Origin of the sequence: Pantoea nemavictus, assembly GCF_037479095.1 — a bacterium.
Classification (GTDB): Bacteria; Pseudomonadota; Gammaproteobacteria; order Enterobacterales; family Enterobacteriaceae; genus Pantoea; species Pantoea nemavictus.
Window position 1 is genome coordinate 692,057 of record NZ_JBBGZW010000002.1, and the last position, 57,671, is coordinate 749,727.

At 54.3% G+C, this 57,671-nt stretch carries 52 protein-coding genes (2 of these 52 running past the window's edge); 19 read left to right on the forward strand and 33 right to left on the reverse strand.

Features of this window, described 5'->3' with window-relative positions; all coding sequences use genetic code 11:
* Both WH298_RS22810 and glsB read right to left on the reverse strand, forming a co-directional pair.
* Positions 1–321 carry the 5' portion of a DUF2946 domain-containing protein gene (locus WH298_RS22810; RefSeq protein ID WP_180824174.1) on the reverse strand. 96 nt of this gene lie to the left of the window's left edge, so the window shows 321 of its 417 coding nt (coding positions 1–321); it begins with the start codon at positions 319–321; its stop codon lies beyond the left edge, outside the window.
* A gap of 191 nt (positions 322–512) precedes the next feature.
* Complete coding sequence (gene glsB, locus WH298_RS22815; RefSeq protein ID WP_049853059.1) at positions 513–1,436, reverse strand: glutaminase B; 924 nt, start codon at positions 1,434–1,436, stop codon at positions 513–515.
* A 145-nt stretch (positions 1,437–1,581) separates the two neighbouring features.
* Here glsB and WH298_RS22820 point away from each other — a divergent pair, with 145 nt between their 5' ends.
* Positions 1,582–1,932, forward strand: a complete 351-nt coding sequence (locus WH298_RS22820) for a cupin domain-containing protein (RefSeq protein WP_049853058.1) — start codon at positions 1,582–1,584, stop codon at positions 1,930–1,932.
* A gap of 168 nt (positions 1,933–2,100) precedes the next feature.
* Positions 2,101–2,565, forward strand: a complete 465-nt coding sequence (locus tag WH298_RS22825; protein ID WP_007889767.1) for a heme-degrading domain-containing protein — start codon at positions 2,101–2,103, stop codon at positions 2,563–2,565.
* 63 nt (positions 2,566–2,628) lie between these two features.
* Here WH298_RS22825 and WH298_RS22830 read toward each other — a convergent pair whose 3' ends face one another.
* The 5 genes from WH298_RS22830 to WH298_RS22850 all read right to left on the reverse strand — a co-directional run bounded on the left by WH298_RS22830 (position 2,629) and on the right by WH298_RS22850 (position 8,593).
* Positions 2,629–3,942, reverse strand: coding sequence for a cytochrome c (locus tag WH298_RS22830; protein ID WP_180824175.1), 1,314 nt, complete (start codon positions 3,940–3,942; stop codon positions 2,629–2,631).
* A gap of 2 nt (positions 3,943–3,944) precedes the next feature.
* Entirely contained in the window at positions 3,945–5,714 is a 1,770-nt protein-coding gene (locus WH298_RS22835; protein ID WP_049853056.1) for a GMC family oxidoreductase, read from the reverse strand.
* A gap of 18 nt (positions 5,715–5,732) precedes the next feature.
* On the reverse strand, positions 5,733–6,461 hold the full coding sequence (locus WH298_RS22840) for a gluconate 2-dehydrogenase subunit 3 family protein (protein WP_049853055.1): 729 nt from the start codon (positions 6,459–6,461) through the stop codon (positions 5,733–5,735).
* A 276-nt stretch (positions 6,462–6,737) separates the two neighbouring features.
* Positions 6,738–7,562, reverse strand: coding sequence for a sugar phosphate isomerase/epimerase family protein (locus tag WH298_RS22845; RefSeq protein ID WP_180824176.1), 825 nt, complete (start codon positions 7,560–7,562; stop codon positions 6,738–6,740).
* 17 nt (positions 7,563–7,579) lie between these two features.
* Positions 7,580–8,593, reverse strand: coding sequence for a LacI family DNA-binding transcriptional regulator (locus WH298_RS22850; protein WP_180824177.1), 1,014 nt, complete (start codon positions 8,591–8,593; stop codon positions 7,580–7,582).
* Between the two features lie 405 nt (positions 8,594–8,998).
* On the opposite strand from WH298_RS22850, the gene WH298_RS22855 reads away from it, so the two are divergent.
* The 3 genes from WH298_RS22855 (at position 8,999) to WH298_RS22865 (ending at position 11,569) form a co-directional block, all read left to right on the forward strand.
* On the forward strand, positions 8,999–10,177 hold the full coding sequence (locus WH298_RS22855; protein WP_180824178.1) for a Gfo/Idh/MocA family protein: 1,179 nt from the start codon (positions 8,999–9,001) through the stop codon (positions 10,175–10,177).
* An 8-nt stretch (positions 10,178–10,185) separates the two neighbouring features.
* A complete protein-coding gene (locus WH298_RS22860; protein ID WP_180824179.1) occupies positions 10,186–11,127 on the forward strand; it encodes a sugar phosphate isomerase/epimerase family protein in 942 nt (313 codons plus the stop codon).
* A gap of 97 nt (positions 11,128–11,224) precedes the next feature.
* Positions 11,225–11,569 carry an ArsR/SmtB family transcription factor gene (locus WH298_RS22865; protein ID WP_007889758.1) on the forward strand — a complete coding sequence of 115 codons (345 nt, stop codon included), beginning with the start codon at positions 11,225–11,227 and terminating at the stop codon, positions 11,567–11,569.
* On the opposite strand, the gene WH298_RS22870 is transcribed toward WH298_RS22865, so the two are convergent.
* Positions 11,562–12,752, reverse strand: coding sequence for a CynX/NimT family MFS transporter (locus WH298_RS22870; RefSeq protein ID WP_180824180.1), 1,191 nt, complete (start codon positions 12,750–12,752; stop codon positions 11,562–11,564). The two genes, WH298_RS22865 and WH298_RS22870, sit on opposite strands and share 8 nt — an antisense overlap.
* Positions 12,753–12,987: 235 nt before the next feature.
* On the opposite strand from WH298_RS22870, the gene WH298_RS22875 reads away from it, so the two are divergent.
* Positions 12,988–13,521, forward strand: a complete 534-nt coding sequence (locus WH298_RS22875; protein ID WP_180824181.1) for a sterol desaturase family protein — start codon at positions 12,988–12,990, stop codon at positions 13,519–13,521.
* Here the strand turns inward: WH298_RS22875 and crtB are convergent.
* From crtB to WH298_RS22900, 5 genes are read right to left on the reverse strand one after another with little or no spacing between them, the layout of a single operon-like run.
* Positions 13,460–14,389: a 15-cis-phytoene synthase CrtB gene (gene crtB, locus WH298_RS22880; RefSeq protein ID WP_180824182.1), complete on the reverse strand. Its 930-nt coding sequence runs from the start codon at positions 14,387–14,389 to the stop codon at positions 13,460–13,462. The genes WH298_RS22875 and crtB overlap by 62 nt on opposite strands.
* A complete protein-coding gene (locus tag WH298_RS22885) occupies positions 14,386–15,867 on the reverse strand; it encodes a phytoene desaturase (protein ID WP_180824183.1) in 1,482 nt (493 codons plus the stop codon). The genes crtB and WH298_RS22885 overlap by 4 nt, the downstream gene beginning before the upstream one ends.
* Entirely contained in the window at positions 15,864–17,033 is a 1,170-nt protein-coding gene (gene crtY, locus WH298_RS22890; protein ID WP_180824184.1) for a lycopene beta-cyclase CrtY, read from the reverse strand. Before crtY ends, WH298_RS22885 begins: the two co-directional genes overlap by 4 nt.
* Positions 17,033–18,310 carry a glycosyltransferase gene (locus tag WH298_RS22895; RefSeq protein WP_180824185.1) on the reverse strand — a complete coding sequence of 426 codons (1,278 nt, stop codon included), beginning with the start codon at positions 18,308–18,310 and terminating at the stop codon, positions 17,033–17,035. The genes crtY and WH298_RS22895 overlap by 1 nt, the downstream gene beginning before the upstream one ends.
* Positions 18,311–18,324: 14 nt before the next feature.
* Complete coding sequence (locus WH298_RS22900; protein ID WP_049853044.1) at positions 18,325–19,230, reverse strand: polyprenyl synthetase family protein; 906 nt, start codon at positions 19,228–19,230, stop codon at positions 18,325–18,327.
* Positions 19,231–19,489: 259 nt separating this feature from the next.
* Between WH298_RS22900 and WH298_RS22905 the strand changes: the two genes are divergently transcribed.
* From WH298_RS22905 to WH298_RS22930, 6 genes are all read left to right on the forward strand, one after another.
* Complete coding sequence (locus tag WH298_RS22905) at positions 19,490–19,951, forward strand: helix-turn-helix domain-containing protein (protein ID WP_007889732.1); 462 nt, start codon at positions 19,490–19,492, stop codon at positions 19,949–19,951.
* The gene (locus tag WH298_RS22910; protein WP_180824186.1) at positions 19,951–20,526 is read left to right on the forward strand and encodes a PIN domain-containing protein; all 576 of its coding nucleotides are present in this window, start codon (positions 19,951–19,953) and stop codon (positions 20,524–20,526) included. The genes WH298_RS22905 and WH298_RS22910 overlap by 1 nt, the downstream gene beginning before the upstream one ends.
* A 245-nt stretch (positions 20,527–20,771) precedes the next feature.
* On the forward strand, positions 20,772–21,713 hold the full coding sequence (locus tag WH298_RS22915) for a 2-hydroxyacid dehydrogenase (RefSeq protein ID WP_180824187.1): 942 nt from the start codon (positions 20,772–20,774) through the stop codon (positions 21,711–21,713).
* 118 nt (positions 21,714–21,831) lie between these two features.
* Entirely contained in the window at positions 21,832–23,013 is a 1,182-nt protein-coding gene (locus tag WH298_RS22920) for an NAD(P)/FAD-dependent oxidoreductase (RefSeq protein ID WP_180824188.1), read from the forward strand.
* Between the two features lie 120 nt (positions 23,014–23,133).
* Positions 23,134–24,159, forward strand: coding sequence for a Gfo/Idh/MocA family protein (locus WH298_RS22925; RefSeq protein ID WP_007889722.1), 1,026 nt, complete (start codon positions 23,134–23,136; stop codon positions 24,157–24,159).
* A 489-nt stretch (positions 24,160–24,648) separates the two neighbouring features.
* Entirely contained in the window at positions 24,649–25,140 is a 492-nt protein-coding gene (locus WH298_RS22930; protein ID WP_180824189.1) for a GNAT family N-acetyltransferase, read from the forward strand.
* Positions 25,141–25,212: 72 nt separating this feature from the next.
* On the opposite strand, the gene WH298_RS22935 is transcribed toward WH298_RS22930, so the two are convergent.
* Positions 25,213–25,920 carry a phage antirepressor KilAC domain-containing protein gene (locus WH298_RS22935; protein ID WP_180824190.1) on the reverse strand — a complete coding sequence of 236 codons (708 nt, stop codon included), beginning with the start codon at positions 25,918–25,920 and terminating at the stop codon, positions 25,213–25,215.
* Between the two features lie 340 nt (positions 25,921–26,260).
* On the opposite strand from WH298_RS22935, the gene WH298_RS22940 reads away from it, so the two are divergent.
* On the forward strand, positions 26,261–27,253 hold the full coding sequence (locus WH298_RS22940; RefSeq protein WP_180824191.1) for a glycosyltransferase family 32 protein: 993 nt from the start codon (positions 26,261–26,263) through the stop codon (positions 27,251–27,253).
* A 4-nt stretch (positions 27,254–27,257) separates the two neighbouring features.
* Here WH298_RS22940 and WH298_RS22945 read toward each other — a convergent pair whose 3' ends face one another.
* On the reverse strand, positions 27,258–28,112 hold the full coding sequence (locus tag WH298_RS22945) for a helix-turn-helix transcriptional regulator (protein ID WP_180824192.1): 855 nt from the start codon (positions 28,110–28,112) through the stop codon (positions 27,258–27,260).
* A 116-nt stretch (positions 28,113–28,228) separates the two neighbouring features.
* Between WH298_RS22945 and WH298_RS22950 the strand changes: the two genes are divergently transcribed.
* Positions 28,229–29,638 (forward strand): MFS transporter, encoded by a 1,410-nt coding sequence (locus tag WH298_RS22950; protein WP_049851195.1) that lies wholly within the window; start codon positions 28,229–28,231, stop codon positions 29,636–29,638.
* A 108-nt stretch (positions 29,639–29,746) separates the two neighbouring features.
* On the opposite strand, the gene WH298_RS22955 is transcribed toward WH298_RS22950, so the two are convergent.
* The 10 genes from WH298_RS22955 to WH298_RS23000 all read right to left on the reverse strand — a co-directional run bounded on the left by WH298_RS22955 (position 29,747) and on the right by WH298_RS23000 (position 40,760).
* Positions 29,747–30,829 carry an ABC transporter ATP-binding protein gene (locus WH298_RS22955; RefSeq protein WP_180824193.1) on the reverse strand — a complete coding sequence of 361 codons (1,083 nt, stop codon included), beginning with the start codon at positions 30,827–30,829 and terminating at the stop codon, positions 29,747–29,749.
* A gap of 3 nt (positions 30,830–30,832) precedes the next feature.
* Complete coding sequence (locus WH298_RS22960; protein ID WP_180824315.1) at positions 30,833–31,777, reverse strand: carbohydrate kinase family protein; 945 nt, start codon at positions 31,775–31,777, stop codon at positions 30,833–30,835.
* Positions 31,777–32,616, reverse strand: coding sequence for a carbohydrate ABC transporter permease (locus tag WH298_RS22965; protein ID WP_007891180.1), 840 nt, complete (start codon positions 32,614–32,616; stop codon positions 31,777–31,779). The genes WH298_RS22960 and WH298_RS22965 overlap by 1 nt, the downstream gene beginning before the upstream one ends.
* A complete protein-coding gene (locus WH298_RS22970) occupies positions 32,606–33,514 on the reverse strand; it encodes a carbohydrate ABC transporter permease (protein WP_007891182.1) in 909 nt (302 codons plus the stop codon). Before WH298_RS22970 ends, WH298_RS22965 begins: the two co-directional genes overlap by 11 nt.
* Before the next feature lie 9 nt (positions 33,515–33,523).
* Positions 33,524–34,771, reverse strand: a complete 1,248-nt coding sequence (locus WH298_RS22975; protein WP_007891184.1) for an extracellular solute-binding protein — start codon at positions 34,769–34,771, stop codon at positions 33,524–33,526.
* A 403-nt stretch (positions 34,772–35,174) separates the two neighbouring features.
* Positions 35,175–36,155, reverse strand: a complete 981-nt coding sequence (locus WH298_RS22980; protein ID WP_238344512.1) for a fimbrial protein — start codon at positions 36,153–36,155, stop codon at positions 35,175–35,177.
* Between the two features lie 77 nt (positions 36,156–36,232).
* The gene (locus tag WH298_RS22985) at positions 36,233–38,596 is read right to left on the reverse strand and encodes a fimbria/pilus outer membrane usher protein (protein ID WP_180824316.1); all 2,364 of its coding nucleotides are present in this window, start codon (positions 38,594–38,596) and stop codon (positions 36,233–36,235) included.
* 172 nt (positions 38,597–38,768) lie between these two features.
* Positions 38,769–39,446: a fimbrial biogenesis chaperone gene (locus WH298_RS22990; protein ID WP_180824195.1), complete on the reverse strand. Its 678-nt coding sequence runs from the start codon at positions 39,444–39,446 to the stop codon at positions 38,769–38,771.
* 60 nt (positions 39,447–39,506) lie between these two features.
* Complete coding sequence (locus tag WH298_RS22995) at positions 39,507–40,061, reverse strand: fimbrial protein (RefSeq protein WP_180824196.1); 555 nt, start codon at positions 40,059–40,061, stop codon at positions 39,507–39,509.
* A 114-nt stretch (positions 40,062–40,175) separates the two neighbouring features.
* Positions 40,176–40,760: a hypothetical protein gene (locus WH298_RS23000; protein WP_238344513.1), complete on the reverse strand. Its 585-nt coding sequence runs from the start codon at positions 40,758–40,760 to the stop codon at positions 40,176–40,178.
* A 1,495-nt stretch (positions 40,761–42,255) separates the two neighbouring features.
* Between WH298_RS23000 and WH298_RS23005 the strand changes: the two genes are divergently transcribed.
* Positions 42,256–43,425, forward strand: a complete 1,170-nt coding sequence (locus WH298_RS23005; RefSeq protein WP_180824197.1) for an ROK family protein — start codon at positions 42,256–42,258, stop codon at positions 43,423–43,425.
* Between the two features lie 30 nt (positions 43,426–43,455).
* Here the strand turns inward: WH298_RS23005 and WH298_RS23010 are convergent, their stop codons facing one another.
* Positions 43,456–44,601, reverse strand: coding sequence for a phytanoyl-CoA dioxygenase family protein (locus WH298_RS23010; protein WP_238344514.1), 1,146 nt, complete (start codon positions 44,599–44,601; stop codon positions 43,456–43,458).
* 152 nt (positions 44,602–44,753) lie between these two features.
* Here WH298_RS23010 and WH298_RS23015 point away from each other — a divergent pair, with 152 nt between their 5' ends.
* Entirely contained in the window at positions 44,754–45,770 is a 1,017-nt protein-coding gene (locus WH298_RS23015) for a substrate-binding domain-containing protein (protein WP_180824198.1), read from the forward strand.
* 31 nt (positions 45,771–45,801) lie between these two features.
* On the opposite strand, the gene WH298_RS23020 is transcribed toward WH298_RS23015, so the two are convergent.
* The 7 genes from WH298_RS23020 to WH298_RS23050 form a co-directional block, all read right to left on the reverse strand.
* Positions 45,802–46,974 carry a Gfo/Idh/MocA family protein gene (locus WH298_RS23020; RefSeq protein WP_200902254.1) on the reverse strand — a complete coding sequence of 391 codons (1,173 nt, stop codon included), beginning with the start codon at positions 46,972–46,974 and terminating at the stop codon, positions 45,802–45,804.
* Positions 46,967–48,037, reverse strand: coding sequence for a sugar phosphate isomerase/epimerase family protein (locus WH298_RS23025; protein WP_180824199.1), 1,071 nt, complete (start codon positions 48,035–48,037; stop codon positions 46,967–46,969). The genes WH298_RS23020 and WH298_RS23025 overlap by 8 nt, the downstream gene beginning before the upstream one ends.
* A gap of 72 nt (positions 48,038–48,109) precedes the next feature.
* On the reverse strand, positions 48,110–49,036 hold the full coding sequence (locus WH298_RS23030) for a substrate-binding domain-containing protein (RefSeq protein ID WP_049851183.1): 927 nt from the start codon (positions 49,034–49,036) through the stop codon (positions 48,110–48,112).
* A gap of 161 nt (positions 49,037–49,197) precedes the next feature.
* Positions 49,198–50,193 carry an inositol 2-dehydrogenase gene (gene iolG / locus WH298_RS23035; protein WP_180824200.1) on the reverse strand — a complete coding sequence of 332 codons (996 nt, stop codon included), beginning with the start codon at positions 50,191–50,193 and terminating at the stop codon, positions 49,198–49,200.
* Between the two features lie 31 nt (positions 50,194–50,224).
* Positions 50,225–51,217: a hydroxyacid dehydrogenase gene (locus tag WH298_RS23040; protein ID WP_180824201.1), complete on the reverse strand. Its 993-nt coding sequence runs from the start codon at positions 51,215–51,217 to the stop codon at positions 50,225–50,227.
* 1 nt (position 51,218) lies between these two features.
* Positions 51,219–52,034 carry an HpcH/HpaI aldolase family protein gene (locus tag WH298_RS23045; protein ID WP_049851180.1) on the reverse strand — a complete coding sequence of 272 codons (816 nt, stop codon included), beginning with the start codon at positions 52,032–52,034 and terminating at the stop codon, positions 51,219–51,221.
* Positions 52,035–52,045: 11 nt separating this feature from the next.
* Complete coding sequence (locus tag WH298_RS23050; protein WP_180824202.1) at positions 52,046–53,479, reverse strand: NAD-dependent succinate-semialdehyde dehydrogenase; 1,434 nt, start codon at positions 53,477–53,479, stop codon at positions 52,046–52,048.
* 401 nt (positions 53,480–53,880) lie between these two features.
* Here WH298_RS23050 and WH298_RS23055 point away from each other — a divergent pair, with 401 nt between their 5' ends.
* From WH298_RS23055 to iolE, 3 genes are all read left to right on the forward strand, one after another.
* The gene (locus tag WH298_RS23055; protein ID WP_180824203.1) at positions 53,881–54,810 is read left to right on the forward strand and encodes a MurR/RpiR family transcriptional regulator; all 930 of its coding nucleotides are present in this window, start codon (positions 53,881–53,883) and stop codon (positions 54,808–54,810) included.
* Between the two features lie 148 nt (positions 54,811–54,958).
* Entirely contained in the window at positions 54,959–56,803 is a 1,845-nt protein-coding gene (gene iolD, locus WH298_RS23060; protein WP_180824204.1) for a 3D-(3,5/4)-trihydroxycyclohexane-1,2-dione acylhydrolase (decyclizing), read from the forward strand.
* A gap of 14 nt (positions 56,804–56,817) precedes the next feature.
* Positions 56,818–57,671: the 5' portion of a myo-inosose-2 dehydratase gene (iolE, locus tag WH298_RS23065; RefSeq protein WP_202883446.1), read on the forward strand. The gene runs 58 nt beyond the window's last position; only the first 854 of its 912 coding nucleotides appear in the window; it begins with the start codon at positions 56,818–56,820; its stop codon lies off the right edge, out of view.

The following is a 57,671-nucleotide window of genomic DNA, read 5'->3' on the forward strand; positions in this document are numbered from 1 at the left end:
CGAGATCACCATAATTAGCCAGATGAACGGGATGAACACCCACATCAGCAGCGGGACATGCACCAGCAGATCGCAATAGCCGCAGGCGAACTCGCCGTCATCCATCATGTGATGGCTCATGCCGGGCATCGACATATCCGCCATCATCATCTCATGATGGCTCATTGAGCTGCTCATCATGCTGTGTTGCGGCATCGCCAGCATCTGGTTTTGCCGCTCCATCAACGTTTTCGACACAATCGGCGCGACGAACAGCAGCAGCACCGCCACAATGGCGACGAAGGCAGTCAAACGCTGGCGGAAGTGATGTGTAAACGTCATGGTTGCTAGTGGATGATTCCGTAAATGAGGCGGAAGTGTAACGCGATTGACATGGATGGGTTAAAAAAATAGAGGCTATTTAAGAAAAAATTCGCACCTTTTGAAAATTGTCACTTAATGCGCTGCGTTTGTTAACCTCTATTTAACTTGATAAAAACAGAGAAGAAACATTCCCCCTCGGGCCGAGAACATCAAAAAATCGATCGTCCCAGCCGCTCGGTGAGTTTTTCCAGCAGCGCGGTGCCGGCCAATGAGTTGCCCGAGTGATCCAACGCAGGCGACCAAACCGCAATACTCATCTCGCCGGGAATCACGGCCACAATACCGCCACCGACGCCTGATTTAGCCGGCATCCCAACGCGCCAGGCGAACTCACCGGCGCCATCGTACATGCCGCTGGTCATCATCAATGCATTCACCTGACGCGCCTGACGCGGCGAGATCACCGCCGATTCGTCATCCTGAGTGCGGCCGTGATTCGCGAGATACAGGAAGGTGCGCGCCAACTCTTCGCAACTCATCGCCAGCGAGCAGTAGTGAAAATAGGTTTCCATCACTTTGCTGACATCGTTGTGGAAATTGCCAAACGATTTCATCAGCCAGGCAATCGCCGCGTTGCGCGCCGAATGCTCGTATTCAGAACGCGCCACGACGCGGTCGTAATTGATGTCCGGTTGCTGTGCCAGACGCCTTACGATCTCCAGCATGCGCTGACGCGGTGCGGTGAGGCGGCTTTCCAGCAGATCGCACATCACCAGCGCGCCGGCATTAATAAACGGATTGCGCGGTTTGCCCTGTTCCAGCTCCAGCTGTACCAGCGAATTAAATGCCTGCCCGGAAGGCTCTTTACCGACGCGTTGCCAGATCTCGCCATCTTCGTACAGCGTCAGCGCCACGCTGAGTGACAACACTTTGGAGATTGACTGGATGGAGAAACGGGTCGCGGCATCACCGGCCTGAAAACAGCGGCCATCGGGCGTGCAAATAGCGATGCCGAGCTGATCGGCCTCTACATCGGCCAGCGCCGGAATATAATCCGCCACTTTTCCCTGCTGGGTTAATGGGCGAACTTCGCTAACTATCTCTTCAAGCAGTGCATTACTGAGTTCCGACACCTTCACGCTCCGTGTAGCCAATCGTGGCCCGGATAATGGTGATTTGCGCGCAGCGCGTCAATCGGCAGCGCGAAATTCTGTGAGCCTTCTGGGTGAAGCCTGCGTTACAGTGCGGGCTGTTTTCATTAACTATAGAGCCCGCGCGATGATAACCAACCTGTTCCGCGATTTCCCCGCCGCCGCACAGAACGGCAGCGCTGAGACGTTTGAAGCGCTGCTTGCGCAGCCTAATCTGCATATCGAACGCATCGTTTCAACCGGGCAAGCGAGTCCACCCGATTTTTGGTACTGCCAGACGCAGGGTGAATGGGTGATGGTTTTACAAGGATCGGCAGGATTGCAGCTGGAAGGCGAAGCGCAGGAGCGTCATCTGCATGCCGGCGATTTTGTCGAGATTCCAGCAGGCTGCCGCCATCGCGTTAACTGGACGGACAGCAGCGGCCCAACCGTGTGGCTCGCGGTGCATTATGGCGCGCTGCCGATGGATTTGGCTTAAGGACGCTTGTCGACGCTGTGCGTCGAAGTGGTCCAGCGGCGCGCCTGTAGTGAGGGTGGCGCACGATTCCGCTTAGTGACCAATGAACTGAGAGCCTCATCACGTGCGAAAAATATATTCCATGTTATAAAATATGGAAAATTAATTTCAATTTGAGAGGATTCTATCATGTCATCGCTCCCGTCTCTGGACAGCCTGTTGCAGCAGGAAGCTGAACACCGTTTACCGCAGTTTGATTTCGATTTAGCCTGGCAAATTGGACAAAGCATCCAGCAGCGCGGCCGTGAAGAGAATGCGCCTATCGCTATCGAAGTCTATGCATTTGGCCAGGTGCTATTTCTTGCAGCATTGCCAGGATCTGCGCCAGAGAATCTGGAATGGATGCGACGTAAACGTAACACCGTGCTGTTAACCGGCCACTCGTCGATGTATGTGGGACTTTTTAATGAGCAGAAGGGCGAGCGGATGGCACAGCAGCGCAATATCCGTCAGGAAGATTACACCGATCACGGTGGGTCCTTCCCATTGCTGACTTCTCAGGGCGCGATCATCGGCGCCGTCACCATCAGCGGTTTACCTTCCGCAGACGATCATGCGTTAGCGCTGTGGGGAATTACCCAGCTGCTGCGCTGATAATCCAGTGTGATGCGGCGCGCGAAATCGCGCCGCTTCAACTTCTGATGAAAAAATGACTGTTTATTTCATCGCGGGCAGTTTCAACTTATCGCCTGCGCCGGTGGCTTTACGTAGATCGGCAACCTGACTGGCTTTCACTTCTGCACCCTGATTGCCCCACGAATTCCTCACGTAGTTGAGCACGTCGGCCATCTCCTGATCGTTGAGCTTCCAGGAAAATGCCGGCATGCCTGCGGACGTTGGGCGGCCTTCGGTGTGCGGCGCACGAGCGCCATCCAGCAGCGCATGAATCATGTTGGTCGGATCGTTCTGCATCGCGCCATTGCTGGCGAAGGCTGGCACCATGCCGGTGATACCTTCTCCCGACAAACCGTGGCAGGCAGAGCAATCCACTTCATAACGCAGCGCGGCCTGTTCCTGACGCGCTTTATCCATCACAAATCCGCTGGCTTTTGCGGTGGACGACGCTGGTAAGCTGCGCAGATAGGTGGCGATAGATTGCAGATCGCGATCGTTAAAATATTGCGTTGAGTGTTCAACCGCTTCCGCCATCGGGCCTGCCGCCACGCTCTCGCCGTTGGAGCCAGTTTTCAGGTAGTCGGCAATCTGCGCGTCGCTCCATTTACCAATGCCAGCGTGTGGATTTGGCGTGATGTCTGGCGCGTACCAGCTGCCCAGATTACCGCCTTGCAGATACTGGCTACCGATCTCGCCGCCTAGCGCGTTGCGCGCGGTGTGGCAAACGCTACAGTGCGCTGGACCATCCACGATATATTTGCCGCGATTCCACTCGTCGTTCTGCGCGGTTTGCGGTTTAAACGCATTGTTATCAAAGAACAACAGGTTCCAGCCCGCCATCGCCAGACGAATGTTGTACGGGAAGTTCATGCCCGCATTTTCATCTACGGCGTTGTTCACCGGTTTTTGCGCCGAGAAGTAGGCCCAAAGATCGTGCATATCGCCATCGCTCATCTGGGTGTACGCGGTGTACGGCATCGCCGGATACAGGAAGCCGTGATCGCCACGTCCCTGACGCACCGCGTTGAAGAAATCGCGCTCGGTCATTTTGCCGATTCCGGTGGCGCGATCTGGCGAAATGTTCGAGGTTTTCAGCGCGCCAAACGGCGTATCGATGTTGTAGCCGCCGGAGAAGTCGGCATTGTGGCAGGCGGCACAGTCGGCAAGACGCATCACATATTCGCCGCGTTTGATGGCCGCATCATCGTTGCTGTGAAAATCGGCCAACTGCACCTTATCGTCGGCAACGTTGGAGCGAGCGCTGTCTAACACCACCCATAATCTGCCTGTTGCCGCAATGCCCGCCAGCACTGCCAGCGCGGCGAGGGTGTAAGTTATTTTCTTTGCTTTCGCCATGATTACGCCCCCACCAGCGGTGCCGGATTGTTGATGTACTTCTGGTGAATCGCCTGTGCGGCGCGAACCGCCAGCGCACCAATGGTGATGGTGGGGTTGTAACCGCCGTTATTCGGGAAGGCCGACGCGCCCACCACAAACAGGTTGTGCGCATCCCAGCTTTGCAGATAAGGATTGAGGGCCGAGGTGCTGGGATCGGCGCCCATCACCGCACCACCAATGGTATGCGAACTGTGCTGCTGGTAAGGGTTCCAGCTCTTCTCTGCCTGGTTATCGACCACCATGTGCTGGCCGCCCATCTCTTTCATGATGTTGATAGCGCGGTCGGTAACATATCTCGCCATGCGCACATCGTTCTGGTTCCAGTCGAAGGTGGTGCGGATCAGCGGTTGGCCGTGACGATCTTTATAGTTCGGATCGAGATCGAGATAGGCTTCACGCATCGGCATTGAGGTGCCCTGGCAGAAGATGGTGCCAGCGCTTTGGTAATCGCGTTTGTAGCCCGCTTTCCACTCGCTGCCCCAACGCCTGGTGCCAGGACGCAGGCTATTCATGTTTTGAATCGGACGGCCGTTGGTGGAGAAGCCCATGATGCCCGCGCCGCCGATGAAATCGAGTTCGCTGTGATCGAAGTTATCGCCGTTAAAATCATCAATTTGCACCGCCAACGCGCCGCCGCCGATGAACGGGTTCATATATTCGTTATCGAAGTAACCGGTGACCGTGGAGCAGGTTTGATAGTTGTAGTTTCGGCCAATGGTGCCGCGACCGGTCAGCGGATTGTATTGCTCGCCTACGCCGGAGAGCAGCATCAGGCGCACGTTATCCATCTGATAAGCAGTGATGCAGACGATATCGGCTGGCTGGAAGCCTTCCACGCCATCCTGCGTGATGAATTTAACGCCTTTTACCGTTTTGCCATCGTCATGTTTCACCGCGTGCAGCACTTCGGTTTCGGTCAGCAGCGTGAAGTTCGGGCGGCGCATCAGCACCGGCAGAATGCACGCTTGCGGTGATGATTTGGAAAAGTTGCCGCAGCCGTGGAAGTCGCAGAAGCCGCAATAGGTGCACGGGCCCATACTGACGCCGAGTGGGTTCACGTAAGCCTGAGAGAGATTACCTGCAGGGATAGTGAAGGGGTGATAACCCATGCTCTCGGTGGTTTTACGGTATTTGCTCATCCAGTGCGTATCTTTCAGCGGTGGCGTCGGATAGTCGCGCGAGCGCGGTCCTTCAAACACGTTGCCGCCTTTCTGCAACTGACCGTTGAGATTGCCGGCGATTCCAGACGTCCCGGCAATACGCTCAAAGCGATCGTAAAACGGCGCCATGTCGTCGTAGGTCACGCCCCAGTCCTGCAGCTGCAAACCCTGCATCTTTTTAACGCCGTAGCGCTCGCGGGTTTGCTTTGCCACTTCAAAATCCCACGGCGTAAAACGCCATGACATGCCAGCCCAGTGTGTGCCTGCGCCGCCGACGTTCCAGCCAAACTGAAACGCTGACCAGTTACGCACCGGGGCGGCGAGCTGATCGCTGCGGTTACGGAAGGTGGTGGTTTCCACGCTCATTGGCTGCAAAATTTTACGGCGGGTATGAAAACGCAGTTCATCGGCATCAATGGCGACCGGGAAATCGGTCGAGGTATCACGCCAGGCTCCGCGCTCAATGGCAACCACATTGAGTCCCGCACGGGTTAGCTCTTCCGCCATCACCGAACCGGCCCAACCCAGGCCGACGATCACCACGTCAGCTTTATTTCTTACTAGTGACATTAACTCAGCTCCGGCTATTTAATCGTTAGGAATCAGACTGACGGGAATAAGTGCCAGATTTTCGTTACGGCGTTCGATATAAGGACGATAGTCATAGCGCGCACCGGGAAAACCGATCATCTTCCAGCCCGCCATATTTTTATTACCGCCATAAATCGGATCGGCCAAATAGCTTTCACGCGCGTTTTGCAGCATTAATTCAAAAAGCGCCTGGCTATTTACGTCTGCTCCTAAATCAATTTTGCCGTCTTCCATCTTTGTCAGAAATTCATCGATCTGCTGCGCAGTTAAGGTATGCAGTGAGGCCTGATGATGTTGCTGTGCCCACTTTTCCAGCGCCGCTAAGCCGGTTAAATAGCGCGCTTTCGGTGGCGTGAGAAATTGGGGGCTGCCCATCAATGCTTCTTCATTTTCCGGGTGCAGCGGCGCCTGTAAATAGAGCGCTGCGCCAGAACCATAATCACCCGCTAGTTGGTTATCGAGGAATTCAATCGCGCCCGCTTCACTGGCGGATGGGCCAAGATCATCGGCGGGGATCAGACGATCAAAAATGGCCGCCAGGTTTTGTCGATCCAATGGGTTGGTGAGTACCTGATAGCCGTCTCGCCATGCCGGCTGGGGCAGGTGATCGGAGCTGAGTTGGGTCTCCAGCGGGACGTTGTGCAGCTCTTTAGCGCGCAGCTGCGGCGCGACGGCGAGCGATGCAACAATGCCGCTGAGTGAAAAGAGCGCTTCTCTTCGGTTCATACTTCTTATCCCTTAATCATTCCATCCTCAGATGGACACCACAGATTATTATTTACAGAGCACGACGTTCTAAACTGACAGACGCAGTGATGCCCAATGCAAATAGCGCACAGGCGTCATCGACGAATCCACGTTCGTTATTATTTTTTGGCAGAAGGTATTAAAATACGCATCGCGCGTTGCAATAGGGCCAACGCGCTATTTATCAGGCTGGAGGTTTTCCGCGCCATGGCAAATAAGCTTCATGGGAAACCCGTTAATCGGGCTCCCTTTCTGTTAATTAATATATTTATTCATATCATCAATGCAGTGACGGGAAATATCCCACAGGTCATCTTCCCAGTTATGCGGGCTTAATAATTCTGGTGACCAGACGCCAGCGTATCCGGTAGCCTTCACAGCTTCGACCCAGGCGGCAATATCCACATCGCCTTCACCCGGCGCATAGTTACGTTGCACCCATTCGTCCCAGGCCTCGCCCGGTTTAGCCGCGCGGCCATCGCAGAAATGCACGCCGTAAATCAGATCTTTATCCATGCGCGCCACTTCCGCTGGCGTGGTAGCGCCGCCCGCATGCAGATGCCAGAAATCCACTACCACACCCAGGTTATCTTTGCCGCTCTGTTTGATCAGATCGAGCGCGTGCTGCAGTGAGTTGAACGCGGTGAACGCCACTACTTCAATCTGGAATTTGATGCCGAGCGGCGCACCGATATCGGCAATCGCGGAGATGTTGTCCAGCAGGATGGCATCGCGCTCGGCATTAGTCAGGTGATCAAGTTCGGTCAGCGCCATGATTTGCACCACTGGACAACGCAGCTCCACAGCGGCCTGGCAGATTTTTTCCGCTTCTTGCATCAGCTCGGCTCGCGCTTGTGGCTCATGGCGACCAATGCGTTTCAGTGCATTGATGCAGGTAATCTCGATGCTGTATTTCGCCATCAAATCGCGGTAGGCGGCATAACTGCCACCGTTATCCAGATAGCGATACAGATGTTCTGGCAGGATTTCTAATCCGCTAAAGCCCGTTTCATGGGCGATGCGTAACTGAGTGACGGCATTGCTGTACCAAACAGACACGCCATGCAACGACAACTTCATCTCTCCTCCTTGTTACCTCACGGCTTCAGGTGAGAGCGACGAACACGCAATTCTCCCTGAGACCAAACGCCACCTGGAGTGGCACGTCCATCAATCAGCCGGTTTAAGGCTTCTGTGATGATCAAATCAATACGCTGGCTGAAGCTGGTGAGCTGCCAGCTCGGCAGACTGGCTTCATCGATGTCATCAAAGCCCACCACCGCCATAAATTTATTGCCTGCACCTTCGCGCAGTGCGGCTAATGCACCGAGTGCCAGCACATCGTTTTCACAAAATAGCGCTTCGATGCGCTGATCGGGCGCTTGCGCGTTTAGGTAATCGGTTAACGCCGTATAGCTACACTCGCGGGCATAAGCGCCTGCCGTCAGCAACACGTCGAGCTGCAAGCCTGCATCGTTCAGCGCGAGCTGAAGGCCCTCCAGACGCAACGTGTGGTGGCTTCTGGTGGCGGGTCCCATCATGTAACCGATGCGCGTATAACCCTGTGCCAGCAGCAGTTCACCCAGCTTTTCGCCCGCATGTAAGCCATCAATGCTGACCACTTCAATGCCAGGCTCATCATTGTTACGGCACACCTGCACTAACGGAATGTGGTGCATCTCGCGCGCAACGGCGATTAATTCATCACTCAGCACCGTGCCGAGGAACAGCATGCCATCAACCTGCAGCTGGTCGGCCAGCGAAAGCACCGCGCGATAATTTTCGCCGCTGCCGATATTCAACAGCAGCGCCATATAACCGCGCTGTTGCAGCTGGCGGGTGACAGTGTCGAGCATCAGCATGGTGTGCGGATTTTTTAGCTCGTCGATCACCACGCCAATAATATGTGTCTTCTTTTGCGACAGGCTGCGTGCCAGCAGGTTAGGGCGATAGCCCAGTTCGCTGGCAATGGCCATGACGCGTTCGCGCGCTTTATCAGAAATTGACGCGCCCGGCGTAAAAGCGCGCGAGACCGTCCATTTCGAGACGCCTGCCAATCGTGCAACGTCGCTGGCGGTGGCTTTGTGTGGTTTTTCGGTTGGTTTACTCATAGCACCTGCGTAGGGGTATTAGCGGAAGACCCCCAGCATTGAACGTTAAAGCCAACGGAAAATAAACACCTGAGCGCACGCATTTGGCGCAAAGCGCGACAAATAATTTTGTTTTTATGATGTTGCGATTATGTTTGATCAGTGCACCCGATTGCAACATTTTTTGCAATCGGGTGCATTGCATTAAGATTTTGTGATCGATTTCGCTGATTTGCACTTTGCCAGATTGACGGGAAAGTCAATATCGCAGACATTTCGCTCAGTTTAACGCGAAAAAATGGCGTTTATACTCATGAGTGCAGGCTTTTTTGCACCCGGTAACAAAGTTAATGTTAGCAGAATAAATACCCTCGAATCTTACTGCCATTCATTTTGCACCCGGGTGCAAAATTAACAGGAGTTGTTATGCTCAACGGTGAAAAGAGTATCCCACGTCCATTGCGCTGGGCCATGATCGGCGGCGGTCGTCTAAGCCAGGTTGGCTATAAACACCGTTCTGGCGCCCTGCGTGATAACACCGCCTATCAAATGGTGGCGAGCGCGTTTGATATTGATGCCGAGCGCGGTCGCGATTTTGGCGTCAATCTCGGCCTGGCGGCAGAACGCTGCTACGACAATTATCAGCAACTGCTGGCCGAAGAGGCGAAGCGGGAAGATGGCGTGGAAGTGGTATCGATTGCCACGCCAAATGGCACTCACTATGAAATCACCAAAGCCGCTCTGAATGCTGGTATTCACGTGATTTGCGAGAAGCCGCTGTTTTTCACCTGTGCCGAAGCGCAGGAAATCAAACAACTGGCCGCGACGAAAGGCTTGATCGTTGGCGTGACGTACGGATTCTCTGGCCATCCGTTGCTGATGCAGATGCGCGCGATGATCGCTAATGGCGAAATTGGTGATGTGCGCATGGTGGAGTTGCAATACACCCACGGCTTTAGCGCTAATGACAGCGCCGACAAGTTCAGCGAAGCACAGAAATGGCGGGTCGATCCCAAAATTGCCGGACCTTCATTTGTCCTTGGGGATATCTCTACTCACACCTTCTACATCTCACAGCTGGTGCTACCGCAGCTGAAAGTGAAATCGCTGCTGTGCGATCGCCAGAGCTTCATTCCGTCGCGCGCACCGCTAGAAGATAACGCGATGGTGTTGATGCATTACGACAACGGTGCGGTAGGGCGCATGTGGGCGTCCTCCATCAACGCCGGCTCGATGGACAGCCAAAGCATTCGGGTGATTGGTTCGCGTGCCAGCCTGGAGTGGAGCGATTACAACCCGGGCGAGCTGAAGTATGAAGTGCAGGGCCAACCGAATCAGATTATGCATCACGGCATGCCGTATCTGCACGAAAGCGCCCTGGCTGATGAACGTCTCGGGGCGCTGCATACCGAAGGGCTGGCGGAATCCTGGGCCAATATCTATCTCAAATTAGCCATCGCCATCAGCGCCACGCAACGCGGCGACCAACAGACGCTCGATAACCTCATCTATCCGGACATCAACGCCGGGATTGAAGGTGTGCGCTGGATCGAAAACTGCGTGCGGTCTGCGGATAACGGCGCGAGCTGGGTTAATTACGAATAAGGAATGCCATGAAACTCTCTTTTTGTACCGATAGCCTGGGTCATCTGCCGTTTGAACAGATGCTGGATAAACTGCTGGAGCTGGGGGTTTACGGCGTTGAAATGACCACCGGTGGCTGGTCCCCGGCACCGCATCTGCGCACCGAAGCGCTGCTGGGGAGCGCGACGCAACGGCAGCAGTTGCTGCAGGCGCTGGAGAGTCGCGGCATGTCAATTGCGGCGCTGAATGTGTCGGGAAATCCGCTCGATCCGGGCGAGTTGGGCAATAAGCACAAGCGCGATACGGAAAACGCGCTGGTTTTGGCCGGTGAATTGGGCGTGAAGAAAATCGTCATGATGAGTGGCCTGCCGCCCGCTAGCCCGCATGACACCATTCCCAACTGGATCACCTACACCGTAAGCTGGCCGCCCACGCTGAAAAACTGCCTCGATTATCAGTGGAATGAAGTGGCAATTCCTTACTGGCAAGGGCTGGTGGAACGTGCCAAAGCCAGCGGCGTCGAAAAGTTTGCACTTGAAAACTTCAGCTCGATGCTGGTGTGGAATCCGGAAACCCTGTTCCGTCTGCGCAATGCGGTGGGCGATATGGTCGGGCTGAATCTCGATCCCAGCCATCTGCTGTGGATGGGAGCCGATCCGATTGCTGCCGCGCGCGCGCTCGGCCCGGCGATTCATCACTGCCACGGCAAGGATGTGCGACTGGAACGTGGGCTGGTGAACATTAACGGCTTACTGGAAACCAAACCGGTGGAAGACGTTGCCAACCGTGCGTGGAACTATGTTGCAGTGGGCTGCGGCCAGGATCTGCAGTGGTGGAAGGAGTTCTTCTCGGTGGTGCGCATGATGGGTTACAACGATTGGGTATCGCTGGAGATGGAAGATCTTACCATGTCGGTGGACGCCGGCATCACCTCATCAATTGCGGCACTCAAGCAAACCCTTAGCCAGTAAGGTGCAATACACGGCGGGTTTGCGCTCGCCGTGTGCTGTACTTCCTCCAGCGCCTGCCTGATAATTCATGCTTATACGAACAATTGAGAGGCAAGCCATGCTGGAAAATCACCCACCGCGCGCTGATATTCGTCTGGAAAATGTACTAGCGGCATTGGGCAATCCGATGCGTATGACGGTAGTCAGTATTCTGGCGGATGGCGGTGAACATACCTGCGGGTCGCTGCTGAAAGGCGTATCGAAATCCACCTTGACCCATCACTGGCGCGTGCTGCGCGAGGGCGGCATTATCTGGCAGAAACCGTCCGGCCGCGAAAACCTGCTGTCGCTGCGACGCGACGATCTCGATGCGCGTTTTCCCGGTTTACTGGATTCGTTATTGAGTGCCACTGAGCAAGATGCGCTCACCACCGCCACGCTGAATGAGTTCCACGTTAAATAACCCGCGCGCGGCCCGCCAGCGTAGCCACCACCATCTGCAACGCCGCAATCACTAATAGCAACATTAGCGGCCACTGCCAGCTGCCGCTGACGTCATGCAGCAGGCCAAAGCACAACGGCCCGAGCGCCGCCAATCCATAACCGACGCATTGCGCCATGCCCGATAATTTCGCGGCCTGCAGATGATCACCGGTGCGCAGATTAAACAGCGTCAGGCAAATCACCATTGACGCTCCCGCCCCCAGCCCCGCCAGAATCAGCCACAGTAGCGCGTAGTTCGGCGCAAGCAGCAACCCTGCTACGGCCGCAAAGATTGCCAGTGACGCGAGAAAACCGATTACGCGCTGATCGCGCATTCTCTTCAAGGCGCTCATGCAGGCCAGATTCGAAACGATCGCCACTATCTGATACACAAACAGCATGCCGCCGGCTTCCAGTTGACTGATGCCGCTGTCTTGCGCGAAAGGGGTGAACCAGCCAATTAAGGTGTAAAACACCAGCGACTGGCAAGCCATAAACAGGGAAACCTGCCAGCCTAATGCGGCGCGCCAGGGCGATCGCGGGAGAGTGGCGCTGGCTGTACCTTTTTTCTGAGTGGCGGGCTTTTTCAAATACGGCAGCCAGGCGAGCAGCGCGACTATCGCCGGAATCAGCCATACCGCCAGCGAAAGACGCCAGCCTGCGCTGCTCAACTCTGCCAGCGGCACGACAACGCCAGACGCGATACTGGCGGTAATCGCCATGGTCATTGCATACAGCCCAATATAACGCGCGGTATGCTCGGTGAAATCACGCTTAATTAGCGGCGGCAGAAGCACATTGGCGGCAGCAATACCGGAGCTGAGAATTACGGTGCCGGCCCACAGGGCATTTTCACTGCCGCTAATGCGCAGCACCGATCCCAGCGTAATCAGCAGCAACGCGCCCCATAAACTGCGCTCCAGACCAAAACGATTGCCGAACCACGCAGCCGGTGGCGCTAAGGTGGCAAACATCAGCAGCGGTAAGAAGTTAATCACCCCCGCCGCGCTGGCGCTCAGGCCAAACGTCAGACGAATATTTTCCAGCACCGGACCGACCGCCGTAATCGGCGTGCGCAAATTGGCCGCCGTCAGCAGCAGCAAAAACAGGAAAAAACCAGAACGACGTAGGGCAGGATTCGCAGATAAAGCGGTATGGGTCATATTTTCGCACCATAACAATGAGGCAGACCAGGTCTGCATATGGTGCGTTGGTTGACGTTAACGCTTACGCAGCGGCGGCAGGCCGCTGAAAGGAGGGCAATATTAACCAGTGAAGTGGCGGATGTACAGCCAAGAAACCTAACGCTAGATAATCTGTAATTTGACACTTACCTTGCGCCATCCGCTATCCGCGTCCACCTTTAGTATTTCCCCCTTTTCCACAAATGGACGAACAATGCTCTGGTTTTGGAACACGCTTATTCTGTTAGCGACCGTGGTGGTGATGGAAATCGTCGCGGCGCTCTCGCATAAATACATCATGCACGGTTGGGGATGGGGTTGGCATGAATCACACCACGAACCGCACAGCGGTAAGTTTGAGCTTAACGATCTCTACGCAGTGGTATTTGCGGTGCTGGCGATTGTGCTGATTTATGTCGGTGTGCAGGGCTTGTGGCCACTTCAGTGGATTGGCGCTGGGATGACCACTTACGGCGCGCTCTATTTCATGGTGCACGATGGTCTGGTACATCAACGCTGGCCGTTTCGCTACATCCCGCGCAAAGGCTATCTCAAGCGCCTGTACATGGCGCACCGCATGCATCATGCGGTACGTGGACGTGAAGGCTGCGTATCATTTGGCTTCCTGTATGCGCCGTCGCTCAGCAAGCTGCAGGCCACGCTGCGCCAGCGCCACGGACGCAAACTCAACGAGGACGTTGCCACAAATCAGCCGGACGCGGCTCAGAACGAGCCACGCGTGAAGTAATGGCGGAACCCGCACCTTTCACCAGCAGCGCCAGTTTCTCCGCCCGGCTGGTGCGCTGCCGAGCATCCCACGCATGTGCACCGGCCTGCTGAACTTTTACCCCAATTTCGCGATAAACGCCGTGTGCGGTGGCAATGGCCCACGCCGAACGCAGCGGCAAACCCGGCAAGCCGGATCGTGCCGAATGATAGTAAGGTTCCGCTTCCGCCACTAAGCGCGCTGCCAGCAATGCCAGCGCGGTACGATGTTGCGGATCGCCAAGCGTTTCGGCACGTAATCCAGCCTGCTCGAGCCAGGTTTGCGGCAGATAGCAGCGGCCGTTTTGCGCATCTTCCACGATATCACGAGCAATGTTAGTCAGCTGAAATGCCAGCCCTAAATCGCAGGCGTGATCCAGCACCGCTTCATCGCGAACGCCCATCACGCGGGCCATCATCAAGCCGACGACGCCCGCGACGTGGTAGCAGTAGCGTAGCGTGTCATCGAAGGTTGCGTAGTGTTCATCGCGGGCATCCATGGCGAAACCCTCCAGATGATCAAACGCCAGCTGCTGAGGCAACTGGTGGATGATCGCCACCTCCTGAAAAGCCTTAAACGCCGGTTCATCCATGTGGGCACCGCTGTAGGCGCGACGCGTTTCAATCTGCAGATGGTGCATGCGTGCCTGCGCATCCTCCACCGCGTGTTGCGTGCCCCCTTCGCCTAGCGTTTGTCCATCAATCACATCATCGCAGTGGCGGCACCACGCATACAGCATCAGCGTGCTGCGGCGCGTTGGTGCATCGAATAATTTAGCGGCGGTGGCGAAACTCTTCGAACCTACCGCCATGGTTTGCGTGACTTGCTCAAGGAGTGGCTGACGGTTCATTGGTGGCGATCCTTCAGCATTAGCTGGGCGGTGGCCTTGGCCGATCCAATCACACCCGGCACGCCCGCGCCGGGATGCGTGCCCGCGCCAACTAAATAAAGATTGCTGATATCAGCATCACGATTGTGCGGACGGAACCAGGCGCTTTGCGTCAAAATCGGTTCCAGCGAAAACGCCGAACCGTGATGGGCATGCAGCGTGTCGCGAAAATCAAACGGGGTAAACATGCGGTGTGTCACCAATTGCTGACGTAGTCCCGGCATATAGTGCTGCTCCAGATAAGCAAAAATTCGATCGCGCAAGCGCGGTCCTTCCTGTTGCCAGTCGATGTCAGCGGTGCCGAGATGCGGCACCGGCGCTAACACATAAAAGCTGCCGCAGCCCGGCGGTGCCAGCGAAGGATCGCTGCTGCAGGGCGCGTGTAAATAGAGCGAAAAATCCTCTGCCAGCTCGCTGCTGTTAAAAATTTCATCGATCAACTCGCGGTAGCGCGGACCAAAACACACCGTGTGATGTGCGAGCTGCGTATGGGGCTGATTCAGGCCAAAATAGAGTACAAACAGCGAGTTGCTCATACGCTTACGCTTCAGCGAGGTCGCCCGCTTGCGGGCGTGCGGATGCTGGCGCAGCAGCGTGTCGTAGGTATGGACCACATCGGCATTTGAGGCCACGGCGGCGGCGGCGAAACGTCTGCCATCCTTGAGCTCAACACCGCTAATCCGGTCACCTGTGGTTTCAAGCTGGCTGACTTCGGCATTCAGCAGCAGTTCGCCGCCGAGATCTTCAAACAGTCGCGCCATGCCTTTGACCAGCGCGCCGGTGCCTCCGCGCGGAAACCACACGCCCCATTCACGCTCGAGCGCATGGATTAAGGTATAGATCGACGAGGTTGCAAAAGGATTACCGCCGACCAGCAATGAGTGAAAGGAAAACGCCTGGCGCAGGTGATCGTCCTGAATAAATTTCGCTACCATGCTGTAAACGCTGCGCCAGGCCTGCAAACGACCCAGCTGCGGGGCGACGCGCAGCATGTCGCGAATATGCAAAAACGGCACCGTGCCGAGTTTCAGATAACCCTCTTTAAACACCTCGCGCGAATAGGCGAGAAACTGGCGATAGCCAGCGACATCCTGCGGGTTGAACGTGGCAATCTGCTGCTCGAGCAGCGGCTGATTGTTATCGTAATCGAGTTGTTTACCATCTTCCCAGCACAGGCGATAGAACGGTGTCACCGGCATCAGTTCGACGTAATCACTGAGCGATTTTCCTGCTAGCGTGAACAACTCTTCAATGGCGCTGGGATCGGTGATCACCGTTGGCCCGGCATCGAAGGTAAAACCTTCATCCTCAAACACATAAGCGCGTCCGCCCGGTTTATCGCGCTGCTCCAGCAAGGTTGTCGGCACGCCCGCGGCTTGCAGGCGAATCGCCAGCGCCAGGCCACCAAAGCCTGCGCCAATCACGTAAGTGCGTTTCATTTTTTCTTCCCTGTATTACCTGAAGTCATCAATAGCGCGCGCAGCGCTTCGCCGATGGGCACCGGCGGTTTGCCGGATAAAATTCGTGCTTTGTCGCGCAGGCGCAGTCGCCCGGCGTAAAAGCGGCTAATCAGTCCGGCGTCGAGCCGGTAGAAACGTTGCATCACGCGCCAGCGCTGCTCGGGACGTCCGGCGAGAAACAGCATGCGATTCAGCAGGCGGAAAAAGCGCTGATCGCGCCACTGCTGACGCGCAAAGCGTTCGATCTGCTGGCTGATCGTGCTGGCGTCGCCGGGCAAGCTGCGGGCAACCCGCTCTGCCAGCGCGACGGCTGACGGCAATGAATAGCCAGTGGTGGCGTGAAATAATCCGGCACGCAGCCCGCTGCTAGGCTGGTCGCGCTGTTGCTGCCAAAACCGATCGATATCACCGCTTAAGGTAATGGGTAACACGCCATGCTCTTCACGCAGCAGCATGCTGAGCTTCCAGCCTTGCTGCGCGGCATAGTCGGCGAGGTGTTGGCGTACACTGTTTTCGTCCAGCGTGGGTTGATTAACGTAGTAGGTGTCTTCAATCAATAGGCGGTCGGCGCTGAGCGGCAGCGTGTAGACGAAACGGTAGCCCGCTTGCTGGTCGACGGTGGCATCCATCAATATTGGCTGCTGCAAACCATGCGGCTGTGCCAGCTGCCACTCTTGTCCGACAAACACCTGATAACCCAGCTGAAGATGCGGCGTTGACTGCAAGCCGCGACCATCGATCACCACCTGCGCATGAAGTTCGCGGCCATCTGCCAGCGTCACCTGCGTAGGTGAAACCACGCTTACCGGCGCGTTACACCACAGATCGTCGCCGATGACGTCTTTCAGCTGGCGAGCAAAATCGCTTGAGAAAATCGAACAATACTCACCGTGCAATGTACGACGCAGCGCGGGAAAACGGACCTGATAACCTGGCCAGCGCACGGAAATTAGCGGTTCCAGCCAACTCAGCTGTTCAGCAGTGAGATCGCTGCGATGAAAGGACCAGGTATGATTTCCCGCCGGATGCGCGTTGCTCTCCAGTAGCAGGCAAGTCAATTGCGGTTGCAGTTGGCGCAGGCGCAGCGCAATCAGGCCATTCGCCAGTCCGGCACCGACCAGAATCACATCGTACTGGGCGTGCATTAGGTGGCCTCCGCGAGCACAACTTGTTGCTGGCATAACGCTTGCTCGACGATATCCGCCGCACGCTGACAGCCGCCTGCGCGCTGCAGCTGCGCCTGAATCGCGGACATGCGTAGCACATAGCGCTCGTCGTTTAGCAGCTGGTGTAAATGACGTTCCAGTTGCGGGACGCGGCTGAAACGTGAAGCGCGGCGGCCCACGCCGTGCCACTCAATGCGCGCCGCCACGCCGGGCTGGTCAAAGGCTATCGGCAGCGCCAGCATTGGCGTGCCGCACTCAAGTGCTTCCAGCGCGCTATTCAAGCCAGCGTGGGTGATAAACAGCTGCGCATGCTGCAATGCCGCGCGCTGATCAACGAAATCGGTCACCCACGCGGCACCGGTCAGCTCAAGTTGGTGCACCTGATGCGCATTCAGGCCGCTGCAATGGGCGATCACCAGCGACAGCCGCTGCTGACGGCACGCCTGTGCCAGACGCAGAAACAGCCGCATACGGTGGCCCTGCAGCGTACCAAGCGAGGCATACACCACCGGCTGGCGTAGCGCTGGCCAGGGCGCATTGAGCGGCGCAGGCGAAATCGGGGCGCGCAGCGGGCCCACCGCATGAAAACAGGCTGGCAAATGTTGACGCGGAAAATCAAACGCGGGCACCATCTGGCTGATTTGCGCCAGCGGCGACAGGCACTGATGCAAACCGCTGCGCTCGGTTAAGTTAAACGCGCGTGCATGTTTGCGGATCACCTCGCCGTGACGCCGCATAATACGATCATAGATATCGCTGCTGGCCTGGAAACGTTTCAGCGCTTTCTCGTCCTGGGCAAAGCGAAAGGGCATGACCGCCAGTGGAATGCCGGCTTCACGATTGACCGGCAACGCGCAGGCCACCGATACAAACGGCAGACGTAAAGCCTCCGCGACCAAACCTCCCGCCGCCTCCATTTCATCCGCGATCACACCATCAATCTTTAATGCCTTTAATACCGCCGGAAGCTCGCGGCACAACATGTCGGTAGTGTTGGCAAGATCCCTGATCACGCGAAACAGCGATAAGCCGCCCGGCGACGCCAGGCGATGCAACACCGGCGCCAGCGATCCGGCAGGATGCGTCTGCTGCCCGACGGCAACAAAATCAATACGTTCGTCGCTGAGCAAGGTGCGCGCATCGGCTTGTTGAATAAACGTGATGCGATGGCCGCGCGCCAGCAACGTTTGTGCCAGCGCCTGCAAGGCGTGAAAGTGGCTGTAAAGCGGCGGCGCAATCACCGCAAAGTGGCCCACGGGCGGAGCCGCGCTCAGTTGAACATCGCCAGCTGTTGATTAAACAGGGCGTGCATATATTGGCGAGTGGCGATGCCGCGATGGCAGGCGCTGGCGAGATGCGCATCAGCGCTGCGCAGGTGATCGCGCAGGCGACGTTCCGCACCATCAGCACCAAGCATTTGTACGAGGGTGGATTTGCCCTGATCCTGATTCACATCTTTTCCAGTGTGTTTGCAGCCATCGGTGAGATCGTCGAGCAACTGAAAAGCTTGACCCAAATCCTGAGCGATGAGGCTGAGACGTTGCCGCACCTGCGGCGCAGCATCAGCGGCAATCGCCGCCATTTGCAGCGTGGCGCGAAACAGCACGCTGGTCTTCAATTCGTTGGTTAGCGCGATGGCTTCCGGGCTGCGGCTCTGCGCGCCTTCATGCAGATCCTGAAATTGCCCTTGCACCAATCCTTGCAGGCCAACGGCGGAGGAGAGTTCAGCAATCGCCTCGGATTTGTGCTGCGCGAGCAAACCGGGTGCAATCGCAATCACTTCAAAAGCGCGGCTAAGCAGGGCGACGGCCGCCAGAATCGCCACGTTTTCACCAAATTCGCGATGCACGGTGGGGCGACCACGCCGCATCTGCGCGTTATCCATTGATGGAATATCATCAAGAATCAGCGATGCTGCGTGCACCATCTCTACCGCGCAGGCGAGATCGAGAAGACCATGTTGAGTCAGCTCGCACCCCATGTCGCGCGCGGCCAGCATCAGTAATAAAGGTCGAATGCGTTTGCCCTGCGCCAAAGTCCCGGCCCGCATGGCGGCACGCACGCGATCGGTAGGCTGACCCGCAGGCAGCAAATGCTCAAGATGTGCCTGTAAATTTTGCTGCAGCTGAAGAAGTTCGCTTTCCTGATGTGCTGTGGTATCGACATGGGCGGTCATCGTGGCTATCCATGGTTGGTGAAATTTTTATGCTTTTTGATTAACCGTAGACTGCGTAAGGTGAGTTCGCCAGCGGGCGCCACGTGGTCGAAAGATTTAGAACGCCCCAAGGGTAGGATTGACTTAAATCTGAGCTGCTTCACGTTATGATCGGTATCGATTATTTTCGTTTATTTCGAATATTGTTTTTTTCGTTTGTTTCGATTACTATTCGCTCATTAAAACCCGTGTTAATCACTCACTGCTAGTTGGAAAACTTATGAAAAACTCAATTCTGGATAACGTGAGCCTCCCGGCTCCGAAGGAGATTGAGGCTGCTTTGCGTGGGCAGAGGGATCTCGCGACTTATCTTTCCACCAAACTGGAAACGCAAAAAATATCCATTCAGGATGTGCATAACGAGACACATTACATCGAACTTCCTACGTCGGCGCTAACGCTGCTGATGTCGGTGTTGGGTGAATTGGCTGTAGGAAATGCAGTTCAGGTGGTTCCTGTACACGCTGAATTAACAACGCAGGAAGCGGCGAATATTTTAAACGTTTCACGTCCACATCTGGTGAAGCTATTAGAAGAAGGTCAGATTCCATACCATAAAACAGGTCGCCATCGTCGCGTACTCTTCGCTGATCTTATGAATTTCAAAGAAAAACGCGCCCAAGAGAGCAATGATGCAATGCAAGCGTTGGCTGACCAGGGCCAGGAACTTAATTTTTACTAATGAACCATTCACCTTTTGCCGTCGTGTTGGATGCATGTGTTTTATATCCATCCACGTTGCGTGATGTATTGATTCGTCTTGGTTTGACGGGGCTTTACCAACCGAAATGGACCTCAATTATTCAGAATGAATGGCAGCGTAATTTACGCGCAAATCGACCTGAAATAACTTATGAGCAGCTTGCTCGTACTGAGGCGTTGATGAATAAAGCGCTTCCGGATGCCATGGTATCTGGATTTGAGCCGCTAATTCCAGGCATCACACTGCCCGATCCGAATGACCGCCATGTGGTAGCGACCGCTATCAGGTGTAAGGCTGAAATCATTGTCACGATAAATTTAAAAGATTTTCCAGCAGATTTGATGACAGAATTTCACATTGAAGCCCTTCATCCTGACGAGTTTATAATGGATCTTTTCGACTTAAATCAGGCGTTGGTATTGCAAGCAGTGAATGCTCAGCGCGCATGCTTTAAAAATCCTGAAATGTGTGTGAGCGATTATCTTGGTTCTCTTTTACGACAAGGTTTACCTATGACAGTAAGTGCTTTAGACAAGTTTCGCTTTCTAATTTAACCTCGTTGATTTTGTATTTTTATTAATATTTGGGGCTGTTGCCATAAAATTAAGCAAGATTTCGAGCAGGAAAACCTTGTGCGCTACCTAAACCATGGATACTAACTGTCATTTTTCTCATTCCACGCGATTTATCATTTCCCCTTTTCAGTGTGATCGTATTAGCGAAAAAAGTAACAGCTGCGCCGTAACATAAATAACTCCGTTAGGCTGGTGGCAAATAAATACACCTAATGGAAAATATAATGACAACTTCACAACCTGCTATTTTGATAATTCAGCCGCTGATGCCACAGCTGGATGAAAAGCTAACCCAGCATTTTCACTGCTATCGTTTATATGAACAGCCCGATCCGGCGGTATTTATTGCGCGGCACGGCACAGCGATTAAGGCGATTGTCACGCGTGGCGACGTTGGGGTTGAGACTGCACTGCTGGAGCAGCTGCCAGAGTGTAAAGCGATTGCGGTATTTGGCGTGGGTACCGATCGTATCGACCTTAATTATGCTGCGGCGCATGATATTCAGATCAGTATTACGCGCGATATCCTCACCGATGACGTTGCGGATTTAGCTCTGACTTTGACGCTGGCATTTTCTCGCAATCTGGTGGCTTACCATCAATTTGCGCAGTCGGGTGCCTGGGAAAACAATGCGGTAGCGCTCTCCAGTCGCGCCAGCGGGAAAAGAATCGGTATTGCTGGCTTGGGTGCAATTGGATTAGCCATTGCCCGCCGAGCCGAAGCCTTTGGCATGCAGGTGGCTTATACCGCGCGCACGGCGAAAGAGGTAAGTTATAAGCGTTGCGACAACATTGAGCAGCTGGCAGCATTTAGCGATTTTCTGGTGCTGGCGTTGCCGGGCAGCGCGGAAAACCTGCAATTAGTCGATGCAAAAGTACTGACAGCGCTGGGTAGAGAGGGCGTGCTGATCAATATCGCGCGCGGCACGGTCATCAATGAAGCGGACCTGATCGCTGCCTTACAGCAGGGAACCATTAAAGGTGCGGCGTTGGATGTCTATCCGCAAGAACCGATTATTAATCCGGCGCTGCGTCAATTGGATAATGTGCTATTAACTCCCCATATTGCCAGCGCAACCCATGAAACACGTGCGCAAATGACCAATAATGTACTGGAGAATTTGCTGGCCTATTTCGCTGATGGGAAGATTCTGACAGCGGTATAATTATGATGTCGGTATTCAGATGAAATTCTTATAACCTGAGCCACAATCCTTATTAAGATATCGCAAATCTCATCTGTTTGGGCTGTTATGCTATTGGTACTTTATTCAGGAGCCCATTATGACAGCACAAAAAATTGCAATTATTGGCGGCGGCGTTATCGGTTTAGCGGTGGCGCGCGCTTTAGCCTTGCAGGGCATTGAAGTCACAATATTCGAACAGCAGCATATCGGTGCAGGAACCAGCAGCACCACGTTCGCCTGGGTTAACTCCAACGGCAAACAGCCGCACAGTTATCACCAGCTTAATGCGCTATCAATGGAAGAGCACCGCAAACTGCAACAGGCGCAGCCGAACGGTTTGCGCTGGCTGGAGACCGGCGGCACCTGGGAGTGGGCCGCGCAGGGCGATGCGCAGCAGCGCTTACTGCAGCGCGCAACGTCGCTGCAGTCGCTTGGCTATGCGGCGCGTGAAGCTTCGCCAGCTGATGTGCTGCGCGATATTCCTGAGCTGCGCGCGCAAGCGATTAGCGGCAGCGTGTGGCATTTCCCCAGCGAATCGGTGTTGCATCCCGCAATTTATCTGGCGCGTTTATGGTCAGAGGCTAAAGCGCATGGCGCGGTGCTGTATCAGCAACAGCGCATCATCAGCATCAGCGAGAGTGCTACGCAAGTTACCCTCCAACTTGAAAACGGCGAGCAGTGGCAGGGCGATCGTCTGGTGCTGGCCACCGGGCGTTGGGCCAATCAGCTGTTGAATTCACTTGGCCTCAATCTGGCGCTGCTGGATACCAGCAAACCCAACGCGGTGGCCTGCAGCTTCCTGGTGCGTACCGCGCCGCAACCGCTGTCGCTGCACGCCAATCTTATCTCGCCGCAACTTAACGTGCGCCCGGATGGCGGCGGACGTTTGCTGCTGCAAGCGCTCGAGCTGGATCATCTGGCCGATTCCGCCGCACCACCATCCCTCCACAGCGATATCGCCGGGCAGTTCCGCGAACGTTATCACGCGTTGTTTGACAATGCTGGCGAGTTGCAGATTGAACAGATCGTGGTGGGGCAACGTGCGCGACCTGCAGATGGTTTGCCCGCGCTGGGTTATGTGACGCCGCATCAGCGCGTGTATGTGGCGGTGACGCACAGCGGAATCACGCTTTCGCCGCTGATTGGCAAGCTGGTGGCTGAGGAGTTGGTCAAGGATGTGGCGAGTGAATTACTGAGTGACTTCCGCCCGCAGCGTCTGTTGGGGAAAAGTGTGGAAGAATTCGCACCGATCAAACGGAATTTCCCGGCGGCACAGTAAAGCCATTTTCTTTTAAAATGATATTTTTATGCCAATTTTGTGTGGCTGAACGCGTTAAGTTGTTACTAATATGTTATTGGTAATGACATTAACTTCTCTTTTAACGCACACGGAGCAAGCATGAAAATTGGCATTGTGGGTTACGGCACCGGCGGCAAAAATTTCCACGCCCCCTTTATCACGGCAGCAAAAGGGCTTGAGCTGGCGGGGATTGTCGCCCGCGCACCGGCAACCATTGCGAAAGTGAAAGCGGATTTCCCCGATGTGCCGATTTACGCCAGCCTGACCGAAATGCTGGCAGCGGGGGTAGATATCGTCACCATCACTACGCCGCCGCAAACCCGCCGAGAGTTGGTGCTGGAAGCGATCGATGCAGGCGTGGCGGTGATTGCCGATAAACCCTTTGCGCCGGATGCCAAAACCGGCCGTGAGCTGGCTGCGGCGGCGCAGGAGAAAGGCGTGGTGCTAGGGGTTTATCACAACCGTCGCTTTGATGCAGATATCCAGACGCTGAAGAAACTGATCGAGCAGCAACGCCTGGGCAAAGTATGGCGTTTGCATAATCGTATGGATCTCGACGAACCGGAAACGCTGGAAGGCGGCCCCAACGGCGGTTTGCTGCGTGATATGGGAAGTCATCTGGTCGATCAGGCGTTATGGCTGCTGGGCCCGGTTAGCAGCGTGTACGCACAACTGGACATTATTGAGGTGGATGAAGGTCCAACCGACGCCAGCTTCTTCATCACACTCACGCATAAAAATGGCAGCCATTCCTATGTTTCATCCAGCAAGGTGAATCATCTTGTAGCGCGTGAGTTGCGCGTTTACGGCGAGAAGGGCAGCTATCTTTCTCAAGGCACCGATGTACAGGCGCAGGCGATTTTTGCCGGTAAGCGCCCAGCGGATGATTTGGCCAACTGGGGCTTCGAGCAACGCGACCGTTGGGGCACTTTACACCACGCAGAGGGCGACGAAGCTGTGCCGTCGGAGCAGGGCGCCTATCACGCCTACTATGAAGCCTTTGCCGAAGCGGTGCGCAACGGTAACGAACCGCCGGTGACCGCCAAACAAGCCATTGACGTATTGGCGGTACTGGATGCCGCCTTTATCAGCTCGCGGGAAAATCGCGTGGTGACCATCGATTAACCTGATATTCGGTTCATCGGTCGCCATGAATGGCATAATGCCGATTAGTTCAGCGCTGAGCGACTTTCGTTCGCCATCGACTGGAGTAGTTTCAGCTATGTCGTGCGGCGACCGAGCAGAGGTCGCCTGGCCGCGCCCTCTGCACTCCCCGGCCCTGCGCCAGCCCATCCCGCCGCTTCGCGGTGCCTTCGATCCCTCGCGATTCCTGACGGACCGGCGGCGATTCGCTCCTGCTCAGCGCCGCCTCTCGCCGCATCCCTGCGGCTCGCCCTGGAATCCCTCACTCGCTCAGCGGGCTGGGATGTCGCCTCAACACCCGCGCTGCAGCATCAATGCGTTTTTCTAAATCACCATCGGTATAACGCCTGTAGGGTCGCCATTCATGGCGACCAGGTAACTTTATATGCAGCAGGCAGATCAATCAGCACGCCTATTCTCCTCGCCTGTTAGAATGACCGTCGTTCAGAAGTAAAACGATGAGGTTTAGTTGTGTCGACGTTAGTGTTTAGAGAAGCGAAGCGGGCAGATGTGGATCGTTGTTACGCGATTGAAATTGAAGCCTATGAAGGTGATGAGGCGGCAACGCCCGAGAAAATAGCTACCCGCATCGCGCAATATCCACAGGGCTTTTTGTGCCTGGAAGCAGACGGTGAAGTCATCGGTTTTATCAATGCGGGTTGTGCGTGGGACGTGGTGATGTCGGATGAGGATTTCAAAGAGCTTATCGGCCACGATCCTGCGGCACCCAATGCGGTGATTATGTCAGTAGTGCTCGATCCTGCTTTCCAGGGCAAAGGCTATGCGTCGCTGCTGATGCGCCAGTTTATTGAGCGCATGAAGCTGATGAACAAGCAAACCATTCACCTCATGTGTAAAACCCAGCACGTTGAGCTGTATAAAAAGTGGGGATATCAATACATCAAACCGTCCGAGTCCGATCATGGCGGAATGGAGTGGCACGAGATGCTAATGACGCTGTAATTATTCCAGTGCGCACCCGGCTAAACCGTCAGGTGCGTCATACGTGCCAAGTTTGATGCGCAAAATGCGCATCTAGGCCGCGACACCTTTCGGTTGGTCCGACATATGTCCCGCCCATAAACTCGCCACCCATTTCACGCCTTTAGCGGTGAAACGTGCCTGCGAAAACGCATGCTGATTTTCGCCGCGGCCGGATCGCAGCGTAAAATAACCCGCCTGCATATGATGCTGCTGTGGTGCCAGCGTGCCTTTTTCACGGTACATAATGTTGCGCGCTAAGAGAAATTCACGAAACTCCGTTTCCTTCACTTTCAGCATTTTGCACAACTGACGAAAGCCGAGCGAGTCTTCAACTTCGACAAAGCGGTCAAAGAATTCAGCCTTAGGCGTAGATAACGCAAGTTGCTGTTCGGCAGCGCGACGCTGTTCAAACTGTTCCGCCCAGGCGCGGGCCGCTTCGGCCGGATTGGTGAAATCGGGCAGATGAGTAAATTGTTCACGCTGCTGCCAAAGATCGAGTATTTCCGCAGTAAAACCGGGCGAGAGTCGCGCCACGGCTAACAATGAGTCCCGCTTATTGAGCTGCAACTCCTGCCGCATTTCACCCAGATGCTCATAATGATTAACCGTCAGCGGCTGGGAAAGACGCTGGGCGGTTTCCAGGCTTTTAATCAGGCGTTTCACTTCACCGTGTGTGATGCCTATGACCCTGGCAATTTCACGACTGCCCATCAACAAGGATGTATTCAAAGCAGACAGACTTTCGGTTGAGATCATCATCATTATCACCTCTTGCAGACTCACTTAGCCCTTTGGCTGTTGAATTAGTATACGCATTACTGTTTATATATCCAGTATTAATTTTAACCGTTCTTGTAAGATGTTCGGCTTTGCGTAACGTTTCACAAACCAGGGGCGCGGCGACCCCACAGTTCTACGTATTCTCTTAAAGTGACGCTTAACCCGTTTATTAAATTGTCGTTCCGGGTGCTGTTTGTTAATTTTGTCTCAATTTTCCGGGCTTTTATCAGCTATCTACGACCCTTTGCCGTAGGGCTGATGCACGCCTTTTTTTAACAGCAATGATTAAGTCACTAGCGGCCGTGCTGCTGGAGAAACCATGAAAAAGAATAAATTCAAAACCCATCTGGTCTCATTAGGTTTACTGGCAGAGAAAAAGCTTACCAAACGCAGAACGCTACCTGACTACAATCCGGCTGCGGAGCAGGATATCAATTTGCTGCCGCGCCAGACGGCACCTGCCGCCATACCGCGTCAGATTTGGATGTATTGGGAAAGTGAAACGTTGCCGGCGGAAGTGCAGATTTTTGTCGATAAAATCGTGCGCGAAAATCCCGGCTATCAGGTTACGGTGATTAATAACCTGAATATTCAGGACTACCTGCCGGGTTTACACTTCGTGCATCAGGATATGCGACCTTCACACAAAAGTGATGTCATCAGGCTGGAACTGCTGCATCGCTACGGCGGGATCTGGATGGATGCCACCATTATTCTCAATCGCACCATGGATGAGTTGCTGGCGGTGAACAGCGCGGATCGTTATGACCTGATCGCGTTTTATCGCGACAGCTCCACGCTGGATAAAGCCTATCCGGTGATTGAATCCTGGTTTCTTGCCGCGCCGAAAAATAACGCCTTTATAGCGCGCTGGCTGCACTTCTTCCGCCCGATTGTGGAAGTCGGTGCCGATGAGTTTTTCCGTCGTCTGCTCGCGCTGCCTGATTACGAAACCATTGTGCAGGGCATTACGCCGCCCGATTATCTGGTGGTGTATATCGCACAGCAGCAGGCGTTACGCGAAAACAATCAATACAACTTCTATCTGCGGAAATGCGAAGCCAGCGCGTTGCTTTATCAGAGCCTGGTGGAGTGGCGTCCGGTTAAATTGAGCCGCATGTTGATGGTGGATCGTTTGCCTGCGGTGCTGCCGCCGCTGACCAAATTGACGGGGTTTGATCGTAAATATCTCGACACTAACCTGAAATATGGCGTGGTGAACAAAGATAGCTTGCTGGGACAGATCTTGTTGACCCGCCAGCAGGGCGCTCGCCCGCAAACACCGATTCCGGCGCTGACGGGCAAGGCGTAGTCGATTAGGGTTTGATCAGCTGTTGCAGTGCCGTGGCGCTGTTTTCATCGTCCGGCACATACACCAACAGTCGATCGCCGTTGCGCGACGCCGACCACCAGTTATTTTGCCGCAGCGTGAGTTCACCCACTTCCGCGCGGTAGAAACGTTTCACCCGGTTCTCCACCTGGCCCAATTCATAGCGCTGCCAGGTGTGGGCAAACTCATCTGAGCTATTCAATAAGCGGGCAAGATAGCTTTCCCAGTGTGGATCGCCAAGGTGCTCGCCCATCTGCCCACGAAACATCGCCACCATTTGCGGCATCACTTCATCCCAGTCACTAATGACGTTACGCCATATCGGATGGTTGAACGCCAGCCAGATGCAGTTGCGATCTTCCGGCGCGATTTCGGCCAGGTCGACGCCCATCAGCGCACACCATGCAGCGTTGTAGCCAAGGATATCGAAGCGCGGCGTCTCAATAATGGCGGGCAACTGGATGGCGTCGAGCATTTGCTGATTATGTGCGGCGATTTTGCAGCAGGCTGCCGCAACGCGCACCGACGGCAACGAATGCCCGGCGAGCGAAAACAGGTGCTGGGTTTCCACATCATTGCACTGCAACGCGGCTGCAATCGCCGTCAGGGTTTTCGGCGAGGCCTTAATATCCCGCCCCTGTTCCAGCCACGTATACCAGGTGACGCCAACATCCGCTAACTGCGCGACCTCTTCACGTCGCAAACCTGGCGTGCGGCGATGGCGCATGCGCGGCAAACCTAGACGATTAGGGTCAAGGTTTTCGCGCCGCGTGCGCAGAAAAGTCCCCAGTAATTTGCGGTTGTTATGTTCGGCGCTAACAGGCGCGGATGCCAGGCTCATAAACAGATCCTTAGACGAAGCGGGTAGTATTTATACCATGATAAACAAGAACTGGTACCCGTTTAACGGTTAGGTGATGCTATGTGGTATAGCAACCAAAAACAAGGGTAAAACCGATGCAAACATCGCAACTACAACGCACAGGATTGATGGTCCTGCTTGCCGGGCAACTGCTGCCCATGATCGATTTTTCAATTGTTAACGTGGCGTTGGACGCGATGGCCCACACGCTACAGGCCACTGCGATTGAGCTGGCGTTAATCGTTGCGGTATACGGCATTGCCTTTGCCATCTGTCTGGCAATGGGCGGACGTCTGGGTGATAACTACGGACGCCGTCGCGTATTCCTCGCGGGAGTATGGATCTTTGGTATTGCATCTTTATTATGCGGCATCGCTAACAGCGTCAGTCTGTTGATGTTTGCCCGTGCGCTACAGGGCGTGGGCGCAGCCTTTATCGTGCCGCAAATCCTCGCTACGCTGCACATCACGCTAAAGGGCAGAGCGCACGCGCGCGCAATCGGGTTGTACGGTGGGATTGGCGGACTGGCATTTATCATCGGTCAGGTGCTGGGCGGTTTTCTTATCAAAGCCGACATTGGCGGTTACGGCTGGCGCAGCGTGTTCCTGATTAATCTGCCGATCTGCCTGTTTGTGTTGATCACCGCGCGCCGCTTTGTGCCGGAAACCCAGAACACCCAGCGAGTGCCGGTAGATGTTAGCGGCACATTGCTGCTGGCGGGCGCGATTGGTTGTCTGATGCTGGCCCTGGCGCTGGGTCCGCTGCTGCACTGGTCGTGGCCGTGCATTTTGCTGCTGGTACTGTTCCCGCTGTTTCTGCATCGTCTGCGCCAGAGTTCGCTGCGCCTGGAAGCGGCACAAGGAGCGCCGCTGCTGCCACCTTCTTTGCTGCGTCTGCCAAGCGTGCGTTTTGGTTTAACCCTGGCGGTGCTGTTCTTCTCCTGCTGGAGCGGCTTTATGTTCTCAGTGGCGTTGACGTTGCAGGCCGGATTAGGGCTGACGGCGTTCCAGTCGGGTAACGCGTTTATTGCGCTTGGCGTAGCGTATTTTATTGGCGCGATGCAATCGACGCGTGTCGTCGAGCGTTTGGGCAAGCGTGCAACCTTGTTGATGGGCTGCGGCATTCAGATGGTTGGCCTGCTGGTGCTGATCGCTACGCTACAACTCGCCTGGCCGCAGGTCGGCATTTTCACGCTGATTCCCGCCACGGTGCTGATTGGTTTTGGCCAGTCGTTTATCGTCAGTACCTTCTATCGCATCGGCATGAGCGGCGTGCCGCATCACCAGGCGGGTGCCGGCAGCGCGGTGCTTTCTACCGTCCAGCAATCGGCGCTGGGTTTAGGTCCGATGCTGCTCGGCGGGGTCTTCACGCAGATCTACGCGCACGGTAATCATCTGACGGCGATTACCGGCACGCTCGGCGTAGAACTGGGGATGATGGCGCTGCTGGTGATTTTCACCAGCCTTAATCGCCGCACTTTTCAGCCGGTAACGGCGGAAGGGTAAAGGTATTTTGCACTCACCTAAGTTCTGGTCGCCATAAATGGCGATCCTACCGAGTCAGCACCCGTATGTTGTAGGGTGCGCATTTATGCGCACCTGGAAACGATAAAATTAAGACTCACCTAATCTCAGTCCGGTCTCCGCATCAAACAAATGAATCTTCTCGGCGTTAAAGCCCAGCATAATGCTGTCGCCGCTCACCGCTGCATGGCGACCGGCGATCTGCATATGCAACGCCTGACCGTGCCATTCAAGATGCAACAAGGTTGATTCACCGGTGATCTCCACCACTTTCACCTGCGCCGCTGCGTTGCTGCGGGTTTCCAGCAAATCGTGTGGACGCACGCCGAGCGTCACTGCTGCGCCTGCACGCTCGCGCGCCGCCGCTTGCCAGCGCGTGGGCAGCGGTTGCCACAGATCCTGGCACTGCACGCCGGGCACGCCATCACGCGTGATCAGCTGCGCCGGTAATAGGTTCATTGGCGGTGAGCCGATAAAGCGCGCAACAAAGGTATCGGCCGGACGATCGTAAATCGCCAGCGGCGCGCCTTGCTGCACAATGCGGCCATCCTTCATCACCACGATTTGGTCGGCGAGCGTCATCGCCTCCACCTGGTCGTGCGTCACGTAAACCATGGTGGTTTTGAAACGCTGATGCAGCGATTTGATCTCGGCGCGCAGCTCCATGCGCAGCTGGGCATCAAGGTTCGATAGTGGTTCATCGAACAGAAACACTTTGGGATTCCGCACCATCGCGCGGCCCATCGCGACACGCTGGCGCTGCCCGCCTGATAAGGCGCGAGGATAGCGCTGCAGCAGCTTGTCGATGCCGAGAATCCCGGCGATGCGCGCAATTTTGCTCTGCTGCTCCTCGCGCTTCACTTTCTTCACCTGCATATGAAACGCGAGGTTTTCCGCTACCGTTAAGTGCGGATAGAGCGCATAGCTCTGAAAGACCATGGCGATATCGCGATCGGCCGGATCGCGATCGTTGATCTGCACCTTATCCATCAAAATCGCGCCGTCCGACAGGCTTTCCAGCCCGGCCAGCAGACGTAACAGCGTGGATTTGCCACAGCCGGATGGGCCGAACAAAACGGTAAAACTGCCGTCAGGAATGGTGAGATCGAGCGGATGCAGCACCGACTGTTTTGCGTAGCGTTTGGCCACTTTTACGAGTTCAACACTGGCCATAAATTAACACTCCTGAGAAAGTTGCAGTTGATGCCAGTCGGGATAGCGACGCGGCAGTGTGCTGATGGCCAGCGACGCCACCGCAATGCCCCATTGCAAAGCCGTATTAAGATCTTGCTGATGCAGCAGGGCGGTGAGAAATCCGGCATTAAAGCTGTCGCCTGCACCGATGGTATCCACCACCGTCACCGCACGCGCAGGCTGACTCACGGCACGTTCAGTTTGCCAGCAGCTGGCCCCCTGCGGGCCGCATTTCACCACGCAGCCGCCGCGTCCGCTCAGCTGCTGCGCCAGCCATTGCGCACTTTGCGTCAGATTCTCTGCCGCCGCCAATCCGCGTGTTTCCACTTCATTGAGCAGCAGCCAGTCGCACAGCGGCAGCCACTGCATCACCTGCTGGCGCACCTCGTCGCTCCAGCCTTGCGGTGGCCAACCGGTATCAACGGCGGTGATAAAGCCGCGTTGCTGCAGTTCGCCAAGCAGCGCGGGATATTCGTCATACAAGTGCAGACACAAGAAGGTACCGCACAGCAGCACGATATCGCCGTCAGCCGCGGTAGTGGGCAGCTGATCCAGCACATCCTGCGCGCTGAGTTTCACGATATGCCCGAGATTGCTGAGGAAAGAGCGTTCATGATCCGAATGCGTGACGCCAACCGTGAGTGAGGTTTCACAGCTGTAGCGCGTCCAGTGCGCGGCGCTGTGGGGAAAATGGCTCGCCAGCCAGGCGCTTAGGCCATCGTTGCCCTGATTGGCCACCGCGCGATGGCGCACCTGCATCGCTTCCAGTGCCAGCGCGCAGTTGCCGGCCGATCCGCCAGGGCGCAGCTCGCTGTGATTGAGCATCACTTCGGTGCCGCGCTGCGGCCAGCTATCCAGCGTGCCCATGATCAAATCGACATTAATGTTACCCACCACGTAGAGCGTGGCGGTGAGTTTATGTTCCATCATCCTTTACTCCCGCCACTGGCAAGGCCGCTGACCAGCGTCTTTTGCAGCCAGATGGCAATAAACAGCGGTGGCACAGAGGCCAGAATGCCAACGGCGGCGATCAAGCCGTCATCGGTGGCGCGACCGGCAGTGAATCCGGCAATGGTGACCGGCAAGGTTTGTGCTGCGATGTTGCTGGTGAACAGCAGCGCGTAGAAAAATTCGTCCCACGCCAGCAGCCAGCCAAACAGCGCCGCGGCGCCCAGCACCGGCTTGGCCAGCGGTAGCGTGATGCGCAGCAGAACCTGCCAGACGCGCAAACCATCCAGCCGTGCCGCCTGCTCAATATCCTGCGGCAGCGTATCGAACTGGTTTTTCAGCATCCAGGTCAGGAACGGCAGAATCAGCGAGCAGTAAACGATGATCAGCCCAGGCCGCGTGTTCAACAGATCAAACTGCTGTAACAGGAAGTAGAGCGGCAACACAAACGCCACCGGTGGCACCATATAGATAGCCAGCGAAGCGAACAGCCAGCCGTCGCGACCGCGATAACGTGAGAAGCTGAACGCTGCCGGAATGGCCAGCAACAAGCAGATCAGGGTCGCGCCGGTGGCCACCAGCAAACTGTTCCCCAGCGCATGCAGGAACAGCACGCCAGGCTGGCCAGGTTCCAGCGACAGCAGTTTGCCGTAGCGGGTGAAATCCCACTGGCGCGGCAGCCACTCCAGCGGCACGCGGGTAAGATCGCTGGCGGCGCTGACGCTCATCAAAAACAGCCAACCCATTGGCGCCAGCACTGAAAACGCCACCAGCAGTGCGGCAGCATATTTGCCGACATGACGTAATTTAAGCTTCATGCGCGCTTCCTTTGCGGCGCTGCCGCCACAGTAACAGCATGTAAAGCGTGATCAGCACCGCGCACAGCAAGGTCATCAACATCGCATAGGCCGCACCGCTGCCGGCACGCAGATAGCTGAATGACTCCTGATAAACGTAGAAACTGAGGGTTTTGGTGCTATCAACCGGGCCGCCACGCGTCATCACATAAATGATGTCGAAGATTTTGAAGGCGTCGATGGTACGTAGCACCAATGCCACGCTGAGCGGACCGACAATCGCCGGGAAGGTGATGGCACGAAAACGGCGCCATGCCGATGCCCCATCCAGCCGCGCGGCTTCGAACAGGTCGTCCGGTATGGATTGCAGCGCTGCCAGTACCAGCAAGGTCACCAGCGGATAGTTTTTCCAGATATCGGCAAACATCACTGCATTGAGCGCCGAATCGGGCGAGCCCAGCCAGCTGCGATAGCCGTCAATGACGCCGAGTTGCGTCAGCAGGGCGTTGATACTGCCGTAATCTGGGTTGAAATTCAGGCGCCACATCATGGCGTTAACGATGGTTGGCAGTGCCCACGGCAGAATCACCAGCACGCGCAGCACGTTGCGTCCGGCGAATTTCTGATTCAGCAACAGTGCCACCAGCACGCCAATCACCCCCTCAATCGCCACCGACACCACGGTGAAATAGAGCGTGCGCCACAGTGAACTGCGAAAATCTTCATCGGTAATGGCGAACAGGTAGTTTTCCAGACCAATCCAGCCCGGCGCATCACCGCTGCCAATTAAGGCCGCATCGGTGAAGCTCAGCCAGATGGTGCGTAACAGCGGCCATGCGGTGAGTAACAGCATCACCAACAGCATGGGTGCCAGCAGCACCCATGCCTGCCGTTGTTCGCGTTGACGCAAACTCAGCATTGTTGCCCCTTAGCGCAGACGCGCCGCACTCTTATCTACCGCCTGCAGCGCGGCATCTGGCGTCGCGCTGCCGACCAGCACCTGCTGCAACTGCTGCTGCAGGGTATTGGAGAGGCGTGAATAATCGGCGGTTTCCGGACGCGACAGCATCACGTTGAGCGACTTATCCGCGGCGGCGATCAGGCTTTCCTGATTTTTCAGCACCGCCGGATCCTGATACGAACTTTTCCAGATGGGCAGACTCAGCGTGGCGTATTTGTTCTGCACCGGCTGTGAGGTCATGTAGCTAATGTATTGCCATGCCTGATCTGCATGTGTGCTGCCTTTGGTGATGCCGAGGCCCATCGAACCGTTTACCGCACCAAATTTGCCTGGCGCGTCGCCCGGCGCTGGAACGATACCCACCTGGCCGGCGACCTTACTCTGTTTCGGATCGTTGGCCATGTTGTACATGTAGGTCCAGTTGAGCGCGAAGGCCGCATCACCGTTGGAGAAGGCTTTACGCACGTCCTCTTCCAGATACTCGCGCGAGGCCGGATTGCTCAAGCCTTCATCCAGCGAGCTTTTCATCAGCTTGACCGCTTGCAGCGAGGCAGGTGAGGAAAAATCGAGTTTGTCGTTGTTATAGAATTTGCCGCCGAAGCCGGATACCAACGTGGTGTAATCACACACCAGCGCTTCTGCCTGCGACCAGCTCCACACCAGCGGATATTTGACGATATTTTTCTGCTTGATGATGCGCGCATCGTCCATCACCTGCTGCCAGGTTTGTGGCGGCGTGGTGATACCGGCTTTTTCCAGCATCGCTTTGTTGTAATAGAGATATTTGGTATCAAGGATCCACGGCATGCCGAGGGTTTTACCTTTGAACTGCACGGTGTTCATCGCGCCAGGAAAAATCTGCCCTTTTTCGTCGGCACTGATACGGCTGCTAACATCCTGCAGCAGATCAAACTTGGTGAATTCCGCCGGCCAGATGGCGTCAAACAGCACCACATCGTAGCCGTTACCGCCTGCACCACGCGCTGCGACAATTTTGTCGTGCAGGGCTTCGTACGGCACAAACTCAAGATTAACCTGCACGTCCGGGTGCGCTTTCTGAAACTCCTGCGTCATCGCGCGAATATCATTTTCGCTGTACGCCGCCTGCGTCATAAACAGCGCATTTAACGTGGTTGCCGCCGCCGCGCTGCCAACGCTGGCTAACAGAACCGCTGCAAAACAACCTTTTATGACTGGATTGAATCGGATTTTCATGGTGTTTCCGCCTTGAAGCTAATGGAAAGCAATTTATTAAATCAATTTGATGGATTTAATAATGCGCACAGGTTGTCAGATTGCTGCAGCTGACATCGGGTAGCTAAAGCAATTGACGTGCCAGGGCATAAATCTCGAATGCCGCTGGACACTTTTTGGCACAGATTTTTGTGGCTGTCAGGTAAACAGGTTGTAAATTGTGTGGCCGATCATAGATATTCAGGCGGGTATAAATGAGGGCAAGCCTAAGAGGTCGCAATAACTCTTTTCAGGATGCATGGTTTTGGTGCAGATGCATTGTGCATTGCGACATTAACGCGCATGGCACAATGGCAAAATAACGTCATAAGGCCAGATGGACCCCTTTCGCTTATCACCGCACCAGGTCATTTCGTATAAAGGGTTAACGATAGGTCATGGTAAATGACGCCGTGGCGCTCACCGAGCCTGACTGGGCATTCGCTGAGGTCATGTAATATGCGGCTTTAAAGGGAATATGAACGACCTCCCCTGGCGAGGTTGTCGTGCCGTACTTAATGAGCCTGCCGAATTGAACGGGCATATCGTTATATTTCAGCTGAATGCCCAGACCTTTTGCTGTCGAGCTGCTGTTTAACCCCAATACTCCGTTGGCAGGATCGGCAAGCGGGCTGACGTTATCCAGCGTCACATTTACTGCGGTCTGTTCACTGCAGATAAGCGGTATGGAAAACGTCACCGGATTTTGGGTGCTGCCCACGCCGTTAAACTTCGGCAACAGCGCAATCCCCATATTAATATTCAAATTTTTATCTTCTATCTGACAGGATGCGGTGCTGATATTCATCGGCGAAAATATATATTTATAAAGCGGCAGGCGTGTAATGTTATTACTGACCGGCGTGCTGTATTCCATATTTAGCGTCAGCGCGGGTATTGAGCCCGTCGCCGGGGTGGTGCTAGTTTTGATCAGCTCAAAGGTATCCGTGAACGTTGATACGCCATTCTGGAGGATCCCTCGCCTCCAGCTCGCGTTATTAAGGTTCATTCGTGAGACAAACTCGCTGGTTCCCGTGGTGCTGGAAAAGTTCTTCCAGCGGATGCCAATGCCCTGAACCTCTGTCGCCCGCACGTTGGCCAGCGGCGAGGTGCCATAATCCGCATTCGACCCAGAGAGCTGAATAAACCACGAGCCATCGTAGCCAATTACCTGTCCCTCAGGATCACATTGCATGGGATTACTGGTGGTTATGGTTGCTAATACTGTCCCAACGGGCGCATCCCGCTGAACAACAATATTGTTATCAAAGTTGATCGATACGTCGTTTGCAGAACACAGCGCAAAGGCATTTAGAGAGATAGCGCTACCCATAGCAGCCGTCGAAATTTTAAATACATTGGACATCTTATGTTCCTTCATTATAGGCGAGGCGTAGGCCTTCTCTCGCAAAAGTAATAGTGCGAATCAACGCAATGAGAAATTTAACGACAAGCTGCGGTGGTGCGCTGAATTTTACCCGGTAACGTGTTCAGGGTTATTTTGGCGCGGCAGGTTTTCGCTCCCCACTGTACCGCCAGGCCGTCACCGTCATTCAGGCCGCTCATATAGACCTCGCCGTCGCTTCCCACAATGCTCATCGCATCGCTTTCGTCGAGCTTTGCCATCGCGCCAAAGGGCACCGGCGAGTTCTGATACATCAGCGTTATCAAGGCCCGACCCCCTGTTCGCGCATTGAACGTAGCGCGCACCACGGCGCCGCGCGTAGGCACGACGTTGACCACAGACTCGGCAACATCCACGTCCGCCCCCAGCGAACCCGTGTCTAGCGCAATCCGGTTTTCCTGATAGGCACTGGCATAGGGCACCACCGCGTAGCCGCGCCAGTCCGTTTTAACGCCGGGGTTATTGCGCACCCTCACGCCGGATGCGCCCTGCGCTTCAAGCAGCACAACGGTATCTCCCAGCGGCTGAGAGAACGTCACGCCATGCTCATGGGCGACGATCCCACCCTGCAGGCCGAAATTCAGCTGGCTGTTCTGTCGGCTGTGGTTGTAGCCTGCGCTCACGGTGCCGTAGCCACCTTTATAGGTTCCACTTAGGGAGCTTCTGGATTCCCCACCCGAAGAGGTATAGCCCTGTTGGACCAGATAGCTCAGGTTATTATCGGCGAGCGCGGTGCCGCTCAGACCCACCTGGTGCGTTTCAGGACCGTTCTTTTGCATATTCACGCTGTAGTTGCCCCAGCTTTGCGGTAGCCATTTGCTCAGCGGCACCTGCAGGCTAAAGGCGACAATCTGATCCTTACGATCTTTGCCTGGCGTTTCGCTGTAGGTGTAGCCGAGCGAGTAATTGATATCGCTAATACTGGTGTTAAAGCCGGTGCTGACGTTGCGTTCATAGCCCCGCTTGCTCCAGTAATCCTGCTGGTATGCCGAGATATAAAAATTTCCCCAGCTTTGCAGCGACTGGCTGAGGTTGAGTTGCAGTCGACTTCGCTTGTTGTAACGCTGGCTGCTGAATTCATTCACTTCCTGAAAGGTATAAAACCCTTCCGTGGAGTAGCGATAGCTGGCGAGCGTCACGGTGGTGTCGGTCGTGGCCACCGTTTTCGAATACTGCACGCGATAGGACTGCCCCCGGCTGCGGCGGTTTTTCTCATCAACGAGTTGGCTATCGGCTGCGGTAATGTCCGCCGACAGCGAGCCTATATCGCCAAAGCTGAGGCCGGTACCAAGTACTCCGGACACATAGTTGCTTGCCCCCAGGACGCCGCCGTATAGCGTGAGATTATTGGAGAGGCCATACGCCAGTGTGCCCAGGCCGAATGAGGGGCTTTGCGCGCCATTCTTCGTGGTTCGGTACTCACCTGCGCTCAGCGCATACTTCACGCGTCCTTCCCGCAGCATGACGGGAACCGCAGAGAAGGGCTGCACGAAATGCTGGACGCTACCGTCGGCTTCTGTAACGACAATGTCCAAATCGCCGCTCGCCGACGTAGGATAGAGATCGCGAATTTCAAAGCTGCCTGGCGCCACGTAGGTTTGATAAACCGTGTAGCCGTTTTGCTTCACGGTAACCGTGGCGTTGGTGCGGGCGATTCCCCGAATGATGGGGGCGAATCCGCGCATGCTCTCCGGCAGCATGGTGTCATCGGAAAAAATCTGCGCGCCGCGAAACATCACGCTATCAAACACCTCGCCGGGTGTGCTGGTTTCCCCCAGCTGAAACTGCCCTCGCAAAAACTGGACGTCACGGCTCAGGGTGGTATTTAGAGACGAAAATGACTGTTTTCCGTTGTTTTTCGTCGCGATGCTGTAGTTACGCAGGCGCCACGGCCCCGCGTTAATACCGCTTTGCAGGTTGGTATACAACTGCTCCTGCGTCTCACCATCCCTGCTCCAGTTGCGCGACCCGTTGATGCTGTAATTTACCAGCAATGCAGAAATGCCCTGGTTCCAGAGCGACGGGTCAACGGTGCCGCGCGCGCGCGCGTCAAGCGCCGATTGAGGGATCGAGATGTCCAGTCTCTGCTTGTCAAAATCCAGGCGGGTGGTGGCATCCGGTATAAATGCGCCGGGATCGGTAATAATGACCTCGGCCGGCAGCAGGGCCAATTCAGGAAATGCCTTAACCCTGACGCCGAGTGATTCCAGCACTCCACGGTTAAGCTCCGGCGCCAGCCCAAAACCTTTTACAGGTACAAAAGAGATATTTTCCGTTCGGATATAATTTTCATTAAGCCATATTTCCACCCTGTAGGTGCCGGGTAACTGCTCTCCACGCTCGAAGCGGCCCAGATCGATGCCACCGGAAGTCGAGTGTGTTTTTTCAAGCGCATCGGCCATGAAATAAAGATCGCCCGCGGCTGCGGGGAAAACACCCGAAATAAAAAGTGCTATCGTCGAGAGTTGACTTACGCGGTGAGGCCACGAGTCAGAGAAAAATGCATATCGAGAAAAAGAAACAGTATTCACCTTGCTTACCTGCGCGAGTGACATAGCGTATTGTTAATATTTTTTATTTCAGCATCTGGCGCTTTTCTGTGGTTACTCCACCAAAATCATTTATCGCTTTCCAGGCCACCTGATTTCCACTTCCTTCCATCGTCTCGGAACTAAAGGGTGAAATCATTGGCGGCTGCGCAATGGTCCTATTGCCAACCTTTAATGAATAAAGAGAAACATAAAACGGTGTCGGATTAATAATCACTAAGCGTTCACCACGTTGCTCAAATTTTAATTGCGTCCATGCCTCACCTGCTTTTTCTGACGACAAATTTGCAGGCCGATAGAAAAGTTTCATGCGCGTCTTAACGGCAATGAGCAGCCGATTTTCATCTGACCGAGTCATCGAGGGAATAGACTTAACGTTTAGCCAAAAAATAGATTCGCGATTTTCAGGTAGCTTCTTCTCGCCGGTATAAATGACCCGCAGCGTATTTTCATGGCCACCATCGAGGCGGAAAAGCGGCGGTGTGACGATAAAAGGAACCTGCTCCTTAGAGTTTTCACTTAACTCTACCCACGACTGAATTAAATAGGGAACACCATCCTGACTGTTACTCACAGGGAGTGAGGCTTCGTTTTCATTTTCATTATAAATTAAGCGCGTTCCGCCGACGGTTATGCTGGCCTGCCCCGGCAGGGAGAGCAAGCAAGCGCCGAATAATATAATCGTTCGAATAAGTTGACTCATCATACTTCCCCAACATTTCAGCAAGAGACAATAGGGCGTACCTTAGGTACGCCCAGCGTGTTACTGATAGGTAATGGTAAAATCTGACGTTGCGTTTGCAGTTCCCGCAACCACGGCAGCCTGCGTCGCCTTATATTTCGCTACGAAGGTCATCTTATTGCTGTTAGCGGGTTCTTCGCCTGCGCTGGTATCAAGCGTGATGCTCTTAGACTGGGTAGCCAGCGGAATCGCGGTGATGCCATCCTCTTCATAAAAGGCAACGCCAACGCCTTTCGCTGTTTGACCGCTGTTCAGTGCAAGAATATTGGTGTCGGAGCTATCCGCATTACCATCAAACTTAATAGAGGCAGAGGTAACGGCCGCAGGGCAGTTGTTCAACACAATGCTGAAGCGGGTTGCGGCAGCAACGGATCCGGCCGCGTTAAACGAGCTTTTCGGGATTTTGCCGAGGTTAACGGTCTGATTCGCCGTATCGGTATCAATTGTGCAGGCAGAATCCAGAATGGTGCCGGTAAAGTTGATCTTTCCATCTGCTGCGCTGGCGGCAAACGTTATTCCAGAAACGGCTGCAGCCGCGACCATATTTCGAAAGACACTGCTTAACTTTATTTGCATTGCTATATATCCTCAGGATTAAAGTTGTCTGCACAAAAATTAACTTTTGCGCAGGAAGAGCGGAACAGGACCGCTAAATCAGAATTTTCTTTCAAGGAAATACTTGTGTATTATTTATCTATGAACATCCAGGTTCTGCGATGATAAAAGTAAAATAAGCTGTTTCATCTCCAGACCGCTGCCTAATGCCAGACGATTTCGCACATAGTAATTCTTGTTAATTTCGCATTTATTTCTAATTTGATACTGGCTCGTCGATTTGTCATAAACCCTTAGGAGAAAGTTTAAATGATCGCCCGACAGTCGTGTCGATAGCTTTTGATACAATACGTCTTTTAATACGCATGGGCTTTCTGCAATCCGATGTTTAGAGACGCGATCGCACAGCTGCTTAAGATCTTTAAGTGTGGTGACAAGCCGGAAAGATTTTAAATAAACGTTTTCCTTATTATTCTCTGGCGTAATAAAATAGGTTAGACGTAATAACTCCCTTGCCGCAAGTCGGTAATAGAGCCACCGAATATCTTCGCTATTCTCTCCTATTGTATCGATAAGAATGTAAGACTTATTTAGGACGGTCGCGCTTACTAAAAATTCCAACCGATTGTCAAAATAAAATATTTTCCCATTGGCTGATGTTAATGAAGTGACTGCCTGCCTCATGGCAAAGTTTCGTGAGAAAACTAGTAGCGTTGTCAAAATTTATTCCTTACGAAATTAATCATCGTCATTGTGAAGAAGGTTTGAAAACATATATGCGTTCTAAAGATCCGCAGTCGATTTTGTACGCTTTCCTATACATTCTTGCAAAAGGGTATCGTTCAAAGCCCACGGTATTAAATGCGTTCTGGATTTTCTTCATCATTGACAACAAATAGGATTTTGAACACCGGAGTCCATAATCTTCAAAAACATGTATGATGATGTCATTATCGTAGACAATTTCATTATCCATCCCCGCCAGGAGATACTCGAACAGTCTCGCTTTCGTCGTACCGAATCTTTTAATACGTCCATTCTTGGTGTTAATAAGCGTTCTGGTTGAAAGCCGATACTCAAGATGCTGGAAAATCGTGTATCCATACAAAAGCTCGTCAGAGACTAAAGGCACAAAGACTCCTTAGAAGTTTACCGTTCCCATTTCCATGTCAGCGCTTTCTCCATGCGATAAGCTTTAGTGATCATCTGGCGTAATAAATGTTATTAAAATGGAGAAAATGTGACAATGGGACTAATTTATTAAAGTAAATCACTATCATCAACATTCAATGCGATACAAAAATCTGCATGGTAAGTTTTTTAAAGTTTAAAAACACAAATGTTGCTTATTTGTTTCGATAAATCGCATTGCAAAACAAAAAATTTACTAAAGTATATTTAGCTAAAATTCGCATAAAAATAGCAAAAAGATCTAATTGAAATAAACACCGTCTTATAATCAATGAGTTATAAAGATAATTCAGCCCTGTTAAACCTAGACTTAATAGGGTTGTTTTAGGATTTTTCATGGCGTTTTTTACGGTTTTTCCATCAGGAAATTCACAAAAACGGAGTGTTCTTTACGTACAAACGTTTTGGCATGCCAAAAACGCAAAAAACGAATAAAAGTAATAAGTTGAATAAAAATCCCTTCCCAGATCAATTTTCTCAATTCACATTGACAATAATGGCCGCTGTGTCCTAAAGGCAAAAGTAAGGCTCGTCATTAAACATGACCGCAAATAAATGGAAGACGCCTGAAGGGAAGTAGGTATCAGGGAACATCACGCTATTCTTCAGCGTCTCCGCCGCCACTTGCATCGCTGGAAAGCAGAGCATCTCCATCATCTGGCTAGTAAAGTGCGTGCCGGGTGTCCAGCAACGAATCTCCTGACTTACTTCTTCAGGGTAGGAACCGCTCCTGGCATATTGCATATATCTAATAATGAAAGGCCAGCTATCAACGAGAAACTGACCGACCCGCTTGCCGATGAATAACCATCAAGATATACGTCATTCTTCATGAGTAACGCGAAGAGAACAGAGCTGTGTTCGTTAGCTATGACGTTAATTTAGCGTCCGCACTGGCATGACCAATTTGCTGTTGCACTCAGCCAACACCCATTCAACACCCCGAAGGGGTTGTAATCACTATGGTCGATCAGGGATATTGATGCGGCTATTCACAGCGCGGTTAAAGAGGGAAGGGAGCAAGGTGAAAACGTCGGGAACCAATCTGGAACATGCACGCGCGCACAATCGTCGCGTGATCATTGAAGCCATTCGCCTGCATGGCGAATTGACCCGCGCCGAACTGGCTCGTCTGACCGCGCTAACCCCGCAGACCGTGTCAAACATCGTCGCTGAACTGGAGCAGGCGGAACTGCTGACCAGCCGTGAACCGCGCAAGCAAGGGCGCGGACAGCCGGCCATTCCGGTGACGCTCAATCCGGCCAGCGCTTTTTCCATTGGTATCCATCTTGATCATCAAACGCTGCTGATTGTGCTGGTGGATCTCACTGGCGAAATTCACTTCCGCCGCCTGATTCTGGTGCAAAAGCCGGAGCCGGATGCCACATTAGCGCGTATTGAAGCGGTGCTGAGCGAGATCAAAACGCAACTGGGTGATCGCTGGCAAAAGGTGTTGGGCATTGGCGTGGTGATGCCGGGACCGTTTGGCGTTGAGGGCATCTCTTCGGTGGGGCCCACCACGCTGCACGGCTGGGAGCAGGTGGATATTGAAGCCAAACTGGCAGCGATGAGTGGCGTGCCGGTAACGCTGGAGAACGATGCCACGGTAGCGGCGATTGGCGAGCGTTTTCATGGTGTGGCGCGCCAGCTGAACTCGTTTATCTATCTCTACATTGGCACCGGTTTGGGCGCGGGCATCATCATGGATGGTCACGTATACAGCGGCCACGCGCATAACGCCGGTGAAGTGGGACATGTGGTGGTTGAACCTGGCGGACGCGAATGCTATTGCGGCAATCACGGCTGTCTTGAGCGCTATGTGTCGCTACAGGCGGCGTATGAGTTCTGTGGCCTCGACCCAATGACGGCGCTGCCGGAAGATCTGCTCGAGGTCGATCCGGCGCTGTTCGACCGCTGGATTGATACCATGCTCACGCCGCTGCGCCAGGCGATTAATCTGCTGGAGTGCATCTTCGATGCCGAAAGCGTGATCATCGGCGGCATGATGCCCGCCGCGCTGCTGGACAAAATCATCCGTCGCCTGCCGCCGCTGTATCAATCGGTGCGTGGCCGCTATCTCACCGGCACCCGCTTAAAAATCGGTATGACCGGCAGCGATACCGCCGCGCTTGGCGCCGCAGCGCTGCCGATTTTCGACGAGTTTAATCCGCAGTTTCAGGTGTTGATGAAGTGATCAGGCCGGACAATTGCCCGGCCTAGTGCTTTACGCTTCTCTTCGGGTACTTTGCTCATCCAGTTTTTGATTGAACTGGCTGGCGCTCCACTCTTGCTGCACCGCTTCGTGTACCAGTGCCTGCTGCGTTTGCGGCACCATTCCGCCCAGCGGTGGATCGGTGTCGAGATTGGTGGGGAAGGAGTAACCCCGCGCTGCCACGTTGATCACGGTGTTCAGCTCCTGCTGGGTAAGCTGGCTGTTTTTCAGCAACGGATAAATCAGCTTGAGTAACTGTTCGTGGTTCACTTTCTCCATCGGCACGCCAAATGCGGAGGAAACCTGCAGCAGATTCGCGGTCCTGATGTGATCGGTGGTGGTGTTGTTACCTGCGGCATGGAACAGCGCCGGGTTAAAGAACAGACCATCACCTTTTTCCAGCGGCAGCTGGACGTAATTTTGGTTAAAGAACTCAACGAACGCCGGGTCACGATAGGCGATATAACCCAGCTCATACTGATGCGACCACGGCAGTAAACGCGTCGGGCCCGACGCCAGCGGCATGTCGGTATGCGCTACAGCACCTTGCAAGGTCAGATATTGCGAAAGAATCTGCACCGGCACCGGGAATTCTGCAGCGAATGCGCTTTGCTGGAAGCCAAGGTGGTAATCCCGGTGCGGCTGCTGAGCTTCACCGCCGGGGCGCACCTGATTCACTTGCGAGGTCATGCTCCACGCCGGGCCCAGCCAGGCCTGACAAATTAACTCCAGCGTCGGATTGGCGTAGTAATCCACGAAGGTTTGCGGGCTGGTTTCACCCAGTTTTTGCAGCGCATTCCAGATACGCCCATTGTTGCCCGCTCGCGAGAAGTGATCGGCCTGAATTTTGGATTTGGCCTCATTGCTCATAATGGTTTCGAAAACCTGCGAAGCGCGATCAATAACGTCAAGATCGCTGTATAACCCGCGCACCACGAACACGCCAGGACCGTATGAGAGCGCTTTGTGCAGCTCGCCCAGTAGCGCTTTTTTATCTTTTTCCGCCGCTATATCCAGCGTGACACGATCGTAAATCAGCACGTTTGCCGCCGCTTCGCTCGCCAGCGGATATTCACTGGCATCGAGCTGCTGGGTACAGAATGTTTTGAAGTCTTCAACAGAGACCTGATCTTCACGGGCAAAATAGGGTGACATCATAACGACCTCATTTTCTTGATGGAGTGATAGAGCGTCATCGTACGCCAGCAGGTTATCAGCAGGCGGCATGACAGGGTTGATGAGTGTTAAAATAGCAGCTACATTTCATTAACAGCACATCAAAAAAACCTCACAACTACATCATGTGACCTATGCCTAAATTTACCCAGAAACAGATCTCAGCTCAGTCCGGTTTGAGCCTCGCCACCATTGATCGCGCCATGCACAATCGCGGTCGCGTGCATCCTCAAACGAAGCACCGCATCCAGCAAGCCATAGCCGACCTGGAACTGCAGCAAAAAAGCAGCCTGGCGCAAGGGCGAACCCTTTATTTCGATGTCATCATGCATACGCCGGAGCGTTTCAGTGAGCTGGTGAAAGAGGCGTTCAGCAGCCAGATATCCAGTTTCGCCTCATTTAAAATCCAGCTCCGCTTCCACTGCAGTGAAGAGATGACGGTGGACGAGGTTGAACGGCTGTTGAAAAAATGCTCCCTCAGCACGCACGGCATCATCCTCAAAGCGATGAATTCGAGTCAGCTGGTGCCAGTTATTAATAATTTGATTAAGCAGCGTATTCCGGTGGTCACGGTGGTCACGGATATCACCGGCAGTCATCGCCTGCGTTATATCGGCATGGACAACGTTAGCGCGGGCCAGTCGGCGGCCTTCCTGATGTCAAAGTGGTTGGGAAGCGAAGCGGGCACCATTGCCGCAATCACCGGCAATAAAGCTTTTGTCGGTGAGCAGGATCGCATTCGCGGCTTTCAGCAGGGGATGAAATCCTTTTCCCCGCAGCATCAGATTAAGGTTATCGCGGGCGGATCGGGCATCGATCATCTGATGTATGAAACCCTGCAACTGTTTCTGCAGGATCATCCTCACATCGATGCGGTTTATACCGTAGGCGGAGGAAATGGCGGGATTTTGCGGGCGTTGGATGAACGTAACATTCAGCCGAAGGTTTTTGTTGGGCACGATCTGGACCGGGAGAATCGCGCCCTGATGCAGGCGGGAAAAATCGATGCGCTGATTGAGCATAATCTGCAACTGGATGCGCAACACTCCTTTAAAACACTGCTGGAGTTTCACGGATTTTTGCCGGAAGAGCGCAACTATGCGCCTTATTCGCGTATCAATATCATCATGCGCTACAACATGTACACCTAAGAAGCCTGACGGCGTCAGGCTTCAGAGGGCATCAGCGATATTTCGGCTGTTTCCACACCGTTCCCTGCTGATGGCTATCGACCACCGCATCGACAAAGGCTACGCCCTTCAGGCCATCATGGATTTGTGGAATAACTGCGCCAATGCCTGAAACAGCACGCTTTTCATCACGCGCCCGCAGTGCCGCCGCGAAACCGCTATATAGATTGGTAAAGGCTTCGATATAACCCTCAGGATGGCCGGGCGGCGTGCGGGTGCGCGCCCGGGTTATCGCATCCAGATCGTCACGTCCCCGTTTAATAATCTGGGTATACCCTTCCAATGAGGTGTAAATCAGTTCGTTTGGCTGCTCTTGCGCCCATGTCAGGCTGCCGGTTTCACCATACACCCGCAGCCGCAGCGCATTGGAACAACCAATCGCCACTTGAGAAGACCACAGCATGCCGCGCGCGCCGCCTTCGTAGCGAATCAGTACGTGGGCGTTATCGTCCAGAGCACGTCCTTCTACAAAGGTGGCTAGATCAGCCATCACGCTCTCCGCTTTTAAGCCGGTCACATATCCCGCGAGATGATAAGCATGGGTACCAATATCGCCAATCGAGCCGCCGCGCCCATTCTTTTGCGGGTCGACTCGCCATGCCGCCTGCTGATTGTTTTTCAGCTCGACGCCGGTTGCCATCCACTCCAGCGGATACTCCACCTGCACCGTTCTCACCTTGCCAATCAGCCCGGCCTGGACGCGCATCCGGGCTTCCACAATCAGCGGATAGCCAGAATAGGTATAAGTGACACCCAGAAAGTGTCCGGTCTGACTCACAACCTCGGCCAACGCTTCAGCATCCTGTAACGTGGTGGTGAGCGGTTTCTCACAAATCACATCAATGCCGGCTTCGAGGAAAGCCTTCGCGATGGGGAAGTGGGTAAAGTTTGGGGTGCAAATGGCGACCACATCAATGCCGTCAGCGCGTGCCGCCTCAGCCTGCGCCATGCTGGCATAATCACGGTAAGATCGCTCAGTCGCGATGTAGTTTTGCGCTGCAAAGCGATGCCCCTGCTCGGCATCAACGTCAAACGCTCCCGCAACCAGTTCATACTGATCGTCAAGGCGTGCGGCAAAACGATGGATTCCGCCAATGTAGGCACCTTCGCCACCGCCAACCATGCCTAATCGGATACGACGTCCACTCAACGGTGACCTATGCATGTTTTGCTCCTTCAATGCCCAAAATTTTGCGGTTAAGTGATGGGTCGGCCCAGGACTTACAGAAATCATCAAACGGTTTATCGGTAACGCGAATAATGTGGTCGCTGATGAACTGCGCGCCTTCACGTGCGCCATCTTCCGGGTTTTTAAAGCAGCATTCCCACTCCAGCACTGCCCAGCCATCGAAGCCGTAGCCGGTCAATTTAGAGAAAATGCCGCTGAAATCGGTCTGGCCATCGCCGGGTGAACGAAAGCGACCAGCGCGGCTGGTCCAGGATTGATAGCCGCCATAGGCGCCGGTTTTACCATTCGGCCTGAATTCAGCGTCTTTAACGTGGAAAGCCTTAATGCGCGGGTGGTAATGATCGATATAGGTCAGGTAATCAATGCCCTGTAACACCAGATGACTAGGGTCATACATGATGTTGCAGCGTGGATGGTTGTGGGTTTTTTCCAAAAAACGCTCAAAGGTCAAACCATCATGCAAATCTTCCGTGGGGTGGATTTCATAACAAAGATCGATTCCCTGTTCGTCGAATGCGTTAAGAATCGGTGTCCAGCGCCGTGCCAGTTCGTTGAAGCCCTCATCAATCAAGCCTTCTGGCCACTGCGGATAGGGATAGAGGAATGGCCACAGCAGCGTGCCGGAAAAAGTGACATGCTTCTCCAGGCCTAAGCGGCGTGATGCGCGCGCTGCCAGATAAAGCTGTTCAGTTGCCCACTGCTGGCGTGCTTGTGGGTCATTGCGCAGACTTGCTGGGGCAAAGCTATCGGCGGGTAAATCAAACGCAGGATGCAGCGCAACCAGCTGTCCCTGCAAGTGGCTGGCTAAATCGGTCAACTGCAGGTCATGTTCAGCCAGCACGCCAAGGATCTCATCCGCATAGGTTTGGCTCTCGGCGGCTTGCGCCAAATCAATAAGGCGATGATCCCAGCTGGGAATTTCAACGCCTTTAAATCCTTTTTCCGCTGCCCAGCCAGCCATGCCAGATAAAGAGTTAAACGGTGCATCGTCGCCAGCGAACTGCGCCAGAAATACCGCAGGGCCTTTAATGGTTTTCATAACGTCTCCAAATTAAAAAATGCACCTGCAACCTTCACAGGTGCCAACGTCAGACACAGAAAAAAACGACGGTTAATTTGTCATGAACTTCTGGTAATTTTGCGGTGTGACTAACTGGAACGGAATAAAGTTAATATCCTGGACCTTTTCACCTTTGGCCGCTTTTTCTGCCATATCCACCGCACCATAAGCTTGTGATTTTGCATCCTGGAATACGGTAACGGTAAGTAAGCCGGTTTTAATCGCCTGCAATCCATTTGGTCCGCCGTCGGTACCACCGACTAAAATATCTTTACCAATTTTAATACCATTACTTTTAATGGCCATGGCGGCACCAATAGCCATTTCATCTGCGTTGGCAGAAAGAATATCTATTTTGTCGCCCGACAAAATCCAGTTATTCATCAGATTCATGCCATCTTCACGCATCCATTTCGCGGTATCTTCAACAATCACATGCATATTAGGATGTTTGGCAATGATCTCTTTTGCTCCCTGGGTTCTGAAACGGGTAGCATCATTGCTTAATAACCCTTTCATGATGGCGACGTTAACGCTTTTACGATCTTTCACTTGATCTGCCAGATACTGCATCTGTAAACGTCCGGCTTCTATTTCATCGCTGCCGATATAGCTCACGCCATCACCCATTTTCGCATCTGAAGGCATACGGTTGAGGAAGATGAGGGGGACCTTAGCGGCGCGTGCCGCATCAGCCATATTTTTGGTTCCCTGGGTATCAACCGGGTTAACAATAATTACGTCGACTTTACCGTTAATAAAACTTTGCACCTGGCTCAATTGTTTATCAACGGCGCCCTGAGCATCCTCAAATTGAATTTTCATATCCGGATGGGTTTTCGCCTGCTCGATAATATAGCCTCTCAGGCGAGAGAGAAATACATCATCCATTTGGGCGATGCTGACGCCGACCTGTACGGCATTCACTGCAGGGCTTAGCGAAAGTAAGGTAAGACAGAGTAAGATGAATTTTTTCATAATGGTCTTCCACGTTAATTATTAGTCTCAGAACTAATCTGATGTCGGGTGTTTTATTATTAACTTCACTTACGTAGGGTTTACTAACAACGCGCTTAATTTTGTGCGTGATTTAAAGAGTAATAACGAAAATTAGAGTGGCGTCCTTGCCAATAAAGTCCTTAATTCAATTTTACTACGCTCTGAGTGTCGGCTGACAGCTGAGCGGCATCGGCAAGTCGCAGCGCCTGACAGCCATCATGAATGGTGACAGGTAGCGCGCTGCCGTTGCTGATCGCTTGAATGAAAGCGTCGATTTCCAGCCGATACGCATCGGTGTAGCGCTGCATAAAGAAGTCCAGCAGCGGGCCACGCACTTCGGTGTGCTGGGCGCCAAAATAGCGCACCGTGGTTTCACGATGGTTGTCATTGATCATCATGCCGCCAGAGCCAAACGCTTCCAGACGCTGGTCGTAGCCATATACCGCCTGGCGGCTGCAGTTGATCTGACACTGTTTACCGGAGGCGGTGCGCAGCTGCACCATCACCGTGTCGTAATCCCCTAACGCTTCCAGCGAAGGCTCAAACAGGCGACTGCCGGTGGCACACACCTCAACGGGTTCCTCACCCAAAATCCAACGCGCGAGGTCAAAATCATGGATCACCATATCGCGGAAGATACCGCCGGAATGCTTGAGATAGTTCAACGGTGCCAAACCAGGATCGCGGCTGGTGATCACCACCTGGTGCAGGTCACCAATATCTCCCTGAGCAATGCGCTGATGAATTTCGTTAAAGCCCGGATCGAAGCGACGGTTGAAACCCAGCATCACTCTGCTGGCTTTCTCGCCCAGCGCTTTTTCGGCCGCCAGAGCTTTGTGGATATCAAGGTCGACCGGCTTTTCACACATCACAGCTTTGCCCGCGTTGGCTGCAGCCAGCATTAGTTCAACGTGGGTATCGGTCGGTGTCCCGATCACCACGGCATCGACAGCGGGATCGTTAATCGCCTCAAGCGGATCTTGCACCGCGCGACCACCCCACAAAGCCGTTAACGCATGGGCATTTTCAATAAAGGGATCGGCAACCATAACCAGCTGAGCGTCTTTATGACGCGCCACGTTGGCGGCATGAACCTGGCCAATGCGGCCAGCGCCGAGGATGGCAATTTTGAGCATGATGTTCTCCGGGTCGAGAGGTTTATTGTTATCAGGGCAATTGGCTCATCAGGTCGTTAAGCGCCAGAACCTGCTTATTGACCACCAGATCCGTATCGAGCTGACCAGTGAAAAAGTTGACGATGTTGGTGGCAGCGGAGATCGACATGCGCATCGCCGCCTCTTCAGTCAGTCCTGCGGAATGTGGGCTGAGAATTAATTTGTCGCGCTGGGCCAGTAGCGCGGTATTTAGCGCGGGCGGCTCCTGCTGTAATACATCAAGACCCACGCCACCCAATGCATCGTTTTGCAGGGCGGTTGCCAGCGCCTCTTCATCGACAATGCCGCCTCGCGCGGTATTGATTAAAATGGCGTGGCGTTTCATTAGCGCCAGTTCGTCCGCGCCAATCACCGCTTTATCACCGCTTAAAGGCAGATGGATAGTCACCGCATCGGCCTGTTGCAGGCCCTCATTGATGTCTGCAACGCGGGTTACGCCGCTTTCTACGAAACTGTTATCGGGCAGGAAAGGATCGTAAGCGATGACTTTCATGCGGAAGCTTTTCGCCAGGCGCGCCACTTCACGGCCGATGCGACCAAAACCGAGAATGAATAAGGTTCTGCCAGCCACCTCTACGGCGGAAAAACTGTTGCGACGATTCCATTCACCCTCACGAATGCTGCTATCGAAATAGCAGATGCGTTTTGCCAAAGCCAGCAGCAAGGACAGCGTGTGTTCCGCTACGGAAAGTGAATTCACATTGCCGACAATGGTCAGCGGAATGTTGCGTTCGGTAAGGGCGGCAACGTCAACCGAGTCATAACCCACGCCGTGACGTGACACCATGCGCAGATTTTTTCCAGCAAAGATCTCTTTAGCCGTAAGCGGCTGCGTACGGATTAATAGCGCATCCGCTTCGGCAATAAAGGGCGCATAACTCGCCACGCTGACCTCGTGCACCAACTGCACGTTGAATCCAGGCGCGTTATGCAGAATATCGAGCCCGGCCGGATGAATTTTTCCGGCAACCAGAATGTTTGGCATCTCAGTAACCTCCCGGCTGGGTTGATGGCGTTGCTTGGCCGTTACCGTTGAGTTCGCAGAATTGCTGCACGCTACTGGCTGCTGCGCCACGCAACAGCTGGACGTCGTTAGAAAGCGTGACTAAATCGAATCCCCATTGCGCCGCGTTGGCCGCATAAGCGGCAGAACCATTGTGCAGCCCCGCCTTTTTCCCAGCACGATGCGCAGTGGCGAGAATATGCTTAATCGCATCGACAATTTCCGGTTCAGTGCGATCAAAACCCGTGCGATATTTTCTGCCGGTAAGTCCTAACGTCAGATCGGCTGGGCCGATATAGACGCCGTCCAGTCCGGGGGTAGCGACAATCGCTTCGATATTGTCAAAGGCTTCGGCGGTTTCGATCATCGCCAGGCACACCACGTGATCGTCGGCCTGCTGGCCGTAATCCTGGCCGGCGGAGAATGTCACGCGCGTTGGGCCAAAACTGCGGCTGCCGTGGGGTGGATAACGCACGCAGGAGACCAGCGCCTGCGCTTGCTCTGCGGTACTGATCATCGGACAGATAATGCCCCACGCACCGGCATCCAGTGACTTCATGATGATGCCGGGTTCCAGCCAGGGCACGCGCACCATCGGGGCAACGCCGCTGGCGCGCATCGCCTGCAGCATATGCGTTGCTTGCTCATAGCCGACAAAACCGTGCTGCAAATCGATGGTTAGCGCGTCGTAACCCTGTTCAGCCATGATTTCAGCTGTGAAGGCGTTGGCGATGCTAAGCCAGCCATTGAGTACGGTTTGCCCTGCATTCCAGCGTGCTTTGATATTATTCAGCTTCATCAATCCGTTCCTTACAGCACGATTTGCGCCAGTTTGATGTTCATATAGTCGTGAATACCCTCACTTCCGCCTTCACGCCCCATGCCGCTGGCTTTCACGCCGCCAAACGGCACTTCGGCAGCGGCCAGCGCATAGCTGTTAATACCGACCATGCCGGATTCGAGGCGCGCCACGGTTTCACGAATCCGGGCCGGATCGCGGGTAAAGGCGTAAGCGGAGAGGGCAAAATCAGAGTTATTAACGCGGCGCCACAGATCGTCGCTGTCGCTAAATGAGGTGATGGCGGCAATCGGACCAAAATTTTCTTCGGCGATCGCCAGCGCATCGTCGGGGACGTCGGCAATCACGGTTGGAGCGAAGAAGTAGCCGCCGTTTAATTCGATACGTTCGCCGCCGACCACGATGCGTGCTCCTTTCTCGCGCGCATCCGCCACGATCGCCTCGATGGCTTTGAGGCGACGAGGATTGATCAGTGGGCCCATTTGCGTGCCTTCATCCAGCCCGTAACCGACCCTGAGTTTTTTCGCACGCTCGGCAAAGCCTTGTACGAAGTCGTGATAGCGGCTTTGGTGGACATAAAAGCGATCGCAAGTGACACAAACCTGGCCACAGTTGGCAAATTTGGTGGCCACGGAAAGGTCGAGCGCTTTTTCCAGATCGGCATCGTCATAGACGATGACCGGCGCGTTGCCGCCCAACTCCATGCTAAGGCGCTTAATCGTGGCCGCTGAATCCCGAATCATCTGCTGACCGAGTTGCGTTGAGCCGGTTAGTGAGACTTTCTTCACCACGGGCGAAGCAATCAAGGGTTCATAGGTGGCGGCAGTCGGCCCAACAACCAGATTGGCCACGCCAGCCGGCAGTCCCGCTTTGCGCAGACACTCAAAAATCATCATGGCGGAGCCGGGAACTTCACTTGAGGGACGTAATACCACCGTGCAGCCGGCGGCGAGCGCGGGTGCAAGCTTGCGTGCCACTAGCACCACCGGAAAATTCCACGCGGTAAACGCCGCCACCACGCCGACCGGTTCGTGCGACACTTCACAGCGTCCGCCTGGCACCCGGCTTTCTACAGTGCGGCCATAGATACGACGCGCCTCTTCGGCGTACCAGATAAATTGGTCGGTCGATAATTCCCATTCGCGGCTGGCCTGCGCCAACGGTTTGCCACTCTCCTTCGAGATGATCTGTGCGGCTTCTGCCGCCAATGCCGTCATCTCTTTTGCCACCGCCTGCAGCAAATCCGCCCGCGCCCAGCCTGAGGTGGTTCGCCATTCGACCAGCGCCGCTTCTGCGCTGGCCAGCGCAGATTGGGTGTCGGCAACAGAGGCGGCGGCAATTTCACCCAGCGTTTGCCCGTTGCCGGGATCGGTGACGATCACCGGTTCTGCACCGCTGCCCTGACGCCATTCGCCGTTAATAAACTGTCCAAAGTTTTGATACATGTTGATCCATTCCTCCGGTAGCGGTTTCAGGCTTAAGCGACAGCCTGAAACGGTCAGCTGGGAGGGAAGACCTGGGATGGGAATCCCTCAGCAGCATTGATAGTTGCAATGTTAGGATCGGAGCAATAAAAATTGCAATGCAATGGCAGGCGTGAGGTTAAATTGAGGTTTTAGTTTAAATTATCTATATAAATCAGAATCTAAAGTGGGTTGAGTATCGTCGGAAAAGGTGTTTCATTCAGACTAAAAGTGAATTCTTCGAACCAAATCACAAATATTACGCAGAGCTTTTCCCTGTTGGCAGCGAATGCGTTAGAACTAATTGCATTAAGGTTTTACTTGCAATTTTTATTGCGTTAGCGTGCTGGCGAGATGGGCTGTACGCCGAAAAGGAATGATGGATGAGCAAGATTGAGAAGATGCAAACCACGCTGCCGCATGAAAATTACGAGCAAATTGTGGATGAGATTACTAAACGCTATGCGCAGCTGTCGGTGCGGCATCAGCAGGCGGCACGCTATGTGACGCAAAACCCGAACACGGTGGCGCTGGAATCGATTAACGCTGTCGCCGCGAAATGTGGTCTGCACCCCTCGGTGTTGGTGCGTTTCGCGCAGGTGTTTGGCTATAGCGGTTTTAAACAGATGCAGAGCGTATTTCAGACCCGACTCGCCACGGCGGCACCGGGTTACAACGAGCGCATCACCGCCCTGGAGAATGATCTGCGCAAGAATGAGCAGAAGGGCAGCCTCGGCTTTCTGCAAAGCCTGGTGATAAGGGACATCGCTACGCTGCAGGAGCTGCTGAGCAACGTAGCGGAAAGCGATCTCGATGCGACCGCGGGGTATTTGAAGGAGGCTGAAACCATCTATATCGCCGGTCAGTTGCGCTCCGAGCCGATTGCGTTATTGCTACGCTACCTGCTCACCATGCTGAATCGCCGGGTGATCCTGCTGGATTCCGCCGGCGGGCTGGCGCCGGAAATGGCTAACAATATGCGTGAAAGTGACGTGCTTATCGCCATCGCGTTTCGCCATTATGCCAAAGAGGTGATCGCCATTGCCGACCATGCCAGCGCGCGCACCATTCCGGTCATCGCCATTAGCGATGGGCCGCTATCACCCTTAGCTAAAAGCGCCAGCGTGCTGTTCAACATTCCGGAAGAGGAGTACAGCTTTTCGCGATCGCTGGCCGCGCCGGTTTGTCTGGCGCAAAGCATCGCCATGGCGCTGGCAGCAGTATTGCAGCCGGAAGTGGCGCAGCCGCGCATCGAAACCATTACTGAACGTGAGAAGCGCACAGAATCACCGCGTAAACGCAACCGCGCCTAATTGAATTAACGGGCTCCCGCACGCAGCTGAGTGGGAGTTTTGTCGCCTGAAGTTGCAACTTATATTGCGGTTATTTGCTTTTAGCAATTTAAGTTGTGAAATATAACACCATGCTGCACAGCAGCATCTCTGAAAAGTGAGTAAGGATATGGCTACGATTCGTTGCACGACGGCTCAGGCGATAGTTCGCTATCTGAGCAATCAGTTTACCGAGGTGGATGGCAAACGCGTGCCGCTGTTCCCGGGCGTGTATGGCATTTTTGGCCACGGTAATGTCACTTGCCTGGGCGAAGCGCTAGAAGCGGCGCAAGATGTATTACCCACCTGGCGCGGGCAGAATGAGCAGTCGATGGCGTTTGCCGCCGTGGGATTTGCCAAGGCGATGGTGCGACGTCAAATCATGGTGGTCACCGCCTCGATTGGTCCTGGCACCACCAATCTGCTCACCGCTGCGGGCGTAGCGCATACCAGTCGTCTGCCGCTTTTAATGATCTGCGGTGACAGCTTTGCCCGTCGCCATCCCGATCCGGTAATGCAGCAGGTCGAGCATTTCAACGATCCGACCCAAACGGTGAATGATGCCTTTAAAGCGGTGTCGCGCTACTGGGATCGGATTACCTATCCTGAACAGATCCTCTCCTCTCTGCCACAAGCCGTGGCAACGATGCGCGATCCCGGCGACTGTGGCCCAGCCTTTATTGGCGTATGCCAGGACGTGCAGGAGATGGCGTGGGATTACCCAGAAGAGTTCTTTGCTCCGCGTTTGCATCTGATGCCGCGTCCACGTCCCGATCGCCAACTGCTGGCTCGCGCTGCTGAGTGCCTGAAACAGGCGAAACGTCCGCTGATTATTTCCGGTGGCGGCGTGCGCTATTCGCAGGCTGAAGCAGAACTGGCGCAGTTTGCCCTGGCGCATGGCATCCCGGTGGTGGAAACCATCGCCGGAAAGGGCGCATTTACCCACGATGACCCGATTCATTGCGGGCCGATTGGCATTCTCGGTTCAACCTCGGCCAATGCGCTGGCCGCCGAGGCGGATGTGGTGATTGCGGTGGGGACGCGTTTGATGGATTTCGTCACCGGTTCATGGACGGTATTCGATCATCAAGCACAATTTATTGCGCTCAACGCCGCGCGCTTTGATGCGCACAAGCATCTGGCCATCCCGCTGGAGTGTGATGCCCGTGAAGGCATTAGCGAACTGCACACGGCGCTCGGCAGTTGGAAAGCAGCCGATAGCTGGCTGGAAAAAGGACGACAGGCGTTTGCCAGGTGGAACGAGCTGATTGCGGCACGGCAGGAACGCACGGTATCGGAGGGCGATCCCACCTACGCGCAGGTGATTGGCGTTGTGAATGCGGCGGCGGCGGCAGAAGATTACATCATCAGCGCGGCGGGCGGACTGCCCGGTGAACTGGTGAAGGGTTGGCGGGTGAAGAATCCAGGCACGTTTGATTGCGAATTTGGCTTCTCCTGCATGGGCTATGAACTCTCCGCTGGCTGGGGCGTGGCGATGGCTGAGCAGGATCGCGACGTGTTCGTGATGATTGGTGACGGTACCTACATGATGATGAATTCCGATATCTACTCCAGCGTTCTTTCGGGCCATAAATTCATTTTGCTGGTGTGCGATAACGGCGGCTATGCGGTGATCAACCGTCTGCAAAATGCCAAGGGCGGCGCCTCATTCAATAACCTGCTGAAAGATTGTCGGGTACAGGAGCCGTTTCACGTCGATTTCGTCGCTCATGCGCAATCCATGGGGGCACTGGCGCGCAAGGTCTCCTCGCTGGATGAGCTTGAGGAAGCGATCGGCTGGGCCAAAGGAAACGATCGCACCACGGTCATCTCCATCGATACTCATCCGTTTGACTGGACGCCGGGCGATGCCTGGTGGGATGTCGGCGTGCCGGAAGTCAGCGCACGAGACAGCGTTAACCAGGCGCGTGAAGAGCACGTAAAGGGTCGCCTGGCGCAGCGCGTCGGCATTTAATCAGGGAGTTCATGATGTTAAAAGCCAAACTGGGCATCGCGCCCATTGCCTGGTCGAACGATGACCTGCCGCAGTTAGGTGGGGATACGCCGCTCACGACCTGCTTGTCTGAAAGTCATCAGGCGGGATTTCAGGGTGTTGAAACCGGCGGTAAGTTTCCCAAAACTGCTGACGCGCTAAAGCCGCTACTGCAAGAGTATCAGCTGGATTTGGTGTCAGGCTGGTACTCCGGCACTTTACTGGACAACAGCGTGGAGGAGGAGATCAAAAAATCACTGCCGCAAATGCAGCTGTTTCGTGATTGCGGCGCGGCTTGCCTGGTGTATGGCGAAACGGCCGGCACTATCCAAAATCAGCAACATGTGCCGCTGGCGCAGCGTCGTCGTCTTACCGATGAACAGATGCGCGAGTACGGCGAAAAACTGATCCAGTTTGCAGCGTTTTGCCAGGACTACGGCGTGCCGCTGGCTTTCCATCATCACATGGGAACCGCCATTGAGGATGAACATGATATTGACCGCTTGATGGCCGTCACCACGCCAGAAGTTGGGCTCCTGTTTGACGCCGGTCACCTGGTGTTTGCAGGCGTCGATCCACTGCGAATTCTGGAAAAACATGGCGACCGCATCATTCACGTGCATACCAAAGACGTGCGCGAAGAGGTCCTGCGCGCCTTAGATCGACATCGCGACTCCTTCCTCGATGCGGTGCTGCAAGGGATTTATACCGTCCCCGGCGATGGCATGATCGATTTCAGTGCCATTGTTAATAAGTTGGCGCAAATCGGCTATCAGGGCTGGTTTGTGGTGGAAGCAGAGCAAGACCCAGCGAAAGCACCGCCGCTGGAATACGCGCTTCTTGGTTATAA

What these genes read in the sequence shown, in the direction of transcription:
- WH298_RS22820 (WP_049853058.1), top strand. Translation starts at nt 1,582, where the DNA reads ATGATAACCAACCTGTTCCGCGATTTCCCCGCCGCCGCACAGAACGGC.
- WH298_RS22825 (WP_007889767.1), top strand. Translation starts at nt 2,101, where the DNA reads ATGTCATCGCTCCCGTCTCTGGACAGCCTGTTGCAGCAGGAAGCTGAA.
- WH298_RS22830 (WP_180824175.1), bottom strand. Translation starts at nt 3,942, where the DNA reads ATGGCGAAAGCAAAGAAAATAACTTACACCCTCGCCGCGCTGGCAGTG.
- WH298_RS22835 (WP_049853056.1), bottom strand. Translation starts at nt 5,714, where the DNA reads ATGTCACTAGTAAGAAATAAAGCTGACGTGGTGATCGTCGGCCTGGGT.
- WH298_RS22840 (WP_049853055.1), bottom strand. Translation starts at nt 6,461, where the DNA reads ATGAACCGAAGAGAAGCGCTCTTTTCACTCAGCGGCATTGTTGCATCG.
- WH298_RS22845 (WP_180824176.1), bottom strand. Translation starts at nt 7,562, where the DNA reads ATGAAGTTGTCGTTGCATGGCGTGTCTGTTTGGTACAGCAATGCCGTC.
- WH298_RS22850 (WP_180824177.1), bottom strand. Translation starts at nt 8,593, where the DNA reads ATGAGTAAACCAACCGAAAAACCACACAAAGCCACCGCCAGCGACGTT.
- WH298_RS22855 (WP_180824178.1), top strand. Translation starts at nt 8,999, where the DNA reads ATGCTCAACGGTGAAAAGAGTATCCCACGTCCATTGCGCTGGGCCATG.
- WH298_RS22860 (WP_180824179.1), top strand. Translation starts at nt 10,186, where the DNA reads ATGAAACTCTCTTTTTGTACCGATAGCCTGGGTCATCTGCCGTTTGAA.
- WH298_RS22865 (WP_007889758.1), top strand. Translation starts at nt 11,225, where the DNA reads ATGCTGGAAAATCACCCACCGCGCGCTGATATTCGTCTGGAAAATGTA.
- WH298_RS22870 (WP_180824180.1), bottom strand. Translation starts at nt 12,752, where the DNA reads ATGACCCATACCGCTTTATCTGCGAATCCTGCCCTACGTCGTTCTGGT.
- WH298_RS22875 (WP_180824181.1), top strand. Translation starts at nt 12,988, where the DNA reads ATGCTCTGGTTTTGGAACACGCTTATTCTGTTAGCGACCGTGGTGGTG.
- crtB (WP_180824182.1), bottom strand. Translation starts at nt 14,389, where the DNA reads ATGAACCGTCAGCCACTCCTTGAGCAAGTCACGCAAACCATGGCGGTA.
- WH298_RS22885 (WP_180824183.1), bottom strand. Translation starts at nt 15,867, where the DNA reads ATGAAACGCACTTACGTGATTGGCGCAGGCTTTGGTGGCCTGGCGCTG.
- crtY (WP_180824184.1), bottom strand. Translation starts at nt 17,033, where the DNA reads ATGCACGCCCAGTACGATGTGATTCTGGTCGGTGCCGGACTGGCGAAT.
- WH298_RS22900 (WP_049853044.1), bottom strand. Translation starts at nt 19,230, where the DNA reads ATGACCGCCCATGTCGATACCACAGCACATCAGGAAAGCGAACTTCTT.
- WH298_RS22905 (WP_007889732.1), top strand. Translation starts at nt 19,490, where the DNA reads ATGAAAAACTCAATTCTGGATAACGTGAGCCTCCCGGCTCCGAAGGAG.
- WH298_RS22910 (WP_180824186.1), top strand. Translation starts at nt 19,951, where the DNA reads ATGAACCATTCACCTTTTGCCGTCGTGTTGGATGCATGTGTTTTATAT.
- WH298_RS22915 (WP_180824187.1), top strand. Translation starts at nt 20,772, where the DNA reads ATGACAACTTCACAACCTGCTATTTTGATAATTCAGCCGCTGATGCCA.
- WH298_RS22920 (WP_180824188.1), top strand. Translation starts at nt 21,832, where the DNA reads ATGACAGCACAAAAAATTGCAATTATTGGCGGCGGCGTTATCGGTTTA.
- WH298_RS22925 (WP_007889722.1), top strand. Translation starts at nt 23,134, where the DNA reads ATGAAAATTGGCATTGTGGGTTACGGCACCGGCGGCAAAAATTTCCAC.
- WH298_RS22935 (WP_180824190.1), bottom strand. Translation starts at nt 25,920, where the DNA reads ATGATGATCTCAACCGAAAGTCTGTCTGCTTTGAATACATCCTTGTTG.
- WH298_RS22940 (WP_180824191.1), top strand. Translation starts at nt 26,261, where the DNA reads ATGAAAAAGAATAAATTCAAAACCCATCTGGTCTCATTAGGTTTACTG.
- WH298_RS22945 (WP_180824192.1), bottom strand. Translation starts at nt 28,112, where the DNA reads ATGAGCCTGGCATCCGCGCCTGTTAGCGCCGAACATAACAACCGCAAA.
- WH298_RS22950 (WP_049851195.1), top strand. Translation starts at nt 28,229, where the DNA reads ATGCAAACATCGCAACTACAACGCACAGGATTGATGGTCCTGCTTGCC.
- WH298_RS22955 (WP_180824193.1), bottom strand. Translation starts at nt 30,829, where the DNA reads ATGGCCAGTGTTGAACTCGTAAAAGTGGCCAAACGCTACGCAAAACAG.
- WH298_RS22960 (WP_180824315.1), bottom strand. Translation starts at nt 31,777, where the DNA reads ATGGAACATAAACTCACCGCCACGCTCTACGTGGTGGGTAACATTAAT.
- WH298_RS22965 (WP_007891180.1), bottom strand. Translation starts at nt 32,616, where the DNA reads ATGAAGCTTAAATTACGTCATGTCGGCAAATATGCTGCCGCACTGCTG.
- WH298_RS22970 (WP_007891182.1), bottom strand. Translation starts at nt 33,514, where the DNA reads ATGCTGAGTTTGCGTCAACGCGAACAACGGCAGGCATGGGTGCTGCTG.
- WH298_RS22975 (WP_007891184.1), bottom strand. Translation starts at nt 34,771, where the DNA reads ATGAAAATCCGATTCAATCCAGTCATAAAAGGTTGTTTTGCAGCGGTT.
- WH298_RS22980 (WP_238344512.1), bottom strand. Translation starts at nt 36,155, where the DNA reads ATGTCCAATGTATTTAAAATTTCGACGGCTGCTATGGGTAGCGCTATC.
- WH298_RS22985 (WP_180824316.1), bottom strand. Translation starts at nt 38,596, where the DNA reads ATGGCCGATGCGCTTGAAAAAACACACTCGACTTCCGGTGGCATCGAT.
- WH298_RS22990 (WP_180824195.1), bottom strand. Translation starts at nt 39,446, where the DNA reads ATGAGTCAACTTATTCGAACGATTATATTATTCGGCGCTTGCTTGCTC.
- WH298_RS22995 (WP_180824196.1), bottom strand. Translation starts at nt 40,061, where the DNA reads ATGCAAATAAAGTTAAGCAGTGTCTTTCGAAATATGGTCGCGGCTGCA.
- WH298_RS23010 (WP_238344514.1), bottom strand. Translation starts at nt 44,601, where the DNA reads ATGATGTCACCCTATTTTGCCCGTGAAGATCAGGTCTCTGTTGAAGAC.
- WH298_RS23015 (WP_180824198.1), top strand. Translation starts at nt 44,754, where the DNA reads ATGCCTAAATTTACCCAGAAACAGATCTCAGCTCAGTCCGGTTTGAGC.
- WH298_RS23020 (WP_200902254.1), bottom strand. Translation starts at nt 46,974, where the DNA reads ATGCATAGGTCACCGTTGAGTGGACGTCGTATCCGATTAGGCATGGTT.
- WH298_RS23025 (WP_180824199.1), bottom strand. Translation starts at nt 48,037, where the DNA reads ATGAAAACCATTAAAGGCCCTGCGGTATTTCTGGCGCAGTTCGCTGGC.
- WH298_RS23030 (WP_049851183.1), bottom strand. Translation starts at nt 49,036, where the DNA reads ATGAAAAAATTCATCTTACTCTGTCTTACCTTACTTTCGCTAAGCCCT.
- iolG (WP_180824200.1), bottom strand. Translation starts at nt 50,193, where the DNA reads ATGCTCAAAATTGCCATCCTCGGCGCTGGCCGCATTGGCCAGGTTCAT.
- WH298_RS23040 (WP_180824201.1), bottom strand. Translation starts at nt 51,217, where the DNA reads ATGCCAAACATTCTGGTTGCCGGAAAAATTCATCCGGCCGGGCTCGAT.
- WH298_RS23045 (WP_049851180.1), bottom strand. Translation starts at nt 52,034, where the DNA reads ATGAAGCTGAATAATATCAAAGCACGCTGGAATGCAGGGCAAACCGTA.
- WH298_RS23050 (WP_180824202.1), bottom strand. Translation starts at nt 53,479, where the DNA reads ATGTATCAAAACTTTGGACAGTTTATTAACGGCGAATGGCGTCAGGGC.
- WH298_RS23055 (WP_180824203.1), top strand. Translation starts at nt 53,881, where the DNA reads ATGAGCAAGATTGAGAAGATGCAAACCACGCTGCCGCATGAAAATTAC.
- iolD (WP_180824204.1), top strand. Translation starts at nt 54,959, where the DNA reads ATGGCTACGATTCGTTGCACGACGGCTCAGGCGATAGTTCGCTATCTG.